Annotated in this window: 57 protein-coding genes (1 of these 57 only partly in view); 20 read left to right on the top strand and 37 right to left on the bottom strand. The window is 66.0% G+C overall.

Features of this window, described 5'->3' with window-relative positions:
• From AC1Q5S_RS17625 to AC1Q5S_RS17595, 7 genes are all read right to left on the bottom strand, one after another.
• Positions 1–150, bottom strand: the beginning of a protein-coding gene (locus AC1Q5S_RS17625; protein ID WP_016452518.1) for a conjugal transfer protein TraG. Its footprint begins 1,851 nt before the window's first position; only the first 150 of its 2,001 coding nucleotides appear in the window; its start codon is at positions 148–150; the stop codon falls past the left edge of the window.
• Positions 151–367: 217 nt separating this feature from the next.
• The gene (locus AC1Q5S_RS17620) at positions 368–595 is read right to left on the bottom strand and encodes an EexN family lipoprotein (protein ID WP_016452519.1); all 228 of its coding nucleotides are present in this window, start codon (positions 593–595) and stop codon (positions 368–370) included.
• Positions 596–620: 25 nt separating this feature from the next.
• Complete coding sequence (locus tag AC1Q5S_RS17615) at positions 621–1,535, bottom strand: LysR family transcriptional regulator (protein WP_016452520.1); 915 nt, start codon at positions 1,533–1,535, stop codon at positions 621–623.
• Positions 1,536–1,552: 17 nt separating this feature from the next.
• Positions 1,553–2,497: an electron transfer flavoprotein subunit alpha/FixB family protein gene (locus tag AC1Q5S_RS17610; RefSeq protein WP_026382503.1), complete on the bottom strand. Its 945-nt coding sequence runs from the start codon at positions 2,495–2,497 to the stop codon at positions 1,553–1,555.
• Between the two features lies 1 nt (position 2,498).
• Positions 2,499–3,248 carry an electron transfer flavoprotein subunit beta/FixA family protein gene (locus tag AC1Q5S_RS17605; protein ID WP_026382504.1) on the bottom strand — a complete coding sequence of 250 codons (750 nt, stop codon included), beginning with the start codon at positions 3,246–3,248 and terminating at the stop codon, positions 2,499–2,501.
• A 24-nt stretch (positions 3,249–3,272) separates the two neighbouring features.
• Entirely contained in the window at positions 3,273–5,054 is a 1,782-nt protein-coding gene (locus AC1Q5S_RS17600) for an acyl-CoA dehydrogenase (RefSeq protein ID WP_016452523.1), read from the bottom strand.
• Between the two features lie 157 nt (positions 5,055–5,211).
• Complete coding sequence (locus AC1Q5S_RS17595; RefSeq protein ID WP_016452524.1) at positions 5,212–5,913, bottom strand: nitroreductase; 702 nt, start codon at positions 5,911–5,913, stop codon at positions 5,212–5,214.
• Positions 5,914–6,243: 330 nt separating this feature from the next.
• Here AC1Q5S_RS17595 and AC1Q5S_RS17590 point away from each other — a divergent pair, with 330 nt between their 5' ends.
• Positions 6,244–7,236, top strand: a complete 993-nt coding sequence (locus tag AC1Q5S_RS17590) for an AraC family transcriptional regulator (protein WP_445677827.1) — start codon at positions 6,244–6,246, stop codon at positions 7,234–7,236.
• Positions 7,237–7,258: 22 nt separating this feature from the next.
• Here AC1Q5S_RS17590 and AC1Q5S_RS17585 read toward each other — a convergent pair whose 3' ends face one another.
• Positions 7,259–8,029, bottom strand: a complete 771-nt coding sequence (locus AC1Q5S_RS17585) for an SDR family NAD(P)-dependent oxidoreductase (RefSeq protein WP_016452526.1) — start codon at positions 8,027–8,029, stop codon at positions 7,259–7,261.
• Positions 8,030–8,315: 286 nt separating this feature from the next.
• On the opposite strand from AC1Q5S_RS17585, the gene AC1Q5S_RS17580 reads away from it, so the two are divergent.
• The 15 genes from AC1Q5S_RS17580 to AC1Q5S_RS17510 all read left to right on the top strand — a co-directional run bounded on the left by AC1Q5S_RS17580 (position 8,316) and on the right by AC1Q5S_RS17510 (position 22,658).
• Positions 8,316–9,347: a helix-turn-helix domain-containing protein gene (locus AC1Q5S_RS17580; RefSeq protein WP_017405984.1), complete on the top strand. Its 1,032-nt coding sequence runs from the start codon at positions 8,316–8,318 to the stop codon at positions 9,345–9,347.
• A 147-nt stretch (positions 9,348–9,494) separates the two neighbouring features.
• The gene (locus AC1Q5S_RS17575) at positions 9,495–10,640 is read left to right on the top strand and encodes an acyl-CoA dehydrogenase family protein (protein ID WP_016452528.1); all 1,146 of its coding nucleotides are present in this window, start codon (positions 9,495–9,497) and stop codon (positions 10,638–10,640) included.
• 11 nt (positions 10,641–10,651) lie between these two features.
• On the top strand, positions 10,652–11,704 hold the full coding sequence (locus AC1Q5S_RS17570) for a CaiB/BaiF CoA transferase family protein (RefSeq protein ID WP_016452529.1): 1,053 nt from the start codon (positions 10,652–10,654) through the stop codon (positions 11,702–11,704).
• A gap of 11 nt (positions 11,705–11,715) precedes the next feature.
• Positions 11,716–13,383: a long-chain fatty acid--CoA ligase gene (locus AC1Q5S_RS17565; protein WP_016452530.1), complete on the top strand. Its 1,668-nt coding sequence runs from the start codon at positions 11,716–11,718 to the stop codon at positions 13,381–13,383.
• Positions 13,384–13,426: 43 nt separating this feature from the next.
• A complete protein-coding gene (locus tag AC1Q5S_RS17560; protein WP_016452531.1) occupies positions 13,427–14,608 on the top strand; it encodes a thiolase family protein in 1,182 nt (393 codons plus the stop codon).
• An 11-nt stretch (positions 14,609–14,619) separates the two neighbouring features.
• Positions 14,620–15,405 carry an enoyl-CoA hydratase/isomerase family protein gene (locus tag AC1Q5S_RS17555; RefSeq protein WP_223275149.1) on the top strand — a complete coding sequence of 262 codons (786 nt, stop codon included), beginning with the start codon at positions 14,620–14,622 and terminating at the stop codon, positions 15,403–15,405.
• 29 nt (positions 15,406–15,434) lie between these two features.
• A complete protein-coding gene (locus tag AC1Q5S_RS17550; RefSeq protein WP_016452533.1) occupies positions 15,435–16,217 on the top strand; it encodes an SDR family NAD(P)-dependent oxidoreductase in 783 nt (260 codons plus the stop codon).
• Positions 16,218–16,364: 147 nt separating this feature from the next.
• Positions 16,365–17,096 carry a glutathione binding-like protein gene (locus AC1Q5S_RS17545; RefSeq protein ID WP_016452534.1) on the top strand — a complete coding sequence of 244 codons (732 nt, stop codon included), beginning with the start codon at positions 16,365–16,367 and terminating at the stop codon, positions 17,094–17,096.
• Positions 17,093–17,701, top strand: a complete 609-nt coding sequence (locus AC1Q5S_RS17540) for a 2-hydroxychromene-2-carboxylate isomerase (protein ID WP_016452535.1) — start codon at positions 17,093–17,095, stop codon at positions 17,699–17,701. Before AC1Q5S_RS17545 ends, AC1Q5S_RS17540 begins: the two co-directional genes overlap by 4 nt.
• Before the next feature lie 55 nt (positions 17,702–17,756).
• Positions 17,757–18,947, top strand: coding sequence for an ABC transporter substrate-binding protein (locus AC1Q5S_RS17535; RefSeq protein ID WP_016452536.1), 1,191 nt, complete (start codon positions 17,757–17,759; stop codon positions 18,945–18,947).
• Positions 18,948–18,963: 16 nt separating this feature from the next.
• Positions 18,964–19,731, top strand: coding sequence for an ABC transporter ATP-binding protein (locus AC1Q5S_RS17530; RefSeq protein ID WP_016452537.1), 768 nt, complete (start codon positions 18,964–18,966; stop codon positions 19,729–19,731).
• Positions 19,728–20,444: an ABC transporter ATP-binding protein gene (locus AC1Q5S_RS17525; RefSeq protein ID WP_016452538.1), complete on the top strand. Its 717-nt coding sequence runs from the start codon at positions 19,728–19,730 to the stop codon at positions 20,442–20,444. The genes AC1Q5S_RS17530 and AC1Q5S_RS17525 overlap by 4 nt, the downstream gene beginning before the upstream one ends.
• A 19-nt stretch (positions 20,445–20,463) precedes the next feature.
• Positions 20,464–21,336: a branched-chain amino acid ABC transporter permease gene (locus tag AC1Q5S_RS17520; RefSeq protein ID WP_016452539.1), complete on the top strand. Its 873-nt coding sequence runs from the start codon at positions 20,464–20,466 to the stop codon at positions 21,334–21,336.
• A gap of 11 nt (positions 21,337–21,347) precedes the next feature.
• Positions 21,348–22,343: a branched-chain amino acid ABC transporter permease gene (locus AC1Q5S_RS17515; protein WP_197488159.1), complete on the top strand. Its 996-nt coding sequence runs from the start codon at positions 21,348–21,350 to the stop codon at positions 22,341–22,343.
• Positions 22,344–22,352: 9 nt separating this feature from the next.
• The gene (locus AC1Q5S_RS17510) at positions 22,353–22,658 is read left to right on the top strand and encodes a beta-ketoacyl-[acyl-carrier-protein] synthase family protein (protein ID WP_016452541.1); all 306 of its coding nucleotides are present in this window, start codon (positions 22,353–22,355) and stop codon (positions 22,656–22,658) included.
• Here AC1Q5S_RS17510 and AC1Q5S_RS17505 read toward each other — a convergent pair.
• The 9 genes from AC1Q5S_RS17505 to AC1Q5S_RS17465 all read right to left on the bottom strand — a co-directional run bounded on the left by AC1Q5S_RS17505 (position 22,651) and on the right by AC1Q5S_RS17465 (position 30,027).
• Positions 22,651–24,633: a relaxase/mobilization nuclease domain-containing protein gene (locus AC1Q5S_RS17505; protein ID WP_016452542.1), complete on the bottom strand. Its 1,983-nt coding sequence runs from the start codon at positions 24,631–24,633 to the stop codon at positions 22,651–22,653. The genes AC1Q5S_RS17510 and AC1Q5S_RS17505 overlap by 8 nt on opposite strands.
• A 436-nt stretch (positions 24,634–25,069) precedes the next feature.
• Positions 25,070–25,657 carry a S26 family signal peptidase gene (locus AC1Q5S_RS17500; protein WP_016452543.1) on the bottom strand — a complete coding sequence of 196 codons (588 nt, stop codon included), beginning with the start codon at positions 25,655–25,657 and terminating at the stop codon, positions 25,070–25,072.
• Positions 25,654–26,178, bottom strand: a complete 525-nt coding sequence (locus tag AC1Q5S_RS17495) for a DUF2840 domain-containing protein (protein ID WP_016452544.1) — start codon at positions 26,176–26,178, stop codon at positions 25,654–25,656. Before AC1Q5S_RS17495 ends, AC1Q5S_RS17500 begins: the two co-directional genes overlap by 4 nt.
• Positions 26,175–26,438: a hypothetical protein gene (locus tag AC1Q5S_RS17490; RefSeq protein ID WP_016452545.1), complete on the bottom strand. Its 264-nt coding sequence runs from the start codon at positions 26,436–26,438 to the stop codon at positions 26,175–26,177. Before AC1Q5S_RS17490 ends, AC1Q5S_RS17495 begins: the two co-directional genes overlap by 4 nt.
• Positions 26,435–27,073: a ParA family partition ATPase gene (gene parA, locus AC1Q5S_RS17485; RefSeq protein WP_016452546.1), complete on the bottom strand. Its 639-nt coding sequence runs from the start codon at positions 27,071–27,073 to the stop codon at positions 26,435–26,437. Before parA ends, AC1Q5S_RS17490 begins: the two co-directional genes overlap by 4 nt.
• A gap of 253 nt (positions 27,074–27,326) precedes the next feature.
• Entirely contained in the window at positions 27,327–28,175 is an 849-nt protein-coding gene (locus AC1Q5S_RS17480; protein WP_016452547.1) for a replication initiator protein A, read from the bottom strand.
• Positions 28,176–28,201: 26 nt separating this feature from the next.
• Entirely contained in the window at positions 28,202–28,492 is a 291-nt protein-coding gene (locus AC1Q5S_RS17475; protein WP_016452548.1) for a helix-turn-helix transcriptional regulator, read from the bottom strand.
• A gap of 83 nt (positions 28,493–28,575) precedes the next feature.
• The gene (locus AC1Q5S_RS17470; RefSeq protein ID WP_016452549.1) at positions 28,576–29,337 is read right to left on the bottom strand and encodes a DUF2285 domain-containing protein; all 762 of its coding nucleotides are present in this window, start codon (positions 29,335–29,337) and stop codon (positions 28,576–28,578) included.
• A 342-nt stretch (positions 29,338–29,679) separates the two neighbouring features.
• On the bottom strand, positions 29,680–30,027 hold the full coding sequence (locus AC1Q5S_RS17465) for a DUF2958 domain-containing protein (protein ID WP_016452550.1): 348 nt from the start codon (positions 30,025–30,027) through the stop codon (positions 29,680–29,682).
• A gap of 223 nt (positions 30,028–30,250) precedes the next feature.
• Here AC1Q5S_RS17465 and AC1Q5S_RS17460 point away from each other — a divergent pair, with 223 nt between their 5' ends.
• Positions 30,251–30,544 carry a helix-turn-helix domain-containing protein gene (locus AC1Q5S_RS17460; RefSeq protein ID WP_016452551.1) on the top strand — a complete coding sequence of 98 codons (294 nt, stop codon included), beginning with the start codon at positions 30,251–30,253 and terminating at the stop codon, positions 30,542–30,544.
• A 364-nt stretch (positions 30,545–30,908) separates the two neighbouring features.
• On the opposite strand, the gene AC1Q5S_RS17455 is transcribed toward AC1Q5S_RS17460, so the two are convergent.
• On the bottom strand, positions 30,909–31,223 hold the full coding sequence (locus tag AC1Q5S_RS17455) for a DUF736 domain-containing protein (RefSeq protein ID WP_016452552.1): 315 nt from the start codon (positions 31,221–31,223) through the stop codon (positions 30,909–30,911).
• A gap of 523 nt (positions 31,224–31,746) precedes the next feature.
• Between AC1Q5S_RS17455 and AC1Q5S_RS17450 the strand changes: the two genes are divergently transcribed.
• Positions 31,747–32,583 carry an AAA domain-containing protein gene (locus tag AC1Q5S_RS17450; RefSeq protein WP_200874531.1) on the top strand — a complete coding sequence of 279 codons (837 nt, stop codon included), beginning with the start codon at positions 31,747–31,749 and terminating at the stop codon, positions 32,581–32,583.
• Between the two features lie 237 nt (positions 32,584–32,820).
• On the opposite strand, the gene AC1Q5S_RS17445 is transcribed toward AC1Q5S_RS17450, so the two are convergent.
• From AC1Q5S_RS17445 to AC1Q5S_RS17385, 13 genes are all read right to left on the bottom strand, one after another.
• Complete coding sequence (locus tag AC1Q5S_RS17445; protein ID WP_016452554.1) at positions 32,821–33,033, bottom strand: hypothetical protein; 213 nt, start codon at positions 33,031–33,033, stop codon at positions 32,821–32,823.
• Between the two features lie 255 nt (positions 33,034–33,288).
• On the bottom strand, positions 33,289–34,341 hold the full coding sequence (locus tag AC1Q5S_RS17440; RefSeq protein ID WP_016452555.1) for an MBL fold metallo-hydrolase: 1,053 nt from the start codon (positions 34,339–34,341) through the stop codon (positions 33,289–33,291).
• Between the two features lie 9 nt (positions 34,342–34,350).
• Positions 34,351–35,184 (bottom strand): SDR family NAD(P)-dependent oxidoreductase, encoded by an 834-nt coding sequence (locus AC1Q5S_RS17435; protein WP_016452556.1) that lies wholly within the window; start codon positions 35,182–35,184, stop codon positions 34,351–34,353.
• Positions 35,185–35,200: 16 nt separating this feature from the next.
• Positions 35,201–36,805: an AMP-binding protein gene (locus AC1Q5S_RS17430; RefSeq protein ID WP_016452557.1), complete on the bottom strand. Its 1,605-nt coding sequence runs from the start codon at positions 36,803–36,805 to the stop codon at positions 35,201–35,203.
• A gap of 11 nt (positions 36,806–36,816) precedes the next feature.
• Positions 36,817–37,437 carry a carboxymuconolactone decarboxylase family protein gene (locus AC1Q5S_RS17425; RefSeq protein WP_226858570.1) on the bottom strand — a complete coding sequence of 207 codons (621 nt, stop codon included), beginning with the start codon at positions 37,435–37,437 and terminating at the stop codon, positions 36,817–36,819.
• Positions 37,438–37,450: 13 nt separating this feature from the next.
• A complete protein-coding gene (locus tag AC1Q5S_RS17420) occupies positions 37,451–38,158 on the bottom strand; it encodes an ABC transporter ATP-binding protein (RefSeq protein ID WP_016452559.1) in 708 nt (235 codons plus the stop codon).
• Entirely contained in the window at positions 38,155–38,907 is a 753-nt protein-coding gene (locus AC1Q5S_RS17415) for an ABC transporter ATP-binding protein (protein ID WP_016452560.1), read from the bottom strand. The genes AC1Q5S_RS17420 and AC1Q5S_RS17415 overlap by 4 nt, the downstream gene beginning before the upstream one ends.
• Positions 38,904–39,872 (bottom strand): branched-chain amino acid ABC transporter permease, encoded by a 969-nt coding sequence (locus tag AC1Q5S_RS17410; RefSeq protein WP_016452561.1) that lies wholly within the window; start codon positions 39,870–39,872, stop codon positions 38,904–38,906. The genes AC1Q5S_RS17415 and AC1Q5S_RS17410 overlap by 4 nt, the downstream gene beginning before the upstream one ends.
• On the bottom strand, positions 39,869–40,726 hold the full coding sequence (locus AC1Q5S_RS17405) for a branched-chain amino acid ABC transporter permease (RefSeq protein ID WP_016452562.1): 858 nt from the start codon (positions 40,724–40,726) through the stop codon (positions 39,869–39,871). Before AC1Q5S_RS17405 ends, AC1Q5S_RS17410 begins: the two co-directional genes overlap by 4 nt.
• A 48-nt stretch (positions 40,727–40,774) precedes the next feature.
• Positions 40,775–41,971 (bottom strand): ABC transporter substrate-binding protein, encoded by a 1,197-nt coding sequence (locus AC1Q5S_RS17400; RefSeq protein ID WP_016452563.1) that lies wholly within the window; start codon positions 41,969–41,971, stop codon positions 40,775–40,777.
• A 37-nt stretch (positions 41,972–42,008) separates the two neighbouring features.
• Complete coding sequence (locus AC1Q5S_RS17395) at positions 42,009–42,818, bottom strand: SDR family NAD(P)-dependent oxidoreductase (protein WP_016452564.1); 810 nt, start codon at positions 42,816–42,818, stop codon at positions 42,009–42,011.
• A gap of 11 nt (positions 42,819–42,829) precedes the next feature.
• Positions 42,830–44,017 (bottom strand): lipid-transfer protein, encoded by a 1,188-nt coding sequence (locus AC1Q5S_RS17390; protein WP_016452565.1) that lies wholly within the window; start codon positions 44,015–44,017, stop codon positions 42,830–42,832.
• A 35-nt stretch (positions 44,018–44,052) separates the two neighbouring features.
• Positions 44,053–45,618, bottom strand: a complete 1,566-nt coding sequence (locus AC1Q5S_RS17385; protein ID WP_016452566.1) for an AMP-binding protein — start codon at positions 45,616–45,618, stop codon at positions 44,053–44,055.
• 223 nt (positions 45,619–45,841) lie between these two features.
• Here AC1Q5S_RS17385 and AC1Q5S_RS17380 point away from each other — a divergent pair, with 223 nt between their 5' ends.
• On the top strand, positions 45,842–46,537 hold the full coding sequence (locus tag AC1Q5S_RS17380; protein ID WP_016452567.1) for a TetR/AcrR family transcriptional regulator: 696 nt from the start codon (positions 45,842–45,844) through the stop codon (positions 46,535–46,537).
• Positions 46,538–46,645: 108 nt separating this feature from the next.
• On the opposite strand, the gene AC1Q5S_RS17375 is transcribed toward AC1Q5S_RS17380, so the two are convergent.
• Both AC1Q5S_RS17375 and AC1Q5S_RS17370 read right to left on the bottom strand, forming a co-directional pair.
• Positions 46,646–48,841, bottom strand: a complete 2,196-nt coding sequence (locus tag AC1Q5S_RS17375) for a ParB/RepB/Spo0J family partition protein (protein ID WP_016452568.1) — start codon at positions 48,839–48,841, stop codon at positions 46,646–46,648.
• A gap of 65 nt (positions 48,842–48,906) precedes the next feature.
• On the bottom strand, positions 48,907–49,731 hold the full coding sequence (locus tag AC1Q5S_RS17370) for a DUF932 domain-containing protein (protein WP_016452569.1): 825 nt from the start codon (positions 49,729–49,731) through the stop codon (positions 48,907–48,909).
• A 554-nt stretch (positions 49,732–50,285) separates the two neighbouring features.
• On the opposite strand from AC1Q5S_RS17370, the gene AC1Q5S_RS17365 reads away from it, so the two are divergent.
• On the top strand, positions 50,286–50,507 hold the full coding sequence (locus AC1Q5S_RS17365; RefSeq protein WP_051139142.1) for a hypothetical protein: 222 nt from the start codon (positions 50,286–50,288) through the stop codon (positions 50,505–50,507).
• A 47-nt stretch (positions 50,508–50,554) separates the two neighbouring features.
• On the opposite strand, the gene AC1Q5S_RS17360 is transcribed toward AC1Q5S_RS17365, so the two are convergent.
• The 4 genes from AC1Q5S_RS17360 to AC1Q5S_RS17345 all read right to left on the bottom strand — a co-directional run bounded on the left by AC1Q5S_RS17360 (position 50,555) and on the right by AC1Q5S_RS17345 (position 54,371).
• Positions 50,555–50,905, bottom strand: coding sequence for a DUF2958 domain-containing protein (locus AC1Q5S_RS17360; protein ID WP_016452570.1), 351 nt, complete (start codon positions 50,903–50,905; stop codon positions 50,555–50,557).
• A gap of 293 nt (positions 50,906–51,198) precedes the next feature.
• On the bottom strand, positions 51,199–51,591 hold the full coding sequence (locus AC1Q5S_RS17355; RefSeq protein ID WP_016452571.1) for a hypothetical protein: 393 nt from the start codon (positions 51,589–51,591) through the stop codon (positions 51,199–51,201).
• Between the two features lie 366 nt (positions 51,592–51,957).
• On the bottom strand, positions 51,958–53,022 hold the full coding sequence (locus tag AC1Q5S_RS17350) for a PDDEXK nuclease domain-containing protein (RefSeq protein WP_016452572.1): 1,065 nt from the start codon (positions 53,020–53,022) through the stop codon (positions 51,958–51,960).
• Positions 53,019–54,371, bottom strand: a complete 1,353-nt coding sequence (locus tag AC1Q5S_RS17345) for a tyrosine-type recombinase/integrase (RefSeq protein WP_016452573.1) — start codon at positions 54,369–54,371, stop codon at positions 53,019–53,021. The genes AC1Q5S_RS17350 and AC1Q5S_RS17345 overlap by 4 nt, the downstream gene beginning before the upstream one ends.
• Between the last annotated feature and the right edge of the window lie 184 nt (positions 54,372–54,555).

Genomic DNA, 54,555 nt, shown 5'->3' with positions numbered 1-54,555 from the left:
CGGCGTGCCGAGGAAATCGAACCAGGGCGAACCCAGGCGTAGCTGGTAGCCCAGCGCCGCTGCTGTCCATTGCGTGGCGCTCCATACGCCAGCGATCACGATGCCGAAGACAACGGCAATCTGACCGAACAGCACGTTCGTTCCTTGCATTGGCCAACCTCCCGCTACGGCACAGGGACATGCCGTAGTGCCGAGGATCAAGGCGAGCGTGCAGGTCGGTCAAAGACCGTTATAGCGGGGATTCAGGCCAAAATGGCCAGACTTCTTGCTGTGGCGAAGGCAATAAAAATGCCGCATGCGCGAGCGCGCTGCGGCGTGATGAGGTAACAGCAAGAACTCTGTCGCGGCCAGGCGACGGCGCGGGGCGCTATTTGGATTGCTGTTCCGGCCGATCGCCGAAGAAACGCCGGTTGGCGGCTTCGGCCGCACGGCGGCAGAGTTCTTCTCCTGCCTTCGCGCGGTCTTCCTTGCACAGGCGCTGGACTTCTTTGAGGCGCTCGGGATGGGCAACGAGGAAGTCCACGGTTTCCGTCGGTTGGGATGGTCCACAGCCCGTCAGTGCGGCAACCATCAGCAGCGGCAGGAATCGGGTCATGGCTTGGGTCCTTTCAGCAGGTGGATCAGGAGTCCTCGGCGGCGCTGGAGCCATCCGCCGAATCAATGGAGGCCACTCGTTCGATGAACCGGGCCAGCATTTCGGAGGGCTCCACGTCACGGTGCAGCAGATACGTGGCCAGCATCTGCGGCTTGCCCGCCAAGCGCCGGGCCACAACACCTGGCCCACGGCCGGATGCAATGTGCGCGGCGCCCGCCAAACCGAGCGCCAATCCGGCTGAGACCAAGGTCATCATCACCTCATAGGACGCCACGCGCTGGGCGATCAGTGGCTGTTGCTCGTAGCGCTGCAAAACGCGATCAACTTGGCGTGCATGGCCTTCGCATATCGCCGGATCGCATAGCGCCAGCGGATAGCGCAACACTTCTTCCAACGGCACGTGCTTGTGGGCCAGAACAGGATGGCGAGCTGGGACCGCCACCATCAGTTCGTCTTCCCATGCAGGCCTGACCACAATGCCGTCGCCCACCTCTTCGGCCATCGAAAAGCCGACGTCATACAGGTCATCGTGCAGACCCTTGATCTGTTGATCCAACGGCACCTCAAATAGCCGAACATCAATCTCTGGATCTTCCGCTCGGCACTGTGCCAGCAGCGTCGGCATTCGCGAGGGCGTGATGCCATCGGACAAAGCGATGCGCAACTGTCGCTGAAACCCACTGGCGGCGGACTTGACGCCGTCACACGCCTGTTTCAGAGCTTCGAAGATTCGCGGCACCCGCTCCAGGAATGCCATTCCGGCAAAGGTCAGGCGGGTGCTTCGCGTGGTTCGCGTGAACAGTTGCGCCCCGAGCTCTTCCTCTATCTCCTTGATGGTGCGCGACAAAGGGGACTGATCGATGTGCAGCTTTTCCGCTGCGCGGCCGAAGTGAAGTTCTTCGGCCACCGCTATAAAGCAACGTAAATGCCGAAGCTCCATGGTGTATCTCATCCAATTTAAAAGGCCTTGACGAATTCCGGCACAACTGCGAAAAGGTCCGCCTCCAGCCCGTAGTCGGCCACGCTGAAGATCGGGGCCTCGGGGTCCTTGTTGATCGCCACGATCACCTTGGAGTCCTTCATGCCGGCCAGGTGCTGGATGGCGCCCGAGATGCCGGCGGCAATGTACAACTGCGGCGCGACGATCTTGCCCGTCTGGCCCACTTGCAGGTCGTTGGGGGCGTAGCCCGCATCCACGGCAGCACGGCTGGCGCCGATGGCAGCGCCCAGCTTGTCGGCCAGGGGGGTGATGACTTCGTCGAACTTTTCCTTGCTGCCCAGCGCACGGCCACCAGACACGATGATCTTGGCGGCGGTGAGTTCGGGGCGGTCGCTCTTGGCGATCTCGCTGCCCACGTAGCTGCTCTTGCCAGCGTCGGCGGCCGCAGCAGCGGTTTCGACAGCGGCGCTGCCACCCGTGGCGGCGGCGGCGTCAAAGCCGGTGGTGCGCACGGTGATGACCTTCACGGCATCAGCAGACTGCACGGTGGCGATGGCGTTGCCGGCGTAGATGGGGCGCTCGAAGGTATCGGCGGAGATGACCTTGGTGATGTCGCTGATCTGGGCGACGTCGAGCTTGGCAGCCACGCGCGGGGCCACGTTCTTGCCGCTGGCGGTGGCGGGGAACAGGATGTGGCTGTAGTTGCCGGCACCACTGCCATGGAGTGCCAGCACCTGGGCGGCCACGTTCTCGGCGAGGCCGTGGGCCAGGCTGGCGCCGTCGGCGTGGATGACCTTGGCAACGCCGGCGATCTGGCTGGCTTGCTGTGCGGCAGCGCCGGCGTTGTGGCCGGCCACCAGCACGTGCACGTCGCCGCCGCAGGCTGCGGCGGCCGTCACGGTGTTGAGCGTCGCGCCCTTGATGGTCGCGTTGTCGTGTTCAGCGATTACGAGTACGGTCATGTCAGATCACCTTCGCTTCGTTCTTGAGTTTCTCGACCAGGGCGGCCACGTCGGCCACCTTCACGCCGGCGCCGCGCTTGGCGGGTTCGCTGACCTTCAAGTTCTTCAGGCGCGGGGCCACGTCCACGCCGAGGTCTTCGGGCTTGACGGTGTCCAGCGGCTTTTTCTTGGCCTTCATGATGTTGGGCAGCGTGACGTAGCGCGGCTCGTTCAGGCGCAGGTCGGCGGTGATGACGGCGGGCAGCGTAAGGCTGAGGGTTTCCAGGCCGCCGTCCACTTCGCGGGTCACGGCTGCCTTGTCGCCGGCGATCTCGACCTTGGAGGCGAAGGTGGCTTGCGGCAGGTCGGCCAGCGCCGCCAGCATCTGGCCGGTCTGGTTGCAGTCGTCGTCGATGGCCTGCTTGCCCAGGATCACGAGGCCGGGCTGTTCATTGTCGATCAGGGCCTTGAGCAGCTTAGCCACGGCCAGCGGCTGCAGTTCTTCATTGGTCTCGACCAGGATGCCGCGGTCGGCACCGATGGCCATGGCGGTGCGCAGCGTCTCCTGGCATTGGGACACGCCGCACGAGACGGCGACGATCTCCGTTGCCGCGCCTTTCTCCTTGAGCCGCACAGCCTCTTCGACGGCAATCTCGTCGAAGGGGTTCATGCTCATTTTGACATTGGCGATGTCCACGCCGCTGCCATCGCTCTGGACGCGGACCTTGACGTTGTAGTCAACCACCCGCTTGACGGGAACCAGGATTTTCATGGGAGGGTTTCCTTTCAGGATCATTCAGAGTTGATCATCCGCCAGGGCCAGCGTGCTGGCGGCGCCGCCCGTGACGATGTCGCGCAACATCGGCGCCTGCACTAGGACATGCGCTGCGTAGTGGCTGGCCGTGGCACGCTTGGCGCCGAGAAAGCCCGCATCGCCAGATCTCGCCGCGAGTTGCGCAGTGGCGGCTTCGGCCATGCGCGCCGACAGCCAGCCGCCGATCACCGTGCCCGCCAGCCGCAAGAAGGGCACGGCGCCCGCCGCGCACTGCGCGGGTTGGTCGTCGTGGGCCAGCAGCCAGTCGGCCGCGTCCCCCAGCGCACGCGCCGAAGCCGCTAACACGCCGCCGATCTGCGCCAGCGCGGCATCGGGCATCTCGGCCAACCGGCGCGCATCGCCGTCGATGCGGCCCAGCAGTGCCTTCAGCGTGCGCCCGCCCTCGCGCGCCAGCTTGCGGCCAATCAGGTCGTTGGCCTGGATGCCCGTCGTGCCTTCGTAGATGGTCGTGATGCGCGCGTCGCGCAAGTGCTGTGAGGCGCCGGTTTCCTCGACGTAACCCATGCCGCCATGCACCTGCACACCATCGGACGTGATGCCCTGTGCGCTGTCGGTGCACCAGCCCTTGACCACCGGGATCAGCAGGCCGACCAGGGCCAGCGCCTGCTCGCGCTCTTGCGCGTCGGCGTGGCCTGCGGCGCGGTCCATCTGGCCGGCGCAGAAATAGGCCAATGCGCGCATGGCCTCGGTGCGGGCCTTCATGTCCATCAGCATGCGCCGCACGTCCGGGTGGCCGGCGATGGTGGTGCTGCCGCTGAGCAGTGGCTTGCCCTGCACCCGCTCCAGCGCGTAGGCGCGTGCGCGCTGGTAGGCGCGCTCGGCGATGCCCACGCCTTCAAGGCCGACGTTCAGCCGCGCATGGTTCATCATCGTGAACATGCAGGCCAGCCCCTGGTTCGGCTCGCCGACCAGGTAGCCGATCGCGCCCCCGCAGTCGCCAAAGCTCATCGACGCCGTGGGGCTGCCGTGGATGCCCATCTTGTGCTCGATGGAGGTGCAGGCCAGGTCGTTGCGTTCGCCCAGGGAGCCGTCGTCGTTGACCAGGTACTTCGGGCACAGGAACAGCGAGATGCCTTTCACGCCGGGCGGTGCATCGGGCAGGCGCGCCAGCACGAGGTGGACGATGTTCTCGGCCATGTCGTGCTCGCCCCAGGTGATGAAGATCTTGTTTCCGCTGACGCGGTAATGGTCGCCTTCGGGCACGGCGCGACTGCGCAGCGCGGCCAAGTCGGAGCCTGCTTGGGGCTCGGTGAGGTTCATGGTGCCGGTCCAGCGGCCCGCGACCATGGGCTCCAGGAAGCGGCGCTTGAGTGCGTCGCTGCCATGGTGCGCAATGGCTTCCACCGCGCCCAGCGTGAGCATCTGGCACAGGCTGAACGCGAGGTTGGACGACTTCCACATCTCCAGCACGGCTGTGGACACCAGCGTGGGCAGGCCCTGGCCGCCCCATTCGGTGGCAGCGGGCATGCCGTTCCAGCCGTTCTCGCAGAAGCTGGCCCAGGCTTCGCGAAAGCCATCGGCTGGCGTGACCTGGCCGTCGTGCCAGCGCGCGCCCTGCACGTCGCCGGTGCGGTTCAGCGGATCAAGCACGCCGGTGGCGTAGTGGGCAGCCTCCTGCAGGATGGCCTCGACCAGGTCGGGCGTGGTTTCTTCATGGCCCGGCTGGGCACAGATCGCATCCAGGCCTCCGACTTCCTTCATCGTGAACAGCATGTCGCGCAAGGGCGCGGCGTAGGTAGACATTGCTTACTCCTCTTTGTGGGTTCAACCCGTCTGCCCCATAGGGCATACATCCATGCATGACCCTACCCACCAGGACAAGGCCCGGTCGATCAACCGCTTCAGGGCGGCTGAATTTCTCAGGCGGCTTACGACGCGATTAGTTGGTATGACAAGATTTCTAGAAGCCGCTGAAGCGTGTGAAGTTCTCGACCGGCTCACGCTCGGTGCGCACGCGGTTCACCACGGCCGCCGGGTCGGCATAGCCCAGTGCCATGCCGCACAGGACCATCTGCCCGTCCGGGATTTGCAGGGCTTCAGCCAGAAGGCGCGGGTAAAGGGTCCACGCCATCTGCGAACAGGTATCCAGGCCTCGTGCGCGGGCCGCCAGCATGATGTTCTGTAAGAACATCCCGTAGTCCACCCAACTGCTCTGCACCATGCGCCGGTCCAAGGTGAAGATCAAACCGACCGGCGCATCGAAGAAGGCAAAGTTGCGTGCATGTTGAGCGCGCATGGCATCCGTATCTCCCTTGGAGATTCCGACTGCGGCATAAAGAGCGAAACCGCACCGACGCCGCCTGGTCAGGTAGGGCTCGAAGAACTCGGCCGGGTAGATGTCGTATTCGGACTGGTGCTCTCCCTCTTCATGGTGAAAGGCGTGCAATACACGGTCGCATAGGCGCTTCCTCGCCTCGCCCGCCACGGCAATGACATGCCACGGCTGGGTGTTGGTGCCACTGGGCGCGCTGGCTGCCACCGACAGAATCTGGGCCACCGCTTCTTGCGACACCGGGGTCGGCAGAAAGGCGCGCACGGAACGACGTTCGCGCATCACCGCATCAATCAGCATGTTGCGCAAAGGCACGGCGCAGACAGACATTCACTCTCTCCTGGTTGCTGGGCTATTCGGGTGAGCACACCGACATGCCGTTGCCGAAGAAGCATTCATGCGAATGCATCGATGCCGAACGTCCACGGGTCGTCCCTGGGTGTGCTACCAAGCGGTATTCTGGGCACTCGGCACATACGCGTCTTGCCCGCCAGTGCATGGCGAGTTGACTTTGTATGCACAAGGCAAAATCCGGTTGACCGCAGCCGGACGCTACATCGTTAGCGGGCCGTTTTCTTGGTGTAATTTCGGATTCAGCGCCAGCTATCGTTGCTCCCTTTGACCATGTTGAAACCCGTCGTCACTGTTCCTGTTTTTGCCGTGCATGGCCTGCTCGACGGCGCGCGCAGCAAAGGACTGGCCACCGAGTCCTGGCTGGATGGCGTTCTGGCGCAGGCCCGCATCGCCGAGTCGCTGCTGCATCTGGAGCAGTCGCGTGTGACCATAGAGCAATACATCGCACTCTTCAGTGCCGTGAAGAACAGCTTGGACGACGAATGCCTAGGCCATCTACACGGTCGGCCGTTGCGCTGCGGCAGCTTTGCGCTGATGGCTCGCTCTACGCTCGGGGCCAAGACGCTGGCAGCCGCCTTGCAGCGCGTGAGTGCATCCTTCGCCCTGCTGCAGGACGACGTGGCGCTTGTGCCCGTCTCTGATGGCTTGCTCAAGGGTGCTGCTCTGGACGTGCGCCACGCCCTGGGCAAACATTCAGACTTCCTGCACGGGCTGCTGTTGCGCGTTTTCTGGCGTCTGCTGGTATGGCTGCACGGCGGCCGACTGGTGCCCAGAGGGCTCGATTTTGCCTTCGAGCCACCGCCGCGTGCCGCAGACTATGCCCAAATCTTCTCGGGCACGTTGCGGTTCGGGCAGGCGCGGTCGGCGGTCTGGTTCGAGGCATCCGCATTCACGCAGCCGATGCGCCGTGACACCGCCGCGCTCCAGACCTTTTTGCGTGCCACACCGGGCAACCTGATCGGCCCGCGTCTAATCGAGCGGACAGCCAGCGCGCGGGTGCGCGCGCTATTGCAGCAAGCGTGCCCGGAGTGGCCCGATCTGACTGTCGCCGCGCAGCGCTTGCACATGTCGGTCAGCGCACTGCAGCGGCATCTGGCCGTGGAGGGCAAGTCCTTTCAGGTGCTGAAGGACGAGTTACGGCGCGACATGGCGATCGTTCGGTTGACCAGCACCGATGCCGCGCTGAGCGCCATCGCCGCCGAGTTGGGGTTCGCCGACGGCACCGCCTTCCAGCGGGCCTTCAAGTCATGGACCGGCAGCACGCCAGGCGTCTATCGTTCGCGCACCCAAAAAACGTAGCGCTGCTTCGACGCGGTCGCACTCAAAGCGACGAGCACAGATGCCCGCCATCCACTGGCACGCAGGCGCCGGTCATCCACGACCCGGCCTCGGTCGCGAACAGCAGGAACAGACCGTTGAGCTCCTCCGGCTTACCCAGGCGGCGCATCGGGATGCGCTTGATAAGCGCCTTGCCATGGTCGGTATCCCACATGGCATCGGTCATCTCGGTGTCGATGTAGCCCGGCTCGATGGCATTGACGCGAATGCCGTGGCGCGCCCATTCGAGCGCCAGGCTCTTGGTCATGTGCACGACTGCAGCCTTGGACGTGGCATACAGCATGGCGCCCGGCATCACGCGTTCGCCCAGGATCGATGCGATGTTGATGACTGAGCCTCCCCGCCCCGCATCCACCCAGCGCTGCGCGGCACGCGCGGCCACCAGCCACACGCCGCGCACGTTGGTCTCCATCAGCGAGTCGAAGTCGGACACAGGCAGCGTGAGCGACAAGGCGTCGTTGGAAGCCCCGGCGTTGTTAACCACCACGTCGAGGATGGTGCCCGAGGCGTCTATCTCGGCGAAGGCGTCGTCGATGGACTGCTCGGAAGCCACATCCATTTCCAGCACCGTGACCTGAGGCGAACCGAGCTTTTCGAGTTCCTGGGCGAGTTTGTCGAGCCGCGCCTTGCGCCGCGCCCCAATCACTACCTTGGCCTTGCAACCAGCAGCCAGCCGAGCGAAGTTCTCGCCCAGGCCCGACGAGGCCCCCGTGACCAGCACCCGCTTGCCTGCCAGCATTGCACCCAGATCCATCATCGTCTCCTTGCATCTTCAGTTCGCCGTCGATGCCGGGAGGTTAGCGCAGGGCCGCTCGGCTGCGGGGTTGCCTCGCTCCCCCATCCGTCGAAAGAGGTGCCTTGTCAGTTGATCGAGACCATCCGTCATTGCCGCGCCAAGCACCGCTGCCTACGATTGCCTGTATGCCTTGGGTACCCTGAGCGCCGCACGAAAGCACGCCACGGTGTCGACGCTCCGGTCCCGATGGGCTGCGGCGTCTGGGGGCAGATTCAGGAGACGACAAGTGCTGCAACAGTCACCCATGGAATGGTCCATCGACCATGCGCCCATCGAGGGCAGGATAGATGCGACGGAAGCGATCCTCAAGGACTCCTTCCAGCGCTGGAGTCTTTCCTCCCCGGCGAAGCCTGCTGCATTCCAGGCGAAGTTGCGGCGACACGAACTCGCCGGAGCCTCCTTGGTATGCACCGTGACCGGTGCTTGCGTCGAGCAGTCTCCTCCTGGACATTCGTCATTCGACGATGAGTTCTGCCTGGGGCTGCAGCTGAACCTGAGCGGCCGAGTACAGTTGCAGCAGTGGGACACGCCAATCTGCGAGGGCGACATGTTCCTCTGGCGTACCGATCAGCGGCAAGACTATGAGGTGCTGGAACGAACCCACAGCGTGTCGTTGATGATTCCCTGGCAGCTCATGCGCGAGCATCTACCGGGCCGCAAGCAGCCGCCCGCAGCCTGCCGCATTGACAGTCACACAGGCGTGGGCTCACTGCTCAGCCAACACCTGATGGGGTTGGCAAAGGAGATCGGCGCCGTGCCGCCCTCCGCCCACGTCGCCCTTTGCCGCACGGTGATCGGGCTTCTGGACATTGCGCTGCCAGAGCCGGAGAGCGCCACTCGATTCACGGCCATGGCCGCGTTGCGCGAACGAGTACTTGCCTACATCGCCCAGCATTTTCAAGAGGATGACCTGAGTCCGGCACGCATCGCCGCGGCGCACGGTATTTCACTGCGTTACCTTCATGCGCTGTTTGCGCAGGGCGATACCACGGTGGTCGGCCACATCCTGGAAAGCCGATTGCAAGCGTGCTGGCGGACACTCGTTGACCCGGTCTGCCGGCATCTGCAGGTCTCGGCGATCGCCTTTCACTGGGGCTTCAACTCCACCAGCCATTTCTGCCGCGCATTCAAACAACGCTTTGGAGTGTCGCCCAGCGATGCACGCGGCATGACTGCTCACGGCTCCGCCATCGGCCCGGTCGAGTCAGCCGGGCTTTCCCTTGCACACGCAAAGTCAACTTGCCATGCACTGGCGGGCAAGACGCGCACGGGCTGAATGCCGACCATATGCCCTGGACAGACTGAGAACGCAGAGATTCGACGCTTCGCCCGCCCCGTTGTGGGTATGCGGGCATGACCCGGGGCCGCATCGCTGGCCAAGTTTTCAAACCTTCATCGTACAAACCTTCTGAGGAGCGCTCCCATGCTGCCGCAATTGCACCGTCAACCCTGGATGGACAGCGACATCGAGACCTTTCGCGACCAGGTGCGCCGCTACATCGCCGCCGAGATGGCTCCGCACCTGCCCGCTTGGCGCGAACAGGGCTACGTCCCGCGCGAGACCTGGCGGCCCTTCGGCGAGATGGGGTTCATGCTGCCCGAAATGCCCGAAGCCTACGGCGGCACCGGGGCCAGCATTGCCTACCAGCTGGTGGTACAGGATGAGTTGACCAGAGCGGAAATGCCCAACAACGTCCAGGTGAACAGCATCGCTGCGCACTACATCATGGACTACGGCACCGAGGAGCAGAAGCAGCGCTGGCTGCCCAAGCTGAGCAGCGGCGAGATGCTGCTCGGCATTGCGATGACCGAACCCGGCTGCGGGACGGACCTCAAGGCCATCGCCACCCGCGCGCGCCGTGATGGCGACCACTACGTGATCGACGGTGCCAAGACCTTCATCACCAACGGCTACACCTGCAATCTGCTGATTGTGGTCGCACGCACCGGCGAGGCGGGCAGCCGAGGCCTTTCGCTGATCGTGGTGGAGACCGAGAACCTGCCAGGGTTCCGCGTGGGCCGCCTGCTCGACAAGATCGGCCTGCATGCGTCGGACACCGCCGAACTCTTCTTCGACGGGGTGCGCGTGCCGGTCGATCAAGTCCTGGGGGGCGTCGAAGGGCTTGGTTTCAAGCAGTTGATGGGCCAGTTGCCCTACGAACGCATGACCATCGCCGTGCCTGCGGCGGCCATCATCGACCGGGCCCTGGAACTCACCGTCGAATACACGAAGGAGCGCAAGATTTTCGGCGCACCGCTGTTCGAGATGCAGACCACGCGCCACAAGCTGGCCGAGATCGCCACCACCGCTCACGTGGTGCGCACCTTCGTCAACGACTGCATCCAGCGGCTGCTGGACGGAAAGCTCGACGCCGAAGCCGCGTACATGGCCAAGTGGTGGTGCAGCGAGCAGCAGTGCCGCGTGGTGGACGAGTGCCTGCAGATGTTCGGCGGCTACGGCTACATGTACGAATACCCGATCGCGCGCATGTACACCACCTCGCGCGTGCAGAAGATCTACGGCGGCGCGAACGAGGTCATGAAAGAACTGATTGCGAGGAAGCTGTGAACGCCTCGCACATGCTGCAAAAGCCACTGCACGGCGTCCGTGTGGTGGAGTTCGAAGGGATCGGGCCGGGCCCGCTGGCCGCCATGATGCTGGCCGACATGGGTGCCGAGGTGATTGCGCTGACACGGGCCGAGCAGGCCGCCGGGGCGCAGCCGCTGGGCGGGGCGGCGGCCAACCCGCTGCACCGGGGCAAGACGGTCGAGATCACCGACCTGAAGTCGCCCGGCGGCAAGGCGCGCGCCCTGGATCTGATCGGCCAGTCCGACGTTCTGATCGAAGGCTTTCGCCCCGGCGTGATGGAACGGCTGGGGTTCGGCCCCGCCGAATGCGCGGCGCGCAACCCCAAGCTGGTCTATGGCCGGATGACGGGCTGGGGCCAGGACGGCCCGCTCTCCCGGGCCGCTGGCCACGACCTGAACTACGTGGCGCTGACGGGCCTGCTGTCGCTGTCGGCCCGCAAGGGGCAGATGCCCATCGTGCCGCCCTCGGTGCTCGGGGACGCGGCCGGGGCGCTGGGCATGGCCTTCGGTGTCGCCTGCGCGCTGGTCGATGCGCGCGGTAACGGTAGGGGCAGTGGCCGCGGCCGGGTCGTGGATGCCGCCATCATCGACATCGTGGCCATGATGGGCACGCTGGTGCATTGGATTCGCGCCAATGGGCAGATCGACGGCACGAAGCCGAGCCCGTTTCACGATTCGCCGTTCTATGACGTGTACGCCTGTGCCGACGGCGGCTTCATCAGCCTCGCGGTGGTGGAGCCCGCGTTCCACGCACTGCTGCTGTCGAAGCTGGGCCTGACGGACGTGAACCCTGCCGACCAGTACGACACGACGACGTGGCCAGCGCTGAAGGAGCGCATTGCGGCCCTCATCCGCAGCCAACCCAGGGCGCACTGGTGCGCGTTGCTCGAAGGCAGCGACGCCTGCTTCGCGCCCGTGCTCAGCCTGGCCGAGGCGGCGCGGCATCCGCACAACGCGGCACGGGGTATCTACCAGACCACCCCCTCCGGCGCCATCGAGGCGGCCCCGGCCCCACGGTTCCAGGCACTCAACGCAACCACATAGGAGACCAGAGAATGACCAACACCACCAAGATCGTGCGCGGCTGCCCGTCTACCTCGGGCAACGACCGCCAGCTCAACACCACGACGCTCATCCGGCACGCCGCGCGCACCCACGGAGACCAGGAGATCGTCTACCGCACGCCCGATGGCGGCTGGGACCGCTACACCTATGCCGACTGCTACGCGCGCGTCTGCCGCAGCGCCAATGCGCTGCGCGCGCTCGGTGTCGAACCTGGCGACCGGGTCGGCATCCTGGACTGGAACAGCCGACGCCATTTCGAGCTGTACTGGTCCATCCCTGGCCTGGGCGCGGTCATGCTGCAGATGAACCTGCGCCTGGGCGCCGAAGACCTGGGCTACGTGGTCGGCCACAGCCAAGTGTCCTACGTATGCGTGGACGAATCATTGCTGCCCATCGCCGAATCCGTCGCGGCGAATTCGCCCCAGATCAAGGGCTGGATCGTCATGACCGACAAGCCGCTGGACCAGATTAAGACCACGCTGAAACCGCTGCTGCACTACGAAGACCTGCTGGCCGCCGCCGACCCCAAGATCGACTGGCCCGAGATCGACGAAACCTCGGCCTACAGCGCCTGCTACACCACCGGCACCACGGGCAAGCCCAAGGGCGTGTACTACTCGCACCGCTGCATCTACCTGCACTCCACGGGCATGGCCACCAATCTGGGCATGACGCTGAGCGACTGCGTGATGCTCATCACGCCCATGTTCCACGGGCAATGCTGGGGCCTGCCGCAGGCCGCCACGCTGCTGGGCGACAAGATCGTGCTGCCGGGCCGCTATGTCGCCGAGGACACCAAGCCCCTGGTTGACGCCATGATCGCCGAGGGCGTGACGGTCGCCAACGGCGCACCGGCCATCTTTCAGCCCATGCTGCAGTACATCGAAACGATGCCGGTCAAGCCGGACTTCAGCAGCATGCGCATGCTGTCCGGCGCCTCCGAGCCGCCGCTGTCGATGATGATCGGTTTCTACAAACTCACCGGTGCCGAGGTGGTCCACGGCTACGGTGCCACCGAAGCCACGACGCTGGTGACCATGAACCGCCTCAAGTCCACGCTCAAGAAGCGCCTGACCGAGGAAGAGCGCTGGAACCTCAAGCGCAAGCAGGGTCTGGTGCTGACCGGGGTGGACATCCGCATCCTCGATGCCGATGACAAGGACTTGCCGCATGACGGAAAGTCGGCGGGCGAGATTTGCGTGCGCGGCCCCTGGATCACGGCCAGCTACCACGACATGCCCGATTCCGCAGACCGCTTCCTGGAGGGTGGCTGGTGGCGCTCGGGCGATGTCGGCACGGTGGACGAGAACGGCTACCTCAAGGTCACCGACCGCATCAAGGACGTGATCAAGAGCGGCGGCGAATGGATTTCTTCCATCGACATGGAAAACCTGCTCATGGGCCACCCCGCCGTGCGCGACGCCGCCGTGGTCGGCGTTCCGCATCCGAAGTGGCAGGAGCGGCCGCTGGCCCTGGTGGTGCTCAAGCCCGGCCAGCAGGCGACCCAGGAACAACTGAAGGAGCACCTGGGCAGCGCCTTCGCCAAGTGGCAGTGGCCGGATCAGGTTCTGTTCGTCGAGGCCATCCCCAAGACCAGCGTCGGCAAGCTCGACAAGAAGCGCATACGCGTCGAGCAGGCAGACCGCTATTCCGCCTGACACCCGCTTTGCATGACCCCCAGTTTCTTACCAGGAGAACCACATGAATGACCATGAACCCGTGATCGTCGGCGCGCTGCGCACCCCCGTGGGCAAGCGCGGCGGGCGCCTGCAAAAATGGCACCCCGTCGATCTGATGGCCGAGACGCTGCGCCAGCTGGTCGAACAGTCCGGCGTCAACCCCTCCGATCTGGACGACGTGATCGTCGGCTGTGTGCTGCAGTGGGACCAGCAGCATGGCAACCTGGCCCGCCATGCCGTGCTGGCGGCGGGGCTGCCCGAATCCGTCCCGGCTGTGACGGTGGACCGGCAATGCGGCTCCGGCCAGCAGGCGGTGAGTTTTGCCGTGCATGGCATCCAGGCGGGGGCCTACCAGCTGGCCATCGGCGGGGGGGTGGAGTCGATGTCGCAGGCGCCGCTGCCGCCGTCGTTCAAGCCCGGCGCGCCGCTGGGCGCGCAATACAGCCCGCGCGAACTGGCGCGCTACCAGGACAACCCGCTGATACCGCAAGGCGTTTCGTCGGAGTTGCTGAACTCGCGCTTCGGCCTGACCCGTGAAGTCCTGGATGCATCCGCCGTGCGCAGCCACAAGCGCGCCGCCGAGGCGATTCAGGCCGGTCGCATCAAGGATCAACTGGTGCATCTGACCGAGGACCCGGCCGACCCGAACAGCCCCGTCGTCGCCGCCGACGAGGGCGTGCGCGCCAACCCCGACCCCGAGAAGCTGGCCACGCTGAAAGCCGTGTTTGCCGCCAACGGCACCACCACCGCCGGCAACTCGTCGCAGATCAGCGACGGCGCCGCCGCACTGCTGATCGCCAGCCGTGCCTATGCCAAAAAGCATGGCCTCAAGCCGCGTGCGCGCTTCGTCAGCACCGCCGTGGCCGCCGCCGACCCGGTGATCCAGTTCACCGCCGTGCTCGACTCCACCCGCAAGGCATTGAAGGAATCGGGCCTGACCATCAACGACATCGACCTGTTCGAAGTCAACGAGGCTTTCGGCGGCGTGCCGCTGATGTTCCAGCAGGAATTCGGCATCCCGGACGACCGCCTGAATGTCAACGGCGGCTCGATGGCCATTGGCCATCCGCTGGGTTCCACCGGCGCGCGCATGCTCACCGACCTGCTGTACGAACTGGAGCGCCGGGGCGGCCGCTATGGCCTGCAAACCATCTGCGAGGCTTCGGGCACGGCCAACACCACCATCATCGAGCGGCTTGCATGAGCGGGGCCACCATGAGCGAAGCCAGTGAAGTGCTCGTCAGCCGTGACGGCGCCGTCGTCACCCTGACCATCAACCGCCCGCGTGCGAAGAACAGCCTGAACCGCGCGGTGTTCGATGGCCTGTCCGCACAGCTTGCGCAACTGCGCGACGACGATGTCGTGCGGGTCGTCGTCATCACCGGCGCCGAGGGCGTGTTTTGCGCGGGCGCCGACATCACGGCCTTTGAAGTGCTGCGCGCCGCGCCGCTGCTGGGCGACCGCTCGGCGACCGGCTGGGACTTCTTTGCGGCGCTGGGGCGCTTCCCCAAGCCCGTCATCGCGGCGGTGGAAAAGGTCGCGCTGGGCGGCGGCACGGAACTGGCGCTGGCCTGCGACATCGTGATCGCGGGCGAGTCCGCCAAGTTCGGCGTGCCGGAAGTCAAGCTGGGCGCCATCCCCGGTGCGGGCGGCACCCAGCGCTTGATTCATGCCATCGGCAAGTCCAAAGCCATGGCGCTGTTGCTGACCGGCGATTTCATGGATGCCCGCAAGGCTTGCGACGTCGGCATCGTCGCCGAAGTGACGGCGGACGGCCAGGCCCTGCCGACGGCGTTGGCGATGGCCAGCCGGATTGCGGCCAATTCGCCGCTGGCCGTGGCGCTGGCCAAGGATGCGGCCCTGGCCAGCTTTGAAACCCCGCTCGCGCAGGGCCTGGAGCATGAGAAGCGCAATTTCGTTGTCGCTTTGCGTTCGGCCGACAACCTGGAAGGGCAAGCGGCATTCCTGGGCAAGCGCACCCCCAAATTCACCGGCCAATAACGCCTGTCTGTCATCTTCAAGGAAAAACCATGCAACTCAATTCCGGCATTTCTGCCGTCATCACCGGGGGGGCTTCCGGCCTGGGGGCCGCCACGGCCCGGCGTTTGGCCAGCCATGGCGTCAAGGTCGCCATCTTCGACATGAACGAAGCCGTCGGCCAGGCGTTGGCCAGCGAGCTTGGCGGCGTTTACTGCAACGTGGACGTAACGTCCGAGGAGCAGGTGGACGCAGCCTTCGCCAAGGCCCGCGCCGCGATCGGGCAGGAACGCGTTTTGGTCAACTGCGCCGGCACGGCCGACGCCGTCAAGACTGTCAGCCGCGATCGGAAAACGGGTGAGATCCGCCCGAGTGCGGTGGATCGCTTCAACCGCATCGTGCAGATCAACCTGGTGGGCACGTTCCGCTGCATTGCCAAATCGACGGCGGGCATGCTGGCGCTGGAACCGCTGGCCGACGGCGACCGCGGCGTCGTGGTCAACACCGCTTCGGCCGCTGCGGTGGACGGCCAGGTCGGCCAGGCCAGCTATGCCGCCAGCAAGGCCGCCGTCATGGGCATGACCTTGCCGATCGCACGCGACCTGATGGACGAAGGCGTTCGCGTCAACACCATCCTGCCGGGGATCTTCGGCACCCCCTTGCTGCTGGCCCTGCCGGACAACGTCAAGCAAGCGCTGGCGGCCAGCGTGCCCTTTCCCAAGCGTTTGGGCGACCCCGATGAATTCGCGCAGGCCGTCGAGTTTCTGGTCACTTGCGGCTACATGAACGCCGAGTCCATCCGCGTGGATGGGGCCCTCCGCATGGCGCCGCGCTGACGCCTTGAACCCTCGAAGAGCTGCGCATGATGTCGTCAACCCGAGAAAGCCGCGCGACGGGAGCCTGGAATGTCAGGGGGCCGGCCACGGGTGACTGCAAGTCATGGCGTGATGTCGATCCGCAGCTCGCCAGGAGCGTCATTCGCCATGATTGACCTGCATTACGCACCGACACCCAACGGCTGGAAGATCTCCATCCTGCTTGAGGAACTCGGACTTCCCTATACGGTGACTCCGGTCAACATCCGCGCTGGCGAGCAATTCAAGCCGGAATTTCTGGCGATCAGCCCGAACAACCGCATTCCGGCCATAGTGGACCATGCGCCGCTCGACGGCGGCGGCCCGCTTTCGGTGTTCGAGACCGGCGCCATCCTGGTCTATCTGGCCCAGAAAACCAACCGCTTCCTGCCCACGGATCTGCGCGGCTTCACCCAAACCATGCAATGGGTGATGTGGCAGGTGAGCGGACTGGGGCCCATGCTCGGCCAGCATGGTCACTTTGCGCTGTATGCGCAGGAAAAGATCGCCTACGCGATCGAGCGTTACCGCGACGAAGCGGCGCGGCTGTATCGCGTGCTCGATACCCAGCTCGGCAAGACCGGCGCCTATGTCGCCGGCGCCGAGTACGGCATCGCCGACATCGCCTGCTTTCCCTGGGCCATGACCCACAAGGCGCAAGGCTTCACGCTCGACGATTTTCCCCACATCAAGCGCTGGTACGCCAGCGTGCGCGCCCGGCCGCAAGTGCAGGCGGGACTGGCGGTCGGCAAATTCGAGAAGGAGCCGCTGGACGACGAAGCAAGAAAGAACATGTTCGGCCAGAAGGCCAAGGAGATGGCACACCGCATGTCGCCCAACAACCAGCGAGAAACACCATGATCGAATTCTTCTTCGACTGCTCCAGCCCCTGGACCTATCTCGCCTTCCACAACATCCAGCCGCTCGCCGACGAACTGGGCGTCGAGGTCACATGGCGGCCCATCCTGGTCGGCGGCATCTTCAACACGATCAATCCGACCGTCTACGCCTCGCGCGAGACGCCGGTGCCGCAGAAGGCCCGCTACCTGAAAAAGGATCTGGCAGATTGGGCCCGCTCGACGGGGCTTGCGATCAAGATGCCGCCGACGGTGTTTCCCGTCAACAGCGTGAAGGCGATGCGCGGCTGCGTCTGGCTCGGCAACGACATGGTGCCGTTTGCCCGCGCCATATTTGAAGCCTATTGGGGCGAGGACCAGGACATCTCGCAGGATTCGGTGCTGACCCATGTGTGCCAGCGCATTGGCATCGATCCCGCCCCATTCTTTGCAGGCATCGGCGAGCAGGCGATCAAGGATCAGCTCAAGGCCAACACCGATGAGGTGGTCGCGCGCGGCGGCTTTGGCTCGCCGACCATCTTTGTGGACAAGACCGACATGTATTTCGGCAACGACCGCATGCCGCTGATCCGCGAAGCCGTGCTGCGCCTGCAAGGGAAGACGGCCTGATACCGCAAGCAGGGTTCACCCATCCATTCATCTCACCACCACCACAGGAGACATCATGCAAAAAAGACAATTCATCACCATGCTTTCCGGCGCCATGCTGACCGGCGTTTCTGGCCTGGTCCGCGCGCAGGGCGCAGGCACCCCGGGCGTGACGGATCGCGAGATCAAGATCGGCTCGACCGGGCCGCTCAGCGGCCCGGCCGCAGGCTATGGCGTCGTCGGCAAGACCATGTCTGCATGGTTTGACCTGGTCAACGCCGAGGGCGGCGTGAATGGGCGCCAGCTCAAGCTGGTGCTGGCCGACGATGGCTACAGCCCGCCGAAAACCCTGGAGCAATCGCGCCGCCTGGTGGAGCGCGATCAGGTGGCTTTTCTCGCGGCGCAGATAGGCTCGTCCACTGGGCTGGCGTCGCGCAGCTATCTCAACAACGCCAAAGTACCGCAACTCTTCGTTTCGTCCGGCTCTGCCACGTGGCTGGATGATGCGGCTAAGTTCCCCTGGAGCATGGGCTGGCTGCCCCTGTACACCGACGAAGGGCGCATCCTGGCCAGGCACATCCTGCAGACGCGGCCCAACGCGAAGATCGCCATGTTCTACCAGAACGACGACGCCGGCAAGGATGTGCTGCGTGGCGTGAAGGAGGTTCTGGCTGCCGCCGGGAAGAAGCTCATCAGCGAAGAGTCGCATGAAGTGTCGGATCCGACGGTGGACTCGCAGATCGTCTCCATGCATGCCTCGGGCGCGGACGTGCTGGTGGCGTGGGGTTCGCCCAAAGCCACCCTCCAGTCGCTGCGCAAGACCCACGACATCGGCTGGCGCCCGGCCATCTACATCAACCCGAGCGCATCTTCGGTGCCCGCGGTGCTGACTCCGGTGGGGCTGGACAAGGTCAAGGGCATCATGAGCGCCGCGTTCCTCAAGGATCCGAGCGATCCGACCTGGAAGGACGACCCTGGTGTCCTGGCCTGGCATGCCTTCATGGACAAATACAACAAAGGCGCGGCCAAGGAGTACCTCACCGTGCTCGGTGCCTGCCTTGGGCAAGTGACAGTGCAGTTGCTCAAGCAGTGCGGCAACGACCTCTCGCGCGAGAACATCATGCGGCAGTCGCGCCGCCTGGACATGGATTTGCCCATGATGCTGCCGGGCCTGCGTGTCAAGACCAGCGACGCCCGCCCTCACCCGATACCGGACATGCGCATCCAGCAGTTCGACGGCACGAGCTGGAAGGTGATGCCGTCCTGACGGGGCGAGCGCAGCGATGGAACCCATTCTTTCCGTACGCGACCTGACGATCCGCTTCGGCGGTGTCGTCGCGCTGGACGCCTTCTCGATGGACGTGCCCGAGGGCTGCATCTTCGGCCTGATCGGGCCGAACGGCGCTGGCAAGACGACCTGCTTCAACTGCATCAGCGGCCTGTACCGGCCCACCCACGGCAGCGTGCGCTTCGGCCAGGCCGAGTTGACGCGCCTGCCGCGCCACGGCGTGGCACGGCTGGGTCTGAGCCGCACCTTCCAGAACGTGGCGCTCTACCCCTCGCTCACGGTGCGCGAAAACGTGATGGTGGGTGCGCACGCGCGGCTGCCGGTGTCGATGCTGGGTGCCGCGCTGCGCTCGCGCGCCGTCCGTGCCGCCGAGGAAGAAATCGCGCACTCGGCTGACGCGGCCCTGGCCACGCTGCGGCTGTCCGACTATGCCGACCGGGGCGTGGCGGAACTGCCGGTGGGCATCCAGCACCGCGTGGAAATCGCGCGGGCGCTGGTGACGCGGCCCAAGCTGCTGCTGCTTGACGAACCCGCCGCTGGCCTCACCGCTGGCGAGGTCGATGAACTGCGCGACGTGCTGCTGCGCCTGCACGAGGAATTGAAGCTGACCATGGTGATCGTGGAGCACAACATGCGCTTCGTGATGAAGACCTGCTCCGACCTCGCGGTACTGAGCTTTGGCCGCAAGCTCGCCCAGGGCTCGCCCGAGGAAGTGGCCAACAACGACGCCGTGCTCGATGCCTATCTGGGAGGTGTGCTGTGACCCAACGGCTTGAAATCCGCAACCTCGCGGTGGCCTACGGCCGAACGGCGGTGGTGCATGGCATCGACCTGCACGTGCAGGCCGGCGAGATGGTGGCGCTGCTCGGCGCCAACGGCGCGGGAAAGACCTCCATCCTGCGCGCCATCAGCCACCAGCAGGTGACTGCCAAGGGCACGCTGCGCTTCGAGGGCCAGGACATCATCGACATGGCCGCGCCCGCCATCGCCTCGCTGGGCATCGCCCACGTGCCCGAAGGGCGCGGCACCTTTGGCGACCTGACGGTGCTGGAAAACCTGCGCGTGGGCGCCATCCACCGCCGCGACAAGGACGGCATCGAGCAGGACATCGCCCGGATGCAGACGCTGTTTCCCAAGCTGTCCAGCCGCGCGAAGCAGGCGGCGGGCACGCTCAGCGGCGGCGAGCAGCAGATGCTGGCCATCGCGCGCGCGCTGATGACGCGCCCCAAGATGCTGCTGCTGGACGAGCCTTCGTTCGGCATCGCGCCGCGCGTGACGCAGGAGATCTACGAACTCCTGCACCAGTTGCGCGAAACCGAGCACCTCACGGCGCTCATCGTGGAGCAGAACGCCCAGGTCGCGCTGAACCTAGTCAACCGGGCCTATGTGCTCGAAAGCGGGCGCGTCACTGCCCAGGGCACCGCAGCCGAGCTGCGCGAAGACGACGCCGTGCGCCGCAGCTACCTCGGCCACTGATCAAAAAAGGTTCATCACCATGCAAGCATTCCTTCACCAGATAGCTTCGGGCCTGGCGGCGGGCGGCATCTATGCCAGCCTCGCCATCGCGCTTGTGCTCATCTATCGCTGCACTTCGTCCGTCAACTTCGCGCAGGGCGAACTGGCGATGTTCTCCACCTATATGAGCTGGGCGTTGGTTCAGGCGGGCGCATCATGGTGGGTGGCCTTCGCCGTCGTGGTCGTGGGTTCCTTCCTGCTCGGGCTGGCGCTGGAACGGGTCATCTTCCAGCCCCTGCGGCACAAGCCGGTGCTCTCGGTCGTGGCGGCCAGCATCGCGCTGCTCATCATCTTGAACAGCCTGGTCGGCTGGCTGTTCGGGCATGAGATGCTGGAGTTCGCCACGCCGTTCGGTGGCGTCCTCAGCCGTGCCGAACCCTATCTGTCGGCCCACGAGGTCGGCGTTCTGCTCGTCACCCTGGCCGAACTGGCGGCGGTATTCGCGTTCTTCCGCTTCACCCGGTTCGGCCTGGCGATGCGTGCGGTGGCGGTGAACGCGCCGTCGGCGGAACTGTCGGGCATCAGCACCAACAAGGTGCTGGCCGTGGGCTGGGGTCTTGCAGCGGTGGCCGGTGCCGTGGCGGGGCTGATGGCCGCGCCCATCGTGTTCCTGGAGCCGTCGATGATGATGGGGCCGCTGATCTACGCACTGGCGGGCGCGCTGCTGGGCGGCATCGCCAGCCCTGTGGGCGCCGTGGCCGGGGGCTTCGCCGTCGGGGTACTGGAGAACCTGCTGGGCGCCTACGTGGTCGGCAACGACCTGAAACTGACCTGCATCATGCTGTTGATCATCGCGATGCTGGTCTTGCGGCCCGCCGGTATCTTCGGCAAGACGGCCCAGGTGAGGGTGTGAGCATGAGTACCATGAACGCCCCACTCAACATCCGCCCGGCGGCATCGCCCACCTGGTTGCGCTGGACGGCCTCGGTGGTCGGGCTCGCGCTGCTGGCCTGGTCCTTTAGTTGGCAAAGTTATCCGTTGTACGTGATGACGCAGGTGCTGATCTATGGCATCGCCATCATGGGCCTGAACCTGCTCACCGGCTACACGGGCCAGATCTCGCTCGGCCACAGCGCCTTCTTCGCCATCGGTGCCTATACTGCGGCGGTGCTCTCGCATCACCTGGGCTGGCCATTCTACGTGGGCGTGCCGGTGGCGGCGCTGTTGTGCTTCGTGGCGGGTTTCCTCTTCGGCTTCCCGGCGCTGCGGCTGCCCATGCTTTATCTGGCGCTGTCCACCTTCGCGGTGGCGGTGGTGACACCGCAGGCGCTCAAGTGGAAAAAGATCGAGTGGCTGACCGGCGGCGTGGCGGGGATCGTCCTGGAAAAACCTGTGTTCCCAGGAGTGCTGGCCGACCGGGCGGACTGGGCCATCATGGCCTGCGTTGCGGCCTGCGCGCTCTGCGCCTTCCTGCTGGCGCGGCGGATTCTCGGCTCGCAGTTCGGCCGCCTGGTGGACGCCTCGCGCGACCAGCCGCTCGCGGCGGCGGCGGGCGGGCTCGACATCACCGCCCTGCGCACGCAGATGTTCGGCCTCAGCGCGGCGTTCACCGGCCTGGCCGGTGCCCTGAGCGTGGTGGCGGGCCAGTTCGTCGCGCCCGAGAACTTTCCCTTCCTGCTCTCGGTGTCCCTGCTGGTGGGCAGCTTCGTGGGCGGGGTGCGCAGCCTGTGGGGCGCCTTCCTGGGGGCTGCCTTCATCGTGCTCACGCCCAACTTGGCCGAGAGCGTGTCGCAATCCGCGCCGTGGATGATCTTCGGCTTCGCACTGCTCGCGGTGGTCTTCCTGGCCCCCAATGGCTTGAGCGGCTGGATCACCAGCCTCCGGCGCAGGCGTGCAAATTCCTCATCCGCCCAGTCTTAGATGCTTTCCATGCAGCCCGTCTTCGTCGCTGGCACGGGCATGACCCGTTCCGGCAAGCACATTGACTGCGGTCTCAAATCGCTCACCGCCGAGGCGATTGGCGAAGCCATTGCCGATGCAGGCATCACCCCGTCCCAACTGCAGGCGCCCCACATGCGCAACGCCGCTGCTGGTGTCATGGCCGACCAGGTGCTGATCCCCGGAAAGGTGGCGTTGCGCGGCATGGGCATCAGGCGCATTCCGGTCGTCAACATCGAGAACGCTTGTAGACGCATCCTTGCAGTGGGTGCTCGATATGCTGCTGGCTTCAGATAACAGATAAGCCCTGTTGCCGTCGGATTTGCCAGGATACGCGGCCGTCATGTACCTGCGCAGAAATCGGCATACCGAGTCGTTGTTCGATGACAGGCCTCCATGGCACCAGGCTGAACCCCATGCCGTCATCGAGCATGGCGTAGCGCCCGCTGGCCAGCATGACGCTGCGGCGGTAGATGCCCGCCACGCGCTGGCCATCGGCCACGGGCCGATGCTCCAGGCCAGTTTCGGCGGCCAAGTCCTTCGCGGCATGCGCTACATCCCGGCTGCGCAGCGTTGCCAGCAGATTGCGCGCCAGGATGACGCGTTGGCCGCGCCGCTCGGCCAGCCCCTGTTCGGCCAGGAAGTCGGTGCGCTGTTGCATTGCCTGCTTGGCCTCACCGCCAAAGCCCAGGTCGCCCAGGCCAGAGCCGCCGCCGATCAACTGCTGGTCAAGCCAGGTGGCCCCGATCACGCGGGCCTGCCGCTCGATGGGCAGGTGCGATTTCAGCTCCACGGCCACGCCGCCCAGGCGCTGCGCGTCGTAGCGACGGCCCTGATCGGGCAGGTCGCCCGGCACCTTCCATAGCCCTTCGGCCACGCGCTCCACGATGCCTGCCCGGCGCAGGGCTTCCAAGCGCCGGACGTGGGCCGCGACGACTTCCTGCGGATCGCGGCCCGGCACGGCCTGGCCCTGCGCGATAGCAAGGTGGTGGTCGGTGCGGTACAGACCATCGCTCGCCAGCACGGCGATGTTCTTGTCGGCCGCGCGCACGTCGGCCGATCCCTTCACCTCCACCACGGCGCCGGTGGGATAGTTCGCCAGCTCGTCGCGGGTGTTGAGCGCGACGTAGTGGGCCTTGCCGTCCACCCCGTCGATGACCAGATAGCCACGGTCGCGCAGCTCGTCGGCCAGCCCCTTCGCGGCTACGCGGCCGAGAATGGTTCGGCCATCGTCGCCCGGCTCGAACACCGCCAGTTCGCGCGGCTCGCCGCGCATGGCACGCTGCATGGTGCGGATGATGTCGCCACGCTCGCCCAGGGCGCGCAGGGTCTTCTCGGCATCGGCATGGACGGCCCAGGTGCCCGGCTGCGTCTCGTCGGCCAGCCCCAGGCGCTGCAAGCGTTGCAGGCGGCCGATCAGCAGCAGGCGTTGGCGTTGCAGCTTCGGTTCGTTGAAGCGTTCGATCTGCACCCGGCCGTCTTCGCCGGCCTCGCGTTTCAGCGTGCGATCCAGGCTCGTCCACCGCTCCTGCTCCACCTCGCGTTGCAAGGTCTGCTGGATCTCCAGTTCGGTGCGCGGCCCCAGCCATTCGGTCGCCAGCTCGGATGCGCGATGCCGAAAGCCATCGGCGATGTAGTCACCCGCGATGATGAGGTCTTTGCTGGTATCGTCGCGCCCGCGCACGATCAGGTGGGCGTGGGGGTTGTCGGTGTTCCAGTGATCAACGGCCACCCATTCCAGCCGTGTGCCCAGGTCAGCTTCCATGCGGTTCATCAGATGCCGTGTATAGGTGCGCAGGTCTTCCAGCTCCGCGCCGTCCTCGGGCGAGACGATGAAGCGGAAGTGATGCCGGTCGTCGGCGCAGCGTTCCTTGAAGGCGTCGAGGTCGGCGGTATCGGTCTGCGGCCCGTAGGCTTGGCCTGGCTCGCCGTCGCGGCCCACGCCGTCGCGCTCGATGTAGCGTAGGTGCTTGGCGAGCGATTGCGGGCTGGCCCGCTGCTGGTTCACCAGTAGGGTCTTGATGGTCACGCGCCGCGACATGGGTGTCAGCTTCGCGCCCGCAAACCGCGCCGCCGTATGGCCGCGCCCCAGGCGTGAGCCGGGCCGCTGGCCGGTGGCCTTGCCGCCGACGGCCGATGCCGGACGGCGCACCGAGGACTTGCCGCCACTGGCCTTGCCGGCCTGCTGGAGCACCTTGGAAACGAAGCCCTGGCCGCGGTTTTTTGGCGCGCTGGGGCGGATGTGGAAATCGTCGTCGCGGCGGTTGATCATGACTTCTCTCCCTGAAAGCTGGGGCGTAGTCCGTCGTGCGAAGCACGCGAACAAGCCCATATCGACGCGGGCCACGCGCCACAAGCAGCACGGCGGCGAAGCCGCTGCGTGCCGCGCCACCCCCACGTGCAGACTGGCTTTGCGGGCCGACAGGTGCCGCCCCCTTTTGTCTTGCCTTCCGCATTTGCCTCCCGCATCCGCTCCAGGCAACTGCGGCCCGGCGGCAAGGCTGCACCGGCAGCCAGCGCACCGGCGAACACGGCGATGGCCGCAGGCCATCCGTGTTCGAGACAAGACGCCTGCACGTGGGACGGCTGCGCCGGAGGCAGCGTGAAGTGCGGCGCGGATGCGCTCGCACTGCATGTGCGACGACACACGGAACGCCGCCGGAACGACACGCCCGATAGCACGATGATGCACAGCGAATCAGCGGCCATCATGGGCGCGACTCCAGCCAAACCGGGCGCGCAACGCCAACCACGGCGGCTGCGCTGACCGGCCCGAAATACCGGCTGTCGAAAGACGCCGGATTGGTCGCGCTGAGCAGGAACAGCTCGCCAGGCTGAAGGCGACGGCACTGCTGCCAGGATGGCAGCGGCCGGCCCCAGCGATCGGCAGGCAACACGGCGGCTGAAGGCACGCCGTCGATGCGGACTTTGCCGTCAGCGATACACACCTCTTGCGGCGCCATCGCGCCCACGCGCTTGAGCAACGGGATGCGCGTCGGTAGGTAGCCGCGCTGCGCAGCCAGCGCGGCGGCCTCGGCGGGCAGCGGCACCAACACGATGCTACCCACGGACAACGGACGTGGCGGCGAGCTGGTGCGATGGTCGAGCGGATCGACGCGATACCATCCGACCGCCACGCTGTCGGATGGGTTGTAGGTCAGGCGCGGCAGCGGATGCACGAAGGACGCCCAGGCAAGCGCAGCGAGGCCGCAGGTGGACAGGCCCGCCAGCATGAGGCGAGCGCGCAGGCGCGAGCGTGGATGCGTGACAGCAGTGGGAACAGAAATCGTGCTCATGACAGCGCCCTCACGGCCAGCCAGGCGGCGTGCCGCTCGGCGCTGTATTCGGGCAGCGGCAAGCGCGCCGCGAGCCGGTTGCCCAGCGTGCGCCAGTACGCGGGCGAGGCGGTAGCAGGCGTGATGCCCAGCGCTTCGATGCCGTCGATGCGTTCCAGCACGGCACGCACCGATTGCTCACCCTCGGCGTGCAGCAACAGGCGCGCGCCCGGCTGCACGCCGGGGATGCGCTGCGCGCCATCCATCGGCATGCACGCCTGCATCACCATGAGCTGCCAGCGGATCGTGCCGTAGTCGTTGGCCTGCCAGCGGATGCGGCAGAGAACCGCGTTCGGCGTGAACACCGCGCAGCGACGCCAGCGGTCGAATCGGATGATGCGCGAGGGATCGCCGAAGCGCAGATAGAGGTCGAAGCGTTGGTCGATGTAGGCGAGCGCAACGCGCGTCAGCGGCACGCCATCGGCTCGGCCGACTGGCGGGGCAGATGACGTCGGCAATGCTGTCGAAACGGGTGTGATCATGGAGACTTCTCCGGGAATTCCCGCTTCAGCAGCGCGCGCAACAGATCAGCCACCGTCACGCCTTGCGTGAAGGCCGATACCTTGATGCGCGCCCGCATGGCGGGCGTGATGTCGAGGGTCAGGCGGGCCGTGTAGAGGTCGCCTTTCTGGAGGTCATCGGCGCTGCCCTGGCGAATCCACGCCTCGGCGTGCGGATTCGCGGGCGGGCGCGCGCCGATGCCCACGCGCTTGCCCGTGCGTTTGCTGGCGGGACTGCTCATGACGGCCACCGCAGCAGTTCGTCCACCAGCGCGGTGATTTCGCTGGCGGCGGCGCTGTCGGGCGCCGTCTCGCGCGCCAGTCGGCCAGCGGCCACGCTGTCGGCGAACACGATGCGTTGATGCACTTCCGCGCGCAGCGCGGGCAGCGGCTGCTCGGCCAGCGCTCCGCGTGCTTCGCGTCCGATCACCGTGGTGCTGACGCGCCGGTTGATGACAAACGCCGCGCGCAGCGCAGGCCGAAACACCTGCGCCTCGCGGATCAGCGCCACCATCTCGGCACTGGCCCACAGGTCGTAGGGACTGGGCTGCACGGGAATCAGCACCCGCTCGGCCGCCAGCAGCGCGGAGCGCGCCAGCGCCGCGATGCGTGGTGGCCCGTCGATGACGACGTGATCGGCCCGCCTGGCGAGTTCTGGCGCTTCCTGGTGCAGGGTTTCGCGAGCAAGGCCCACAGCGCTGAACAGCCTTGGCAAGCCTTGCTGGCTGCGGCGCTGCGTCCAGTCCAGCGCGGAGCCCTGCGGATCGGCATCCAGCAGGACGACGTGCTGGCCGCGCATCGCCAGCTCGCCGGCGATGTGCGTTGCGAGCGTGGTCTTGCCCACGCCGCCTTTCTGGTTGAGCAGCGCGACGATCATGGCCTGGCCCTCCGCGTTGGAAAGCCCGGCTGTTGCCGCTGCGCTTCGCGTCCTGTGGCGGTTGTCCACCGAGACGCGGCGCTGCTACTACCAGTTAGAGTATTTAAGTTAGGGAAGTTAAGGGAGACCGAAACCCGCGCCAGCATTGGCTTTGCGGCCGATGGACACGCCTGATAGCACGATAGTCCCACGCCCGATAGCACGATACCTGGCACGCCTGATAGCACGAGCCCGTCCACAGGACGCGCACCGTTTATCCCCGTGCCGTGGACGGCACGGGACGCCCTGGCCGGAAGGTCAGCAGCTCGGCGCCATCCAGCCGTTCGATGCCCAGGACGTAGCCCGGCAGTGACTGCCGCGCGACCAGCGCACGCAGGTCGCAGGCAAAGTCGTAGGGCTTGGCCGTGCTGCCCGACTTGCGGTACAGGTGCTGGAAGTCGAACTGCCACCCGCCCGGCTGCCGCCCACCGTGCTTGCGCACCAGGCGGTACAGCCAGCGCTCGATCCCGCCCGTCAGCCGGAAGTACGCCGGGTCGATGGTCAGCACCAGGGCGGCATCGAGCACGCCCGCATAGAACCAGTCCGGCAGGATCAGCTCCAGTCCCAAGGGCGTTCCCCTGGCATCGGCCAGCTCCTTCCACTCGTTGATCCACGAGAAGCGGTGCAGCCGCCTTCCCGTGGTCTCCCGGATGGACGTGGCCACCGTCGTGGATTGCAGGCGATCCAGCGCGGCCTTGAGGCGCTGGTAGTCGCGCAGCGATGTACCGCGCCCGATGAAGCGCAGGATCTCGTAGGGCGTGGCCTGCATCAGCCGCGACGGGCGCAAGCCCGCGTCGCGCGCCTCCACGATCTGCGAGGCCGCCCAGATCAGCACGTCGGCATCCCAGATCGTGGCGATGCCGTGTTCCTGCGTGCCTTCCACGCGGATCGTGATGCCGCCGGCCTGAAAGTCGATCGGCGTCGTGCGCCGCGACTTCGCCAGCGAGAAGAACGGAAAGGCCATCAAGTCCTGGCTGTCGCGCGGCGCCATGTCGCCCGGCAAGGCGCGAAACAGATCGAGCTGTTCGCGCTCCTGCCTGACTGCCCCGGATGGGCTGAACATGGCGAAGGCCACCCGCGCGCCAGTGATCAGCGCGCACGGCTGTCCGCCGAGTGCTGCTCGGCGTATTCGGGATCGGACGTGCTCTCGAAGCTGCGCTCGGCGGCCCAGGCATCGAGGTCGGCCACGGCGTACATGACGCGGCGGCCGAACTTGCGGAACTTGGGGCCGCCACCCAGCACGCGCTGCTTTTCCAGCGTGCGCGGCGACAGCCGCAGGTAGTCGGCAGCCTCGTCGTTGGTGAGATAACGCTGCGGCTGTGCAGCAGCGGCCGGGGTAGCTGCGGGTGCGGCGGCAGGCCGCAAGGGAGCAGGACGCATGGTGAGAACCTCCATCGGTTGCAGGGCTCCGGCCACACAGCGCAACCGGATGGAGGCAGTCTCAGAAAACGAAGCGCTCCTGCTCAGGGTCGTTTTGCGTCCTCTTCAAAACGACCCTTCTCAAGCGGCGCAAGCTGTGCTAGGCGGCGATAGCCGCCGCGCATCAGCGCATCGCCGCGCCGCACCAGGCGGCGCACCTTGGAGCGCAGGCCGCCGTCGCTGTACCAGCCGGCCGCGGCGTCCGCACCGAACAAGCCCTCGGCCACGTCGCGCAAGGACGCGCCCGCCAGGGTGGCGTCGAGCGCCTGCAGGGTGTGCAGCTCCAGCAGCGCCGCAGGGGGCGGTCGGGGGCGAGCCATCGGCGCTGGCGTGTCAGGCACGTGGGTGGCCCCACGGCCACGGTAGGCATGGGCCACGGCCATGCCGTCCTCAAGGCCAGGCGCCAGCGCATAGCGCTGGCAAAGGCCGGGGCTGCGCGCGATCAGCGCCAGGCCCTTGCCGTCGTGGAGCAGTTGCTTGTGGCCGGGAATGCGCCAAAACGCGAACGGCTCGGCATCCGGTGGCGGATCGGCATCGGGGTGAAGCTGCACCACGGCCTCATGGCCGGGGAGCCAGGCCGGATGCGCGTCACGCGCGTCCAAGGCCGGGTCTTCCAGCAGACGCAGGCCCCAGCGATGCGCAGCCTCATGCATTGCTTGTGCTTGGCGATGACGGCGCAGCCAGTCGAGCCGGTAGTCGGGATGGCGACGCAGGTACTCCCAGGCCAGTGCGAGCGTGTCCAGGCACAGGACGTAGAGGTAGGCGGCGGTCGGATACCAGTGCGCGAAGTGGTGCGGCTCGGCCATGACGCAAGCTCCCGTAGAGCAGGACGGCCGTCACCGGTTTCACACGCAAACGTCACCGCATCAAACTTGCATCCAATCGTGAATAAGCTGGTAGATTGGTAACTTGCGTGTCAAGACGAAATGCATCGGATGGGTTGCATGGATCGTCTGAATGCGACGGTGGCGCGCGAGGACATACGCGCCTCCTGCGATATCCACCGTGCCCGATGCCACGGCCGGCATCATGACCGATTGCGCCACGATGGCACCGATTTGGTGCGATAGTGCGGACTAAGACCGGACGGGTCTGGAGCAAGACCGAAATAGTCTCAATGCGCCCGGCTTGGCCTGGGCGCGAACGGCTCAATCGAGGATGGAGCCGTTCTCCTGGGCCAGCCGCAGGTACTCCGACAACGGGCGCACCGCCCGGAAATACCGGTCCCGCATCACGGGCTGTTTGCTCGGCCCGACGATGGATGCGAGGTCGGACAGCTTGATCTCGCCTAGCTCGGGCATGCCGATCCCCAAGTCGATCAGGCCATGGGCCGTATCGCCGTCGGCGGGGTCGAGCGACACCAACAGCCAGGTGGCGTGTGCATCCGGCGTGAACAGCCGCACCACGGGCAGCGGGTCGATGACCCGGCCAGCGGCGCGGGCTTGGCCGTGTTCCAGCAACAGCCTGCGCTCGTCCTCGGTGATGAGCTGGTTCATGGGCGTCCCCTCATTCGCACAAAACCGCCGAAGCGTGAAAGCGCAAAACCGCATTGGCGGGTTTGTGGAAAGGCACGGATGCGGCTTTGCGCTTCTGTGAGAAGCCGCAGATACGGATTTCCGTAAAAGCACAAAAGCGGCAGGCAGGCATAGTTGAACACTATAGATTGTAGCCCTATAGGGCGCAATCGGCTGTCATCTTGGATTTTGGGGAGATCCAGGGTTGGCAGCGAAACATACATTGTCGGAGGCACTAAAGACCATCAGGAAAGCGCGTGGATTGAGCCAGGAGGCGTTCTCCGACGTGTCCAGCCGCACCTACATGAGCACGCTGGAGCGCGACCTCAAAAGCCCCACCCTGAACAAGCTGGCCGAGCTGTGCGAGGTCATGGAGGTGCACCCGCTCACGCTGCTGACGCTGGCCTATGCCGGCGACGACCTGCAGCAGGTTGATCAGCTTCTGGTGCAGGTGCGCCAGGAGTTGGAGACTGTGGCGAAGAAGAGTGACACGCCATAGCGTGCGACGTTGCTGGCGTGGCCGATCCGGCTCAGCCGGTTCGGGGACTGCAGGGGCGCCAAGCATCGCGCGGCGGGGATAGGCCACAGGGCTTTCCCCAGGAGGCAAGCGAAGCGCGCAGCGCCGCAGGCGCGAAGGCGTGAGGGATTGCAGCCGGATGGCCGTGACGGCGAAGTCGGCACGGGGCGCAGCCCGTAAAGCCCGGCGGTGCAACGCACCGACACGCCCGGCCACCGCTTGCGGCGGGCAACTCAACACATGCGAAAGCCGCTCGACACGGCGCAGCCTTGGCGATGGTGTTGCCTCCTTGAAGTGCCGCGAAGGCAGCACAGCGCCCCGCCACGTGGGCGGGGCGCTGTGGCGGTCACGCCGCCTGGGGCTTGCTGCGCGACCAGATCAGGTCGTGCGTGCCGTCCTCGCCTTCGATCAGGCGGGCATAGACCGTGGCCGGGAACGAAGGATCGTCAAGGGTCACGGAGATGTACTCCCGCCCGGCCTCGCTGGTCTTCTTCCACGCCGCGCCGATATCGTGGCTGGCGGCCTGCAGGCGAAAGTCCGGGGCCTTCTCGTTGTCCCCCTTGTCGTTGGGCACCAGCTTGACCTTGACGTTGAGCGTCAGGGTGCGAAGCGTGCCGGTGTAGCCGTCTTTGTCTGCGGTGAAGCTGCCGATGTTGGCCATGATGAAACTCCTTTTGGTGGAACAAGGTTCGCGCCCATCGCGTCCTTGTTGTGATCCGGCCGGCGGGGGACGGGCGGGCTGCACCGCTTGCGGTCGAAACGCAGTGGAGAGCCGGGAGGCGAAAAGAATTTGCTGCGCGAGGAAGCCGCGCAGCGGCGGGGAAATTGTTTTCGCTGGACGGTTGCAGCCATGAAGCCCGAGGCGCAGCCGCGCCCCCGCCAGGATTCACAACAACACAAGGACGCCTTGGGCCGAACCGCACCGAAAAGAGACAGGGCCGACTCGGCATCCCCGCACGAAGGCTGCACCGGCTCGCCCACTGACGCGGGCCGGGTCAACCACCCGACGACAAGCGAGAACGCCCCGGCCGCACCTTGCGGCGCCGGTCTTGAGGCGTGGCGTGGAAGCTCCATGGCGATGCCGGGCGGGATGTCCGTGAACCGTCCTTCGTGACGTGATGGGCGAGAACCGCCAGCGTTGAGGACGGCACGCATTCGTACAACCTGCCGCAGTAAGCGCCAGCGTGTTCGCCAGCGCCTCGTCCATCGTGGCGGGGCGTTGGCCGGGTCGATCCGGCATCGCCGGTTCGGCGGTATTTGAGGGGCGCCAAGCTCGCGCGGCGGGGATGTCCGACGCAGTGCTGGAACACATGCGCACGCGCTACCGTGTCGATGCACATTGGCTCCCCAACCGACAATCCGCGCAAACCTTGGCGGACCAGGCTACTGCGTGGGGCCGCATGGCGGGACCGGCCGACAGCAAGACGTGGGTGGGGTTGCCGTTGGCCGTGCACCGGCGCTGCGACAAGCCGATGCACGGACTGGCCAACCGCATCGCCTACGACGGTGCGATGGTGTACGGCACCATCGCACCGCGAGCCGACAAGGAAACCCCCGCCCGACTGCCTACGGGGTGGATTCACGCCAGTGGAACATCCGACGGGAACTGGGTGCCGGCTGAAGGAAAAGCCCTGCGGGCGCTGCTGGCCTTGCTTCATGAGGACGGAGTGAATGCAGCCGACATTTCGGTCATCACGCCCTTCAAGAATGTCCTGGAGAACCTCAAACGCTTGCTCGGCGACACGATGGTTTCCGGAACCATCCACACCATGCAGGGAAAGGAAGCGCCGGTTGTCATCATGGTGTTGGGCGGAAATACCGACGGTCCCGGCGCACGCGACTGGGCGGTCTCGGAGCCCAACCTGCTGAACGTGGCGGCAACGCGGGCGAAGCGGCGCTTCTATGTGATCGGCGACCGCAACGACTGGCAGAACCGCGCTCTGTTTTGTGATGTCATGGATCTCTTGCCGCTCCAGCGTCTTCCCGAACATGAAGCCGTGGCGATGACTCAACCTCAATAATTGTGCAGGCTGAGACCGTGCATGCACAGGTCATACTGGCGGCAAGCCTTGACTTCCCTGCAACTACCGAGTGTGCCGCCCGGCCACCTCCTGACACTGGCCCTGGACGGGCCAGTGCCCGAAGGCATTGCGCAATGCAGCAATGCCTTCGACACCGGGCGCGGCCACCGCCGCGCCCGGATTTTTGAAGCTCACCGCGCCTAGGGCGAAACGACCTAGGCGCGGTGCTGACGATGGTTATTCCTTTGTCTCAATGATCCACCACACGGCCCGCGCTAAGGCACGGCCCGTGATGGGATGAATGTCGGTGAGATCGGCTCGGGCCATCCAGCCCGAGGGCGGACGGTAACCGCGCACATCGCCCTCGCCGTGCCAGCGGCGGGCGCGTACCGTGCCGGGCGCGTAGACCGCCGCCATGCGCGGGCCACTGGTGATGTTGATGGTGGGCATGGTTCGGCTCCCTGCGGCAAAGCGCTCCGGCCTTGGCCCGGGCGCTTGCCTGCGGCATGGGTCAGGCGGCCAATGCCTCGGCAGGTTCATGCATCACGGTGGCTATTCTGGGCAATTAAAGTCGTAAACACCCACCCAGCATCCATGCGGCTGTTCGCAATGCCCAGCCAGGCCGCTGCCTATCTAAAGTCGTAAACACCAGCGTGGACTGCCCTCTCAATGAATGAGGTAGCTGAGGCCGGAGATGGTGCGGCCTCACGACTTCAGCTCATACCATGCGACGCCGCTCCCATCCACGGTGCACCCTACGGCGCTTTCCGCGATGAAGTAATTCATACAGGCCACGGCCTCGCCCGTGGCGAGACTCAGTTGCTGCCCGTCCTGCTCATCGATGGCACGGTGGAACAAGGCGGGGAACACGTCCACGATGCGCTGCGGCCCGCCCGTCAGCGACTGGCGCAGCCGTTCCAGCGCCCGCTCCTGACCGGCGCGCAGCGAGCCCAGGCGTTCGTGCAGCCCGTAGAAGGGTTCATTGTGCGAGGGCAGCACCAGCACATCGGCGGGCACTTCCCGCGCCAGCTTGTCCAGCGACTCGAACCACTCCTTGAGCGGATTGGCCTGCGGCTCGGTGGCGAACACCGACACGTTCGACGAGATGCGCGGCAGCACCTGGTCGCCCGCAACCAGCAGTTTCAGGCCGGGGCAGTACAGGCAGGCATGCTCCGGCGAATGGCCGCCGGTGGTGATGACCCGCCAGGCGTGCGCGCCCAACTGCAGCAGGTCGCCATCCTGCAGGCGCCGGAAGCTCTCGGGCAGCGCATGGATGTGCTTGCCGAAGCTGCCGAAGCGGCTGCGGTAGCCCTCGATGGCTGCCTCCGACCAGCCCGCGCGGCGGTGGAACAGCACGCCGTCGGGCGGCGCCTCGCGGTTCGTGTCGGCGTGCATCACGCGGCAGCTCAGGTATTCCAGGCGGCTCATGTGCAGCGGCACGCCAGCGCGGCGCGTGAACCAGCCTGCCAGCCCGATGTGGTCGGGGTGCATGTGCGTGGTGTACACGCCCTGCAGCGGTCGCGCCAGCGGCCCCTCACCCATCAGCGCCAGCCAGTCGGCCACGGTGGTGGGGTTGTTCAGGCCGGTGTCCACCAGCACCCAGCCATCGTGCGTGTCGATGGCCCAGACGTTGATGTGGTCGAGCCGGAACGGCATGGACAGCCGGATCCAGCGCACGCCGGGGGCGACCTCGACCGTGTGGTGCGACGCCGGGGGCTCGAAGGGGTAGGTCAGCGCGGGGGTGTCTGGCTTCGTCATCGCATCAGGTTATATGCCAGTGAGCCCGCCCGTGCACAGCAGGGTCTGGCCGCTCACGTAGTCGGACTCGGGAATGCAGAACAGGTAGGCCGCGCCGGCGGCCTCCTCGGGCGTGCCGGCCCGGCCCAGCGGAATGTTCCGCTCCATCGCTGCCATCAGGTCCGGGTTCACGCCCACCTTGATCTCGCGTCCCTCGACCTGGATGGCGGCGTCGGAATCGGCGGTGGCCTCGGTCATGCGGGTGCGGATGAGGCCGTAGGCCACGCAATTGACCGTGGTGTTCAGGCGCCCCCACTCCTTGGCCAGCGCCATGGTCAGGCCCACGATGCCCGCCTTGGCGGCGGAGTAGTTGACCTGCCCCGCATTGCCGAAGACGCCCGAGACCGAGGAGACGTTGACCACCTTGCGCACCACACGGCGGCCGGCCTCGGCGTCGGCCCGGCTCAGCGCGCGGACCACCGGCTGCGCCGCGCGCAGGATGCGGAACGGCGCGGTCAGGTGCACGTCGATCATCGCGTCCCACTGCGCGTCGCTCATCTTCTGGATGACGTTGTCCCAGGTGTAGCCCGCGTTGTTGATGAGGATGTCCAGCCCGCCAAACGCGCCGGTGGCCGTGCCGATCAGCCGGTCGGCGAAACCGGCTTCGGCCACGCTGCCGCAGCAGGCCACCGCCTCGCCGCCCAGCGCGATGATCTCCTCGCGCACGGCCATGGCGGGTTCGTCGTCGAGGTCGTTGAGGACGAGCCGGGCCCCTTCGCCCGCGAGCTTGAGGGCCATCGCCCGGCCAATACCCCGGCCCGAGCCGGTGACCACGGCCACCTTGCCGCGCAGTTTTTCCGACATGGTGTGCTCCTCCTGTTTACCGGGCGGGTGCCGCCTCGGCGTCGTAGGCGCCGGCGCTGCCTTGCTGGCGCAGGACGGCGCGCTGGATCTTGCCGGTCGCCGTCTTGGGCAGGCTGTCCATCTGGCGCAGGTAGCGCGGCTTGGCGAAGCGTGGCAGTTGGGCGCTGGCCTGGCGGACGATGTCCGCCATGTCCAGCGCCGCTCCCTCGCTGGGCACCAGGGCGAGCATCACCTCGTCCTCCCCGCCCGCGCCCTGCGCCGGAACGGCGTAGGCCGCCACTTCATGGACGCCGGGCAACTGGCCCACCACGACCTCGACCTCGGTGGCCGAGATGTTCTCGCCCCGGCGGCGGATGCAGTCCTTGATGCGGTCCACGAAGGTGATAAGCCCCTGTTCGTCCCGCGTGCCTGCATCGCCCGTGTGGAACCAGAGGTTGCGCCAGGCCTCGACCGTTTTCGCCGGGACGTTCAGGTAGCCCGCCATGAAGCCGAAGGGCACCTTGGGCCGCACCAGGATTTCGCCCACTTGCCCGGCCAGCACCGGCACATCGGTCTCGGGGTCGGCGATGCAGATCTCGAAACGGTCCTCGTGCGCCCAGCCGGCCGCGTTCGGCGCAGCGTGCCCGATGCGCCCCCAGATGGGAATGCCGACCTCGGTCATGCCGAACCCAGACAGCACGTCCTTCACGCCGAAGCGCTCGCGGAACACGGCCTCGTGCTGGGCCGGGTTGGGCGCGCTCAGGCTGGCGCGCAGGCGGTGGTCGCGGTCCTGCTCCGTGGGCGGCTGGTTGATGACGAACATGGCCGTCGTGCCCAGGTGGTTGGTCAGCGTGGCGCCGCTGCGGCGGATGTCGGCCAGCCAAGTGCTGGCGCTGAACCGCTGCTTGAGGAAGGCCGGTATGCCCGCCAGCACCGTCGCCCCCAGTTGCATGAACAGACCGTTGGCATGGAACAGGGGCAGGCAAATGTAGTACTTGTCGGCCTCGGTGATCTCCAGGCTGCGTATCGCCCCCAGCCCGAGCAGGGCGCAGTGGCAGTGCGGCATCAGCACGCCCTTACTGGGCCCGGTAGTGCCGGAGGTGTACATGATGCAGAAGATGTCCTCGGGCCGGGGCGCGGGGCCTTCCCACGGCGCGCAGGCGCTGCTGTCCATCCAGGCCACCTGCCGCCAGCGTTCGGGCACGGCGGCGGGCGCGTCGCCCACCACGACCAGGGTGCGCAGGTGGGGCAGCTCATCCGCCAGGCTGGCGACGTGCTCGACCAGCGCGGAGTCCACCACGATGGTGGCCAGTTGGCAATCGTTCAACTGGTGGCGGAGGAAGGAGGAACGCAGCTCGGTGTTGAGCATCACCGCCGTGGCCCGCAGGTAGCCGATGCCGAACGTGGTCGCCACCATGGCGCAGCTGTTGGACATGAAGACGCCAACGCGCTCTTCGGGCTGCACGCCCAGTTGGTGGTGCAGGAAGCTCGCAAACCGCTGGCTGCTGGTGAACGCCTGCCCCACGGTGAAGGCGATGCCCTGGCTGTCCTCCAGCCAGGGCGCTGCGGGGCGGCTGGCGGCCCATTCGCGCAGGGCATCGGTCAGCGTGCATGCGTGGGGTTCGTGGATGCGGCTGTACATGGCCTTCTCTTTCAGACTTCGAGATCCTGGAGCCAGGGAACGTGGGCCAGCGCCTCCGAGGGCATGGGCTCCAGCTCCGAGCCCATCAGGCCGTTCCAGCGATTGAACCAGCCGACCATGGCCACGCAGGACACGATCTCGACGATTTCCTCCTCGGAGAAGACCTGCCGGGCCTGGTCGATGGCCTGGCCCGGTTCGCGCACCGGCAGGCTGCCGCCTGCGGTGGCGATGGCCAGCGCCTTGCGCTCCTGCTCGGTGTACCGAGGGTCGTCCCGGTAGGACGGCAGCGCGGCCAGCTTGTCCCAGCCCACGCCCAGGTGGTGGGCGGCGTGGACGAGGTGCGTCGTCGTATAGCGACAGCGCGCACCGCGCGCGGCTTCCGCGGCGATCAGGAAGCGCAGCGCCTGGGTGAGCTGCCCGTCGCCGCGCAGCGTCACGCTCAACAGCTTGAGCAGCGCGGGCACCACGCCGGGTTTGCGCGCCATGGTCAGCAGCGCATTCGGGCGGTAGCCGACGAAATCCACCAGCTCTTCGAGCACGGGGTCGCGCGAGCGGGGGTCGCTTTCATGCAGGGGCGCGATGCGCGCGGCGGTGCGGGCGTTCATGGGCATGCCTTGGATTGGGGTTTGCATGGGCACGGAGCGGTCACGCCGCTGCGCCCGTCGTGATGAGGCCCTCGACGTGGGCGCGCTGCGCGTCCAGTTCCTGGGCCGTGCCGGACCAGGCGACCTGGCCATGGTCCAGCACGTACTGGCGGTGGGCCAGCTTCAGGGGCACCTTGAGGTTCTGCTCCACCAGCACGATGCCGGTGCCCTGGCGATGGACTTCGCTGAACACGCGGACCAGTTGGTCCACGATGACCGGCGCCAGCCCCTCGGTGGGTTCGTCGAGCAGCAGCATGCGCGGGTTGCCCAGCAGGGCGCGCCCGATCGACAGCATCTGCTGCTCGCCGCCGGAGAGCTGGTCGCCGCCGAAGTCCAGCCGTTCCCGCAGGCGCGGGAAGGCGTCCAGCACCCGGTCGAGGGTCCAGTGCCCCGGCTGGTGGGCCAGCGCGCCGATCTTGAGGTTCTCCAGCACCGACAGGTTGGGGAAGATGCGGCGCGTGTCCGGCACCAGCGCCACGCCGAGCTTGGCGATGGCCTCCACGCCCAGGCCCGAAATGTCCTGCTCGCCCAGCAGGCGCCGGCCGGCCACCAGGGGCATCAGGCCGACCAGGGCCTTGAGCAGCGTGGTTTTGCCTGCGCCGTTGCGCCCGACGATGGCGACGATTTCATGGAAATCGATCCGCACGGAGATTTCTTCCAGCGCCAGGGCCTGGCCGTACCTGACGCTGGCTTTTTCGAGTTCGATCACTGCGCGTCCTCCCCAAGGTAAATCGACCGCACCGCTTCGTTCCTGCGGATGTCCTCGGGGGCGCCGCAGGCGATGACCGAGCCGTTGCTCATGACCACGATTTCGTGGGACAGCGACATCACCGCATCCATGTTGTGCTCGATCAGCAGCACCGTGCGCCCCTGCGCGGCCTTGCGGATCAGGGCCAGCGCGGCCTGGATCTCGTGGTGGCCGATGCCCGCCAGCGGTTCGTCCAGCAGCAAAATCCTGGGATCGGGCAGCAGGGTCACGCCCAGTTCCAGCGAGCGCTGCAGGCCGTAGGGCAGCGTGCCCGCGACGTCGTCGCGGTGGGCCGCCAGCCCCGTCAGCTCCAGGATGGCATCCAGCTGCTCGCGGAACTGCCGGTCGAAGTGGCGGCTCATCCAGAAGGGCTGGAACCCGGGCCGGCGGGACTGGGCCGCGACCAGCAGGTTCTCGGCCACCGTCATTTCGCCGAAGATCTTGATGATCTGGAAGCTGCGCCCGATGCCCATGCGGGCCCGTTCGTAGGCGGGGCGCTGGCTGATCTCCCGGCCGCCGCAGTACACCTTGCCCGCATGGCGCATCTGCCGCCCGGCCAGCACGTTCAGCAGCGTGGTCTTGCCCGCGCCGTTGGGTCCGATCAGGCCGTAGATGCAGCCCTCCAGGAATTCATGGCTGACGTCGTTGACCGCCTTCAGGGCGCCGTAGCTGACAGTCACGCCCTCGCACCGCAGTGCTGCCTGGCTCATCGCGCACCTCCGCGCCGGTTCTTCTGGTAGGCCGCGAAACCCTGCTCCAGCTCGCCAACGATGCCGCGCGGGAAGAAGATGGTTGCAAGGATGAACACCAGGCCCAGCACGCCGTACCAGTACTCGGTCCAGCTGCTCAGCCATTCCTTGAGCACCTCGAAGGCGATCACGCCGACGGTGGCGCCCCACAGCGAGCCGGAGCCGCCCAGCAGGGTCATGATGATCACGTCCCCCGAGGTGGTCCAGTGCAGCATCTGCGGGTTCATGTACATCAGCAGCGAGGCCAGCAGCGCCCCCGCCAGGCCGCTCAGGCCGCCCGAGATCACGAAGGTGATCTGCTTGTAGCGGTTGACGTTGAAGCCCAGTTGGTCGGCGCGGGTCTCGTTGCCACGGATCGCCGCGATCACGCGGCCGAACGGCGAACTGCGCAGCGAGATCACCGCCAGCATGACCAGGGCATACACGCCCAGCACGAACCAGTAGTAGTGGACGGGGTCGTAGAAGTCGATGCCCAGGAAGCCCGGGCGCTCCACGCCCGAGATGCCGTCCGACCCGCCAGTGAAGCCGCGCAGCTTGCTGTCCGCCAGGATGAAGATCAGCTGGGACAGCGCCAGGGTCACCAGCGCGAAGAAGATGCCGGACACCCGCAGCGCGAAGAAGCTGAACAGCAGGGCGAACGCAGCCCCCACGATGATGGCCAGGCCCACGCCGGCGGAGAAAGGCAGCCCGTATTTCTGCGTCGCCAGGGCCACGGCGTAGCCGCCCACCCCGAGGAAGGTGGCGTGCCCGAAGGACACCATGCCCAAAGCGCCGAACACGAAGTCGAAGCCGATGGCGAAGATCGCCCAGATGGCCGCCAGGGTGACCAGCTGGATCAGCGCTTCACTCGGGTTGAGGAAGGGCAGCAGGATGCCGGCCGCGGCCAGCAGCAGGCCGAAGCAGATGTCGAACAGGGAGAGTTTCATGCCGTCCTCGCCGCGCGGTAGAACAAGCCCTGCGGGCGCGTCAAGAGGGTGCCGATCAGCAGCACGAAGGTCATGATGTCCACCCAGCCGGGCAGGTACACGTAGCCCAGGGCACGCACCATGCCGATCAGCATGGACGCCGCGATCGCCCCCCGGATGTTCCCCAGCCCACCCAGGATCACGACGATGAAGCAGTCGATGATGGTGTTGGTCGCCATACCCAGCTCGATGGGGAACAGCGGCGCCGCGATCGCGCCCGCCAGGCCCGACAGGCCACAGCCCGTGGCGAAGACCGCCATGCGGATCGCGCCCACTGGCAGGCCCAGGATGCGCACCATTTCCGCGTCGCTGCTGGCGGCCCGCACGAGCATGCCGAAAGTGCTCTTCTCAAGCACCAAGTACAGGCCCGCCGAGACGAGAGCGCCGAACCCGATCACGAACAGCCGGTACATCGGGATCGTGCTGCCCAGCATGTCCACGGTGCCGTTCCACAGCGGCGGAATCGCCACCTCCTGGTAGCCGGGGCCCCAGACGAAGCGCACCACGTCGCTCAGGATCAGGATCAGGCCGAAGGTCAGGATCAGCTGGTAGAAGTGCGGGCGCTCGTAGAGCGGTCGCAGCGCCAGCTTCTCGATCACCGCGCCCGCCAGCGCGGTGAAGAACGTAGCGGCCAGCACGCCCATGAGGAACGAGCCCGTGCGCCGCCCCGTTTCATACGAGACGTAGGCGCCCAACATATAGATGGCACCGTGGGCAAAATTGATCACACCCAGCATGCCGAAGATGAGCGTCAGGCCCGCCGCCAGCAAAAACAGCAGCATGCCCAGGCTCAAGCCGATCACGATAGTTGACATAGCGATTCACCGAGTGCGGAAGGCCGGGGCGGCCTCCCGCTGCGGCCTTCAGTTCTTGCAGGCCTCGAACAGCTTCTCTTCGGGAAAGACCTTGGTGATCTTCATCGTCAGCGCGGGGGCTGGCGGGGTGCCCTGCACCACCTCGCCCCAGAAGCCCGGCTGCAGGGCCTGGTGGTCGCAGGCACGCATGGTCTTCTTGCCTTCCACGGAGTTCTCGCGGACGCTGGCGGCGAAGGCGTCCACCCACTTCTCCTTGTCCCAGGAGCCGGTCTTTTCCACCGTGTCCAGCCACCACGCCATGCCGTCGTAGGCCTCCCCGGCCGTCATGCTGGGGAAGATGCCGAACTTCTTGCGGTAGGCCTCGACGAACTTGCGGTTGGCGGCGGTGTCGATGGTGTGGTCGTAGCGCAGGCCGGAATTGACGCCCAGCGAGGCCGGCCCCACGGCCGCCGCCATGGTTTCATCGGCGGCCACGGGTCCGAAAAGCACCTTGCTCTTGCCCAGGTTCACCTGGCCGGCCTGCTTGAGCAAAGTAACCACGTCCGAGCCCGTCAGCATCAGCAGCACGCCGTCGGCGTCGGACTTGGCGATCTTGTCCACGATGGACGAATAGTCGCGGTTGCCCAGGGGCGGGAAGTCCTCACCCACGATCTGGATACCGTTGGGGCCGGTCTGCTGCTTGATCCACTCGTAGCCGTCACGGGTGGCCTGGTAGTCGGCGGTAACGATGTAGATCTTCTTGAGCTTCCTGTCCTGCATGTACGCCAGCGCCATGCGGTTTTCCATGCCCAGGTTGTTCGATGTACGGAAGGTGTAGCGGGAGCCGCCGGGCACGGTGATCTTGTCGTCCGCCGAGATGGTGACGAGGTGGGGCACCTTGCGCTGCTTGGCCAGGTTCATGACCGCCAGCGTGGAGGCGGAGCTGAGCGCACCGAAGATCATGTGCGAGCCCTCGGAGATCAGCTTGGTGGCCTTCTGCACGGCGGGCTGGGGCTTGGTTTCGTCGTCCTCCCAGGTGACTTCGATGGGCACGCCCATCACCTTGCCGCCGCGCTCCTCGACGGCGATCTGCACGCCCCGGCGCATGTCCTCGCCCAGCAGCCCGTAGGGACCGGAGAGCGACAGCACGCCGCCGATCTTGAACTTCTCGGGCTTGGACTGGGCATGCCCGTTGGACACCAGCCCCATGGCCGCCGCCGCGGCGACCACCATGCCCTTTTTAAACCATTTCGCAACGCTAACCATGATGTGTCTCCTGTCGTTGATTTGCATGTATTCCAGGTCAGCCGATGCGGGCGGAAATACCGCCATCGACCATGATTTCGGCGGACGTGACGTACTTGGATTCGTCACTCGCCAGCCACAGGGCCGTGGTGGCCACGTCCCATGCGTCTCCCATGTGGCCCATGGGGCACTGCCGGTCCCGCTTGGCCAGCATTTCCTCCTGCGACGCTTCCCGGTACCCGTCCGCCAGCGACAGCACGGGCTGTCGGACCATGGGCGTATTCATCAGGCCCGGCATCAGCACGTTCGAGCGGATGCCCCGCTTGGCGTATTCCAGGGCGACGCTGCGGGAGAAGCCGAGCACCGCGGCCTTCGAGGCGCTGTAGGACACGTAGGCCACGCCGCTGTCGCGCACGCCGGCTACCGAGCCGATGTTGACGATGCTCCCCCGGCCTTTCCGGAGCATGGAGGGGATCGCATGCTTGCAGGTCAGGAACATGGAGGTGAGGTTGATGTCGAAGACCAGGCGCCAGTCCTCCAGGCTCTGCTCGACGACCCCACCCAGGCGGGCGGTGCCGACGTTGTTCACCAGGATGTCGATGTCGCCATAGGTGGTCACGCAATCCTGGACCAGCGCTTCCACCGCGCCGGGGTCGGTCACGTCGCACTGGGCCACGCTCATGGCCCCGCCCTCTTCCCGCACGATCGACTCGGTCTCGCGCGCTGCGTCCAGGTGGATGTCGCAGCCATAGACCTTCGCCCCTTCGCGGGCGAACAACACGGCCATGGCCTTGCCATTGCCCCAGCCGGGCCCCGATGATCCGCAACCGGTGACCAGGGCCACCTTGCCTTCCAGGCGTTTCACCATGATCTCGTCCCTCAGTCCGCGCGCCCGTACAGGGTCACCACGGTGGCGCCGCCCAGGCCCGCGTTGTGCTGCAAGGCCAGGCGTGCACCCTCCACTTGGCGTGCTTCGGCGCTGCCGCGCAGTTGGTGGGTCAGCTCGTAGCACTGCGCCAAGCCGGTCGCGCCCAGCGGATGGCCCTTGGACAGCAGCCCGCCCGAGGGGTTGACGACGACCGCGCCGCCATAGGTGTTGCTGTCCGACTCGACGAAGGCCCGGCCCTCGCCGACGGCGCAGAAACCCAGGCCCTCGTAGCTGAGCAGCTCGTTCTGCGCAAAGCAGTCGTGCAGCTCGCACACGTCGATGTCCTGCGGTCCCACGCCTGCCGCCTCGTAGACCTGGCGGGCGGCCTCGCGCGTCATGTCGAAGCCCACAACGGAAATCGCGGACTTGTCGGCGAACGCGCCGGGGCGGTCGGACACCAGCGACTGCGCCAACACCTGCACGTTGGCGGAGAGGCCCATCTTCTGGGCGAACTTCTTGCTCACGAAGACGGCGGCAGCGGCGCCGCAGGTCGGCGGGCAGGCCATCAGGCGGGTCATGGCGCCGGGCACCAGGGGCGAGCTGGCCAGCACCTCCTCCACCGTCACCTCCTTGCGGAACAGCGCCAGCGGATTGCGCGCAGCGTGGCGGCTGGCCTTGGCGCGGATCCTGGCGAAGGTGTCCAGCGGGGTGCCGTACCGCTCCATGTGCTCGCGGCCCGCCGCGCCGAAGTAGCGGATCGCCATGGGCAGCTCGGGGTGGCCGAAGATCTCGTCCATGACCCCGTTGAAGTGGTCGAGCGGATCGGGCCGGTCGTCCCAGTACGCCCTCAGGGCGCCGGCGGGCATCTGTTCGAAACCCACCGCCAGCGCGCAGTCCGCCGAGCCGTTGGCCACGGCCTTGCGCGCCATGTACAGGGCCGTGGAGCCGGAGGAGCAGTTGTTGTTGACGTTGATCACCGGCACCCCGGTCATGCCGACCTCGTAGACCGCGCGCTGGCCGCTGGCCGAGTCGCCATAGACGTAGCCCGCATAGACGTCCTGCACGTCGGAGTAGGTGAGGCCCGCGTCCTGCAGCGCCTCGCGGATCGCCTGCGCAGCCATTTCCGGGTACGGCAGGTTGTCGCCGGGTTTCTTGAAAGGGGTCATGCCGACACCGGCAACGAGAACGGGCTCTTGCATTGCGATACCTCCGGGGTTGAATCACCAAACGTGCGTCAGGAAACCATGCGCTCCTGCGCGTGCCAATACTTCTTGCGGACTTCTTTCTTCAAGACCTTGCCCACCGCACTGCGCGGCAGCTGCGCGACGATCTCGACCTCCTTGGGCGCCTTGATGCTGCCCAGGCGGTCCTTGACGAACTGGATGAGCGCCTGCGGCTCCACGGACTGGCCCGGGCGCAGCTCGATGACCGCCCTGACGGCCTCGCCCCACTTGTCGTCGGGCACGCCGATGACGGCGCAGTCCTTCACGGCCGGGTGGGCCATGACGGCGGCCTCGACCTCGGACGAGAAGACGTTGAAGCCGCCCGTGACGATCATGTCCTTCTTGCGGTCAACGATGAACAGGAAGCCCTGCTCGTCGAAATAGCCCACGTCGCCCGTGCAGTGCCAGCCGTGGCGCTGCACTTCAGCCGTGGCCTCGGGGTTCTTGTAGTAGCCCTCGGTCACGATGTCGCCCTGCGCGACGATCTCGCCCACGGCCCCCGGCTGGGTGAGCAGGCTGCCGTCGTCGTCCATGACCGCCACCCGCGTGAAGGGGAAGCGGCGCCCCGCGCTCAGCAGGCGCTGGCGGGGCGCCACCTGCCCGTCGATGAAATGGTCCTCGACCCGCAGCACGGAGATCGCGCCAGGCACTTCCGCCTGGCCATAGATCTGCAGCATGACGGGGCCGAACACATCGATGGCCTCCGCCAGTTTGTCGGGCGACATGGGTGCGGCGCCGTACATGAGGTAGCGCAGCGCGGAAAAGTCGAAATCGCGGACGTTGGGCTGCGCCAGTAGCGTATAGATGACTGTTGGGGGCAGGAACAGCATGTTGACCCGCTCCTGCTCGATCACCTTGAGCAGGTTCTGCGGATCAATCCCGTCCATCAGGACAACGCGGCCACCGCGCGCCATGAAGGGCAGCGACACCAGCCCCGCCGTGTGGGTGATAGGTGCCGCCGCCAGCACGGTCATGCAGTCGGTAATGTTCATGGCCGACATATGGTTGGCCATGGTCGCCGTCAGGTTGCGGTGGCTGAGCATGACGCCCTTCGAGCGCCCCGTGGTGCCACCGGTACCCATGATCATGGCCAGCCCCCGCGGCTGCAGCGGCGCTGCGTACATCTCGGGCGGCTGGCCTTGGATCAACCGAGCAATCGACAGATCCGCCCCATCGGCCTCTTCCAGAGCTATGTAGTGACGAATGCGGGGGACCTTGCCGCGGATCTCGGCGACCTGGCTGATATAGCGGGCCTGATAGAAAAGGACGTCGCAGTCCATGTCCTGCAGGAACTCGATGTTGGTCTCCACGCTGTTGCGCGCATTAACGGGCAGCCAGACACCCCCTCCGCGCAACACCCCCAGCAGCGCCACGAAAGCAGCCCCGGCATTGCCGCTCAGCACTGCGCCGTGAAAACCAGGTGCGAGTCCCAAGGCCTGTAGCCCCCGTGCGATCTGGCACGTGAGCGCTCCCGCTTGCGCATAGGTGACGGCCGGGGTATCACGCCCGCAGTCCACGAAACAAGGCGCATCCGGATGGCTGGTAGCACCAGCATCGAAATAGTCCAGCAGATTCATTGCTGTGCTTCTCCGTTCAAGTCAAGTCTGGTTCGGTGGAACAGCTATCGCAGACAATTCACATGCCTGCGGCGGCGGCGTTCAGCTGGAGGCCTCTGCATTCGGTGATGCCCCTTGCATGCTGTTCAAGCGGTACCATTTCTTTTAAATTGGTACCATTAGACGCGCTCGATTGGTACCAAGTCAATTGACTTGGTACCATGTCTCATTAGGAGAAACCCGCATGAAAAAGAAGCTCACAGACGAAGAGTTCTTCGATGCGCTGACCCATCTGCTCCTGACGGAGGGGGTCAAAGGCCTGACCGTGGGTGAAATCGCCGCACGGCTGCACTGCTCGCGGCGGCGCCTCTACGACATTGCGCAGACGAAGGAAGAGATCTTCTGCGCCGTCGTGCAACGCTTTTTCGATAGCCTCCTGAGACAGGGCGAAGCACTGATCCACCGTGAACAGGATTTGACGACAGCACTCGCTGCCTACCTGGACGTAGGCGTCCAGGCGGCTAGTCGCATCGGTGTCCAGTTCCTGAAGGACGTCGAAGATTCAGCAGTTGCCAGAGGTATCTTCGATCACTACCAGCAGGTCCGTACCCTTAGGCTATCCCAACTCATCGACGATGGGGTACACCAGGGTGTCTTCGCACCCTGCCATGGGCTGGTCGTATCCGAACTCATTCTGGGAGCCGCACTAAGGCTGCGCCGCCCGGCATTCCTTGCCCAGGCCAATCTCACCCTTGAGGACGCATTCCAAGAGTTCTACCGGGTGCTGCTAGGTGGGCTACTGATCGACTCAGCCACACCAAAAGCGGCTCGTAGGGGCGTACGGGCAAGCCGAGCCACTTCGCAGCGCACCGTCACAAAGAAAGATACAGACCCTGATGAAGTCGGCACGATGCTAATTGCCGCCTGGAATCGCGGTTAGGGAAGGTCTGCACAACACCCGCTGCGACAAGCGCCGGCACGTGATGTTTCAAGACCTGCACGTTTTCCTAGTGGTTGAAGCTGGCAGTACTATGGTTGCCTGCCCGCTTCAAGCGCCTGATGCGCGCTGCGCCCCGGCCGGAAGCCGTAGCTGTGCTCGCTGAAGGTCGGATCGATGAGCGGTTGCAGCACCTGCAGCAGGGCCTGCTGGATCAACCTGTCCACCACGGTGGGAATCCCCAATTCCCGCGTCCCTCCGCCCGGCTTGGGTACCCGGAATAGTGGCGGCTTCTTCCGCGCCGTTCTGCTGCGCAACCTGCGGGCTTTCCTCGGGTACGTCTGCCTTCGTGAAGATGGTAGGCATCCAGCCGGTGCCCTTCGCCAGCCGCTCGGCCTCGCTGGCAATGTCGGCCTTCTTGAGCTTTGCCAGCCGGTGGACGCTCTCGGGCGCGAACTCGCCCACGGCTTGCAAAACCGCCGCCTTCGCAACGTGCTTGAAATAGCCTTCCGCCGTGGGTTGCCACCATACGGCCATGTCGAGGCCCACGGCCTGCGCCAGTTCCGCGCCGGGCTGCTGCGCCGTGCCGCGCGGCGTCACCACGTCCACCGTCGAAGCCACGCACACGGCCAGCAGCTTGACCAACTCGCCTTGCTCCATCGCCAGCAGCGCGACGAACAGTGCGGCGCTGTCCTCGGGCAACTTGCCGCCCCACGCCTGCTGCAATTCGCGGAGCGCTACGGCGGCGGGTGACTCGGGCCAGTCCGGTGCCATGCCTTCCAGCCGGTCTTGAATTTTCAGGCTCACGCCCAGCGGAATATCGTGGCCGTAGTAGCGGCCCTGCAAGACGGTCTGCACCATGCCATGCACCAGCACGGCCAGCGCCACATGTGGATGCTGGGCCACCTCGATTTGCAGCGCCGCCGTGCGGTGCGCGCTCAGGCGTTGGGCCAGCCGGTCGGAAATCGCTGCGGCCTTGGGCTGCTCGTCTTCCTCGCCTTCGTCATCGTTCGCGGCGTCCGGGTCGCTAAAGCCTTGGCGCAACTTCTCCAGCGTGCGAAGGGCTTTCGCCTCGGCCTCGCGCAGCAGCCCTCGATGAATCACGGCCTCGCCGTTGCGGTCGATGGTGACGATGGCACCGGCTGCGGCCTTCACATTCGCGCCGTATCCCTGCAAGCCTTCTTCCAGTGCCTGCAACTGCTCGCCCAGGGCTTCGCCTTCCTCCTGCAAGGCATCGGCCTTGTCCTCGTCGTCGGCGTCCATCGCGGCATCCACCGCTTCGGCCACCTCCTGCATCTTGGCTTGCAGCTTCTCGATGCGCTGCGCTTCGCGCTTGTTGGGTTCGCGCCGCTCCCTCGGGGCGCGCTGGAAGGCGTGCAGGTCGGCATGGGTCATGCCCGGCGTGGCATCGGCCCAAGCCCAGCCCTCGGCCTTCACCTCGGCGGCGATGCCCGCCAGCTTGTCCTGTGCCAGCCGTTCCAGCAATGCAGCATCAGTCAGGTACACGCCCGCGTCATCCTCCGCGAACAGGTCGCGGCGGATACCGCCGCCCTCCTGCTCGTAGGCGTCCAGCCCGACGAAGCGCACCAACGGATGCCGGTAAGCGTCGATTTCCCGTTCGGTGAGGCGTTCGCGCAAATGCGAAGGGTGGCGTTGCCACTGCGGGGCGTCGTAGAAAGCGGCTTCCTGCGCCGCGTGGTCATCCGTTCCGGCCAGGGCCATCAGCTGGTCCAGGCTCACGGCGTCGGCCCGATAGTCGGCCATCAGGCGCGGGGAGACATTCGCCAGCTTCAAGCGGCGCTGCACGACCAGCGGCGTGACACTGAAATCCGCCGCAATGTCCTCGATGGGCCGGCCTTCGGCCACCAGTGTCGCGAAGGCTTCAAATTGGTCTGCCGGGTGCATGGCTTCACGCTGCACGTTCTCGGTGAGGCTGGCCGTGCGCGCAGTGCCATCGGCCACCTGCAGGCAAGGCACGTCCCAATCCTTGGCGATGCGGTGCTTCTTCGCCAGCAGCTTCAACGCGGCCAGCCTGCGCCCACCGGCCACCACCTCGTAATGCAGGCCATCGGCGGCGGGAATCACGATCAGGTTTTGCAGCAGGCCCACGCGCTGGATGGATGCGGCCAGTTCAGGGATGGACATGCGCGGGGTCTTGCGCACGTTGCGGCCCGTGCGGCGCAGCACCAGACGCGACAGCGGCACCAGGATCATGTACTTGCTCGGGTCGGCGGCTTGCAGCACGTTCGCGGCGCTGCTGGCTGCGGTGTTGACGGCGCGGGCTTCGGTGGTGGTAACGGCGTTCATGGCGAATCTCCAATCAAGTGAAACAAGGGAATGGAGGGGAACCGCCCCTCCGGCGGGGGAACGGTTCAGGCCTTGAGGGCGCGCATGCCATCGGCCAGCAGCCACAGGGCGCGATTCAGGCGAATGTCGGAATCAATGCCCTGCACGGGGCGGGTTTGCTGCCTGCGGCCATTGGCGGCGCGGCCATGCAATCCGCCCTTGGTCAGGTTCTCCTGCGTGCGGTTAAACACGCTCCACAAGTCGGGGCGGCGATCCTCGAAGCGGCGCGGCATCAGGATTTGCGATTCCGTGACGGGCGCGGGCTTGTTCGGGTCGTCGTACTTCAAAGCCAGCGCGGCACGGGCGAACACTTCGGATTCGCCATCGTCCAAGGTGATGCCGCGCATCAGGTCGCGGGACTCCTGCACCCGGTCAAAGCCGCGCAGAACCTCGAAGGCGCCTTCGATGACTTGGCCCGCCACGTCGCCTTTGTGAGGCACGCGCACATCGGCAAAGGTGTCGCCGCACACCAGCCCATTGGCGCAGATAAATCTGAATTGCCCGGCCAGCATCTGATAGCTGCTGGTGCCATCGTGCGAGTTCAGCAGCACGATTTCGTTAGCTTCCGCGCCGTTGATCTGGCTGGCGTGGCGTAGGCGCAGCAGGTGTTTCGTGTGTTCGCGCCGCCTCTCGTTGCGTACACGGGTCTGGCACACCATGAAGGGCTGGAAGCCTTCTTTGCGAAGCTCAGTCAAAACCGTAGCCGTGGGGATGTAGCTGTATCGCTCCGAACGGCTCTCATGCGGGGAGTCCGCGAAGATGGACGGGGCCACGCGCCGGATTTGGTCATCCGACAGGGGATAGTCGGAACGCAGTGCGGGGGAATGGTTTGCGAAACGGGATGCGAGCATGTCTTTCTCCTGACTTGGCTGTTGAAGAAACACCGGATTCCTAGATTCGGAGCCCAGCCTTTCGGCTGTTCGGTGCAGTCGGCACGAGGAACCCGGTTGGCCCTGTTGCCACCGTCTTTCCTGAGTTCATCGCCCGCGACGGTCAGGAGCGCGCGGACGGGGGCCGTCAAGGAGACAAGCGCAGGGTTGGTGCGGCCCGCAGGCGCAGCCGAGGACACGGCCCTGCGCGCCTTGACGGCACACGGCCGCGGGCTACAGTCGCGGACAAGGTGATGAGTCAGGGAAGACGGCTGGACAAGGCAACGGCCCCTCAACACGCCGACCGCACGGCAAGCGAAGCGCGCAGGCCCGAAGCTGGAAGCCGGGCCGGAGGCGTCAGCCGACCGGAGGGAGGGGACGATGGAAGCCCGTCAGGGGCGAAACCCCGCAGGGGGTTCGATGCGCAGCACGACAGCGCGACCGGCCATCTCCCAGGTGGCCGGGGACGTCCACATGACTTCAACGAAATCCCCTTGGACTGCTACTCGCCCAGCCATCGGCACAATGGCAATGACATGGACATACGAGCCCTACAAGACGATGAACTGATGGCCCAGGCCCGAGACTGGCGGCAACGGGCACTGCGCGGAGAAAAAAACGCACGCGGCTTTGCGCACGAACTGGAATGCGAAGTGCGTCGGCGCTTCCCCAAGAACGACAGGCCCTTGACGCTGCCGCCCGTGCGCCTGCTGGGCACGGTGTCGCAGCCTATCCAGCGTCGATGGAAGCCCTGGTGAACGCCCAGGGGGAGTAGAGAAAAGGGGCGTGGCGCCCCTTGACAGAATCAGAAGACGATCCGCCCCGCCAGCCGCGCATCCCGCGCATAGGCACTCAGCCGCTTCTCGGCACGAAAGTGCAGATCGCGCTCGATCGGCAACCCCAGCCGCCCGCGCACGGTCGCCAGTTCCTGCAGGCTGACCCAGCCCAGCTCGGGCATCCCCAGGCCCAGATCGCACAGACCGAAAGCATGGTCGTGATCGTCCGGGTCGATCTCGGTCAGCAGCCAGGTCGCGCCGGCATCCGGTGTGAACAGCTTGAGCACAGGGGCCGGATCAAAGTCCGACGTTTCGGTGGATTGCCGGCCGTTGGCCAGCAGCAGCGCACGCTGCTCGTCGGTGATGAATGCGCAGTTCATGGTGAACTCCTGAAGGATGCCGGGCGGAATTGCCCAGCCCTTCCGGGGCACGGCGCAGCGCAAGCAGTCAAGGGTCATCGACGGCCGCAGGCCGCAAGCGCCATCGGCGCGCAGCCCTTGACGGCGAGCACGCCGTGGCACGATGAAGGAAACAGCAAGCCGCCCCTCCAACGAAGGCACGGACTGGCAAGCGAAGCGCGCAGCGCCACAGGCGCGGAGAAACCCGCACCGGGCGCAGCAGAAAAAATGCGCCGCCCCCGCAAGGACGACGCACCGAAGGCTGCGCAGCGCGATCAGTTCGCCGCCGGCACCGTCATCGACTGCAACTGCTCGATCACGCCAGGCTCAACGAACACGCAAGCCTGCTCGTCCGCGATCGGCACGTTGAACAACTGCGCGAACACCGTGCGTCGCAGATGGGCCAGCCGGCCCGTCCGGTATACCTGTTCGGGCTTCATGCGCCCGCCGGCCTGCGAGCCGCTGCGCTGCGGATCGCATTCGACCAGCGCGACAAAGCCATCGTCGGACAGCTTCTGATGCTCGGGGCACAGACCCCAGCCCGTCTTCGTATGGCGCTCCATGCTGGCGCGCAGGCGCTTGTCCAGCAGGATGGTGCCGGTATCGAACGCCGTGCCGCAAACGAGGCAAACGTGCTGTTCGAGGGAAACGTGTGATTTATCGTTCATGACGATCTCCGGTTGCACGGGCGGAATTGCCCGGAACCGTCGCCCCCACGGCGTAGCGCAGCAGTCAGGGGTCGCAGACGGCCGCCAGGACGCAAGCGCGCACAAGCGCGCGCCGCCCTTGACGGCGAGAACGCCGTGATACGGTGAAGGGAACAGCAAGACCGCTCACACCCGCCCACTGCAAACACCCACCTTTAGGCAAGCGCAGCGCGCAGGCCCGGATCAGCGAGCCGGGCCGGAGGCGTCAGCCGAGTGAAGCGAGGGAACGATGAAAGCCCGAATGGGGCGAAACCCCGCAGGGGATTCGATGCGCAGCACGACAGCGCGACGACGGCACGCCGGGACGCCCGAATGCGAGGAACAGAACTACTCGCTGTCCGTCTTGCGCTGCTCGATTTGCAACCGCGCCCGCTCGGTCGCCTGCTGCAACCGCTCGCCCAGCACGGCGCGCGGTGGCAAGCTGGTCAGGTACTCGGCCACGTGGATGCCCGACTTGTCCAGTTCCAGCAGCTCGATCTGCTCGGACTTCTTGCCGGTGCAGAGGATGATCCCCAGCGGTGAGGCTTCTTCGGACTCCCGCTCGTGCAGGTCGAGCCAGCGCAGGTACAGCTCCATCTGCCCCTTGTAAGCGGCCTTGAACTCGCCGACTTTCAACTCCACTGCCACCAGCCGCCGCAGCTTGCGGTTGTAGAACAGCAGGTCGAGGTGAAAGTCGTCGCCGTCGATCTGGATGCGCTTCTGACGGGCAACGAACGTGAAGCCCACGCCCAGCTCCAGCAGGAAGGATTCCATTTCGCGGATGATCGCGGCCTCCAAGTCGCCTTCCTGCCAGGTGTCTCGCAGGCCCAGGAAATCGAGGATGTACGGGTCTCGCATGACCAGAGCGGGCGACATGCGCTGCGCATCGCGCATCCTCGCCAGCTCTTGCGCAATCGTCTCGTCCGGCTTTTGAGATAGCGCCGTGCGCTCGTACAGCATCGAGTCGATGCGCTCGCGCAGCGTCCGCACGCTCCAGCGCTCGATGTTGGCCATCTGTGCGTAGTAGTCTCGCTGGAGCGGGTCTTTCAGCGGCAGCAAGGCCACGAAATGCGACCAGCTCAATTGTCGTGACAGCGTCACGACAATTGGCTCGTCCGTGTAGGTAGCCGCGAACTGCACCATCCGGCGCAGGTTCTTGTCCGCGAAGCTGCGGCCGTAGTCCTGCACAAGCTGCGCAGCCAAGGTCGGCAGGATCTCATCACCGTATCCGGCCCGCTGACCAGCCAGCACTTCCGTGTGGATGCGCTGGCCGATGCGCCAAAACAGCAAGGTCAGCTCGGCGTTGACCGCTGACGCGGCGCGCTGCCGCGCCGCGTCGATCAGTACTCGAATGTCGCCCAGCAGCGTGGCTGGTGCCACAGATGACGCCACGGCTGCTTTGCGCCTGTTCATGCCGTGACCTCCTTCTGGTCCTGCATCAGATTCGGCGCAGCCCGCTTGGAATCAGGCGGCACGGCGCGCGTGGCGGCTTTGCGATGCCGGAATGGACGGTAGTTACCCAGGCTGGTGCGGGTCTTGTCGTCGTCCGTGACCACAGGAGACGGCTTCGGCAGCGCAGCCGGCGCATGGCCGTCGATGGCGCCCCGGCGTAGGGTGGCCACTTTCTCGGCAGCGGCACGCACCGGGTCATCCTCTGCATGGACATACGCCATGAACTGCGTGACGGTCTTGTGCGCAGTCAGCGCCATGCCGACCTTGATGGGGATACCGGAGTTGGCAATGTCGGTCGCCGCACGATGACGGATGCCGTGTGTTCCGACATGCGCTACCTCTGCGCGGCCTAAGATGCGCTTCCAGCCGTTGTAGTACGTGCTCTCGGGCAATGGCTTCTTGGCATCAAAGATGGCTGGACACACGTAAGGCGAGTTGTCGATGCGGGGCGCATTGCGCAGCAACTGGTACGCCGCCTCGCTCATCGGCTTGGACATATCGCCCGTCTTGCTGTCAGACCAGACGACCCGGCGATTCTCGAAATCCACCCAAGCCCATTCGAGCGTGCGGATTTCGGTCATCCGCGCGGAAAACTCGAATTGCAGGCGAACCGCCAGCGTCACGGTCGGATGCTCCAACCCCAGGGCATCCGCACGGTCGAGGTAAGCATAGAGCCGCCCCAGTTCCTCGTTGTTGATATACCGCGTCTCGCCGTCCTCGCGGTACTTGGGGACGTGTCGGCATGGATTGGAGCCGTCAGGCCGGTAGCCCCACACCTCGGCCATGTTGAACATCTTGCGCAAACAGGCCAGAACCCGATTGGCCGTAACGCCGATCTTTGCCTTGTCCTTCATCAGCGTGGTGATGTGCGCCCGCGTTACGTCCGGCACCTTGAGCTTGCCCAGGGTAGGCAGGATGTGGCGGTCGATGTAGCCCTGGTAGGAATCGACCGTCCGGGGCTTGTTGCGCGGCTTGGAGTATTCCTCGATGAACTGCCCGCACAGTTCCTTGACCGTCGGGGCCATGCGGGCAGCCAGCTTGGCGGCGCTGGGGTCGTCGCCCTTGCGCACGTCGGCCAGCCAGTCCTGTGCGATCGACCGCGCTTGCTCGACGGTCAGCTCGCCGAACTGGCCGATCTTCGGCTTGCGGCGCTCGCCCCAGTTCGTGCGGTACTGGAGCATGAAGACCTTGCGGCCGTGGGCGGTGACTTTGCAGAGAAAGCCGGGGACAATGGTATCCCGCAGTTCGTAATCCTTGCCGGTGACTTCTGCCGTATCGACAGCGGATTTGGTGAGTTTGATCTTAGCCATGACGCCTCCTAGTTCGAGATCGAACGCAGGAACCAGCCAGGAGCCACGGCATCAGAATGTCTGCCGCAATCGGTCTGGTCTAGGCGTAAGGCTAAACGGGACTAGCCTCTTGGAAAACCAAGCGCAGCAAGGCTCTGCGGGTTCCAGCGTGGTCTCATGCTAGTCTCGGGACTCAATCTCAAAA

It is taken from the genome of Acidovorax sp. GW835-FHT14B10 (assembly GCF_058793725.1).
The sequence above is the reverse complement of the archived record's forward strand: the minus strand, read 5'-3'. Positions and strand labels throughout refer to the sequence as shown.

What these genes read in the sequence shown, in the direction of transcription:
- AC1Q5S_RS17400 (WP_016452563.1), bottom strand. Translation starts at nt 41,971, where the DNA reads ATGGTTAGCGTTGCGAAATGGTTTAAAAAGGGCATGGTGGTCGCCGCG.
- AC1Q5S_RS17435 (WP_016452556.1), bottom strand. Translation starts at nt 35,184, where the DNA reads ATGTCGGAAAAACTGCGCGGCAAGGTGGCCGTGGTCACCGGCTCGGGC.
- AC1Q5S_RS17350 (WP_016452572.1), bottom strand. Translation starts at nt 53,022, where the DNA reads ATGAACAGGCGCAAAGCAGCCGTGGCGTCATCTGTGGCACCAGCCACG.
- AC1Q5S_RS17540 (WP_016452535.1), top strand. Translation starts at nt 17,093, where the DNA reads ATGATCGAATTCTTCTTCGACTGCTCCAGCCCCTGGACCTATCTCGCC.
- AC1Q5S_RS17410 (WP_016452561.1), bottom strand. Translation starts at nt 39,872, where the DNA reads ATGAAACTCTCCCTGTTCGACATCTGCTTCGGCCTGCTGCTGGCCGCG.
- AC1Q5S_RS17370 (WP_016452569.1), bottom strand. Translation starts at nt 49,731, where the DNA reads ATGCTCGCATCCCGTTTCGCAAACCATTCCCCCGCACTGCGTTCCGAC.
- AC1Q5S_RS17555 (WP_223275149.1), top strand. Translation starts at nt 14,620, where the DNA reads ATGAGCGAAGCCAGTGAAGTGCTCGTCAGCCGTGACGGCGCCGTCGTC.
- AC1Q5S_RS17510 (WP_016452541.1), top strand. Translation starts at nt 22,353, where the DNA reads ATGCAGCCCGTCTTCGTCGCTGGCACGGGCATGACCCGTTCCGGCAAG.
- AC1Q5S_RS17560 (WP_016452531.1), top strand. Translation starts at nt 13,427, where the DNA reads ATGAATGACCATGAACCCGTGATCGTCGGCGCGCTGCGCACCCCCGTG.
- AC1Q5S_RS17455 (WP_016452552.1), bottom strand. Translation starts at nt 31,223, where the DNA reads ATGGCCAACATCGGCAGCTTCACCGCAGACAAAGACGGCTACACCGGC.
- AC1Q5S_RS17480 (WP_016452547.1), bottom strand. Translation starts at nt 28,175, where the DNA reads ATGTTCAGCCCATCCGGGGCAGTCAGGCAGGAGCGCGAACAGCTCGAT.
- AC1Q5S_RS17575 (WP_016452528.1), top strand. Translation starts at nt 9,495, where the DNA reads ATGCTGCCGCAATTGCACCGTCAACCCTGGATGGACAGCGACATCGAG.
- AC1Q5S_RS17615 (WP_016452520.1), bottom strand. Translation starts at nt 1,535, where the DNA reads ATGGAGCTTCGGCATTTACGTTGCTTTATAGCGGTGGCCGAAGAACTT.
- AC1Q5S_RS17535 (WP_016452536.1), top strand. Translation starts at nt 17,757, where the DNA reads ATGCAAAAAAGACAATTCATCACCATGCTTTCCGGCGCCATGCTGACC.
- AC1Q5S_RS17380 (WP_016452567.1), top strand. Translation starts at nt 45,842, where the DNA reads ATGAAAAAGAAGCTCACAGACGAAGAGTTCTTCGATGCGCTGACCCAT.
- AC1Q5S_RS17550 (WP_016452533.1), top strand. Translation starts at nt 15,435, where the DNA reads ATGCAACTCAATTCCGGCATTTCTGCCGTCATCACCGGGGGGGCTTCC.
- AC1Q5S_RS17605 (WP_026382504.1), bottom strand. Translation starts at nt 3,248, where the DNA reads ATGAAAATCCTGGTTCCCGTCAAGCGGGTGGTTGACTACAACGTCAAG.
- AC1Q5S_RS17465 (WP_016452550.1), bottom strand. Translation starts at nt 30,027, where the DNA reads ATGAACCAGCTCATCACCGAGGACGAGCGCAGGCTGTTGCTGGAACAC.
- AC1Q5S_RS17495 (WP_016452544.1), bottom strand. Translation starts at nt 26,178, where the DNA reads ATGATCACACCCGTTTCGACAGCATTGCCGACGTCATCTGCCCCGCCA.
- AC1Q5S_RS17440 (WP_016452555.1), bottom strand. Translation starts at nt 34,341, where the DNA reads ATGACGAAGCCAGACACCCCCGCGCTGACCTACCCCTTCGAGCCCCCG.
- AC1Q5S_RS17425 (WP_226858570.1), bottom strand. Translation starts at nt 37,437, where the DNA reads ATGCAAACCCCAATCCAAGGCATGCCCATGAACGCCCGCACCGCCGCG.
- AC1Q5S_RS17610 (WP_026382503.1), bottom strand. Translation starts at nt 2,497, where the DNA reads ATGACCGTACTCGTAATCGCTGAACACGACAACGCGACCATCAAGGGC.
- AC1Q5S_RS17580 (WP_017405984.1), top strand. Translation starts at nt 8,316, where the DNA reads ATGGAATGGTCCATCGACCATGCGCCCATCGAGGGCAGGATAGATGCG.
- AC1Q5S_RS17430 (WP_016452557.1), bottom strand. Translation starts at nt 36,805, where the DNA reads ATGTACAGCCGCATCCACGAACCCCACGCATGCACGCTGACCGATGCC.
- AC1Q5S_RS17505 (WP_016452542.1), bottom strand. Translation starts at nt 24,633, where the DNA reads ATGATCAACCGCCGCGACGACGATTTCCACATCCGCCCCAGCGCGCCA.
- AC1Q5S_RS17595 (WP_016452524.1), bottom strand. Translation starts at nt 5,913, where the DNA reads ATGTCTGTCTGCGCCGTGCCTTTGCGCAACATGCTGATTGATGCGGTG.
- AC1Q5S_RS17390 (WP_016452565.1), bottom strand. Translation starts at nt 44,017, where the DNA reads ATGCAAGAGCCCGTTCTCGTTGCCGGTGTCGGCATGACCCCTTTCAAG.
- AC1Q5S_RS17375 (WP_016452568.1), bottom strand. Translation starts at nt 48,841, where the DNA reads ATGAACGCCGTTACCACCACCGAAGCCCGCGCCGTCAACACCGCAGCC.
- AC1Q5S_RS17515 (WP_197488159.1), top strand. Translation starts at nt 21,348, where the DNA reads ATGAACGCCCCACTCAACATCCGCCCGGCGGCATCGCCCACCTGGTTG.
- AC1Q5S_RS17600 (WP_016452523.1), bottom strand. Translation starts at nt 5,054, where the DNA reads ATGTCTACCTACGCCGCGCCCTTGCGCGACATGCTGTTCACGATGAAG.
- AC1Q5S_RS17405 (WP_016452562.1), bottom strand. Translation starts at nt 40,726, where the DNA reads ATGTCAACTATCGTGATCGGCTTGAGCCTGGGCATGCTGCTGTTTTTG.
- AC1Q5S_RS17585 (WP_016452526.1), bottom strand. Translation starts at nt 8,029, where the DNA reads ATGGATCTGGGTGCAATGCTGGCAGGCAAGCGGGTGCTGGTCACGGGG.
- AC1Q5S_RS17475 (WP_016452548.1), bottom strand. Translation starts at nt 28,492, where the DNA reads ATGCGTCCTGCTCCCTTGCGGCCTGCCGCCGCACCCGCAGCTACCCCG.
- AC1Q5S_RS17345 (WP_016452573.1), bottom strand. Translation starts at nt 54,371, where the DNA reads ATGGCTAAGATCAAACTCACCAAATCCGCTGTCGATACGGCAGAAGTC.
- AC1Q5S_RS17385 (WP_016452566.1), bottom strand. Translation starts at nt 45,618, where the DNA reads ATGAATCTGCTGGACTATTTCGATGCTGGTGCTACCAGCCATCCGGAT.
- parA (WP_016452546.1), bottom strand. Translation starts at nt 27,073, where the DNA reads ATGATCGTCGCGCTGCTCAACCAGAAAGGCGGCGTGGGCAAGACCACG.
- AC1Q5S_RS17520 (WP_016452539.1), top strand. Translation starts at nt 20,464, where the DNA reads ATGCAAGCATTCCTTCACCAGATAGCTTCGGGCCTGGCGGCGGGCGGC.
- AC1Q5S_RS17470 (WP_016452549.1), bottom strand. Translation starts at nt 29,337, where the DNA reads ATGGCCGAGCCGCACCACTTCGCGCACTGGTATCCGACCGCCGCCTAC.
- AC1Q5S_RS17365 (WP_051139142.1), top strand. Translation starts at nt 50,286, where the DNA reads ATGGACATACGAGCCCTACAAGACGATGAACTGATGGCCCAGGCCCGA.
- AC1Q5S_RS17570 (WP_016452529.1), top strand. Translation starts at nt 10,652, where the DNA reads ATGCTGCAAAAGCCACTGCACGGCGTCCGTGTGGTGGAGTTCGAAGGG.
- AC1Q5S_RS17620 (WP_016452519.1), bottom strand. Translation starts at nt 595, where the DNA reads ATGACCCGATTCCTGCCGCTGCTGATGGTTGCCGCACTGACGGGCTGT.
- AC1Q5S_RS17545 (WP_016452534.1), top strand. Translation starts at nt 16,365, where the DNA reads ATGATTGACCTGCATTACGCACCGACACCCAACGGCTGGAAGATCTCC.
- AC1Q5S_RS17490 (WP_016452545.1), bottom strand. Translation starts at nt 26,438, where the DNA reads ATGAGCAGTCCCGCCAGCAAACGCACGGGCAAGCGCGTGGGCATCGGC.
- AC1Q5S_RS17445 (WP_016452554.1), bottom strand. Translation starts at nt 33,033, where the DNA reads ATGCCCACCATCAACATCACCAGTGGCCCGCGCATGGCGGCGGTCTAC.
- AC1Q5S_RS17360 (WP_016452570.1), bottom strand. Translation starts at nt 50,905, where the DNA reads ATGAACTGCGCATTCATCACCGACGAGCAGCGTGCGCTGCTGCTGGCC.
- AC1Q5S_RS17565 (WP_016452530.1), top strand. Translation starts at nt 11,716, where the DNA reads ATGACCAACACCACCAAGATCGTGCGCGGCTGCCCGTCTACCTCGGGC.
- AC1Q5S_RS17500 (WP_016452543.1), bottom strand. Translation starts at nt 25,657, where the DNA reads ATGAGCACGATTTCTGTTCCCACTGCTGTCACGCATCCACGCTCGCGC.
- AC1Q5S_RS17530 (WP_016452537.1), top strand. Translation starts at nt 18,964, where the DNA reads ATGGAACCCATTCTTTCCGTACGCGACCTGACGATCCGCTTCGGCGGT.
- AC1Q5S_RS17395 (WP_016452564.1), bottom strand. Translation starts at nt 42,818, where the DNA reads ATGGTGAAACGCCTGGAAGGCAAGGTGGCCCTGGTCACCGGTTGCGGA.
- AC1Q5S_RS17355 (WP_016452571.1), bottom strand. Translation starts at nt 51,591, where the DNA reads ATGAACGATAAATCACACGTTTCCCTCGAACAGCACGTTTGCCTCGTT.
- AC1Q5S_RS17415 (WP_016452560.1), bottom strand. Translation starts at nt 38,907, where the DNA reads ATGAGCCAGGCAGCACTGCGGTGCGAGGGCGTGACTGTCAGCTACGGC.